The 52,742-nt window shown below is 61.0% G+C and carries 39 protein-coding genes, 12 tRNA genes, 5 rRNA genes and 2 pseudogenes (1 of these 58 running past the window's edge); 26 read left to right on the top strand and 32 right to left on the bottom strand.

Annotated elements, in window-relative coordinates; translation table 11 throughout:
* The 11 genes from ACSAMP_RS06225 to ACSAMP_RS06175 form a co-directional block, all read right to left on the bottom strand.
* Positions 1-908, bottom strand: a 23S ribosomal RNA gene (locus tag ACSAMP_RS06225); the annotation flags it as partial.
* Positions 909-1,162: 254 nt separating this feature from the next.
* Positions 1,163-1,238, bottom strand: a tRNA-Ala gene (locus tag ACSAMP_RS06220).
* Between the two features lie 23 nt (positions 1,239-1,261).
* Positions 1,262-1,338 (bottom strand) — tRNA-Ile (locus ACSAMP_RS06215).
* Between the two features lie 123 nt (positions 1,339-1,461).
* Positions 1,462-2,992 (bottom strand): 16S ribosomal RNA (locus tag ACSAMP_RS06210).
* Positions 2,993-3,422: 430 nt separating this feature from the next.
* A 5S ribosomal RNA gene (gene rrf, locus ACSAMP_RS06205) occupies positions 3,423-3,538 on the bottom strand.
* A gap of 48 nt (positions 3,539-3,586) precedes the next feature.
* Positions 3,587-3,661, bottom strand: a tRNA-Glu gene (locus ACSAMP_RS06200).
* A gap of 3 nt (positions 3,662-3,664) precedes the next feature.
* Positions 3,665-3,740, bottom strand: a tRNA-Lys gene (locus tag ACSAMP_RS06195).
* A gap of 204 nt (positions 3,741-3,944) precedes the next feature.
* Positions 3,945-6,782: ribosomal RNA gene (locus ACSAMP_RS06190) — 23S ribosomal RNA — on the bottom strand.
* A 254-nt stretch (positions 6,783-7,036) separates the two neighbouring features.
* Positions 7,037-7,112 (bottom strand) — tRNA-Ala (locus tag ACSAMP_RS06185).
* A 23-nt stretch (positions 7,113-7,135) separates the two neighbouring features.
* Positions 7,136-7,212 (bottom strand) — tRNA-Ile (locus tag ACSAMP_RS06180).
* 123 nt (positions 7,213-7,335) lie between these two features.
* Positions 7,336-8,866, bottom strand: a 16S ribosomal RNA gene (locus ACSAMP_RS06175).
* A 520-nt stretch (positions 8,867-9,386) separates the two neighbouring features.
* Between ACSAMP_RS06175 and metA the strand changes: the two genes are divergently transcribed.
* The 7 genes and pseudogenes from metA to ACSAMP_RS06140 all read left to right on the top strand — a co-directional run bounded on the left by metA (position 9,387) and on the right by ACSAMP_RS06140 (position 16,632).
* Positions 9,387-10,301 (top strand): homoserine O-acetyltransferase MetA, encoded by a 915-nt coding sequence (gene metA / locus ACSAMP_RS06170; RefSeq protein WP_457799842.1) that lies wholly within the window; start codon positions 9,387-9,389, stop codon positions 10,299-10,301.
* Positions 10,302-10,575: 274 nt separating this feature from the next.
* Positions 10,576-11,415: a 3-hydroxyacyl-CoA dehydrogenase family protein gene (locus tag ACSAMP_RS06165; protein WP_441796647.1), complete on the top strand. Its 840-nt coding sequence runs from the start codon at positions 10,576-10,578 to the stop codon at positions 11,413-11,415.
* Between the two features lie 453 nt (positions 11,416-11,868).
* Positions 11,869-13,012, top strand: a pseudogene (locus ACSAMP_RS06160) (acyl-CoA dehydrogenase).
* Between the two features lie 18 nt (positions 13,013-13,030).
* Positions 13,031-13,831, top strand: a complete 801-nt coding sequence (gene acrB, locus ACSAMP_RS06155) for an acryloyl-CoA reductase electron transfer subunit gamma (RefSeq protein WP_441796649.1) — start codon at positions 13,031-13,033, stop codon at positions 13,829-13,831.
* Between the two features lie 21 nt (positions 13,832-13,852).
* Positions 13,853-14,965, top strand: a complete 1,113-nt coding sequence (acrA, locus tag ACSAMP_RS06150) for an acryloyl-CoA reductase electron transfer subunit beta (protein WP_457799841.1) — start codon at positions 13,853-13,855, stop codon at positions 14,963-14,965.
* A 183-nt stretch (positions 14,966-15,148) separates the two neighbouring features.
* Positions 15,149-16,024: a dipicolinate synthase subunit DpsA gene (gene dpsA, locus ACSAMP_RS06145; protein ID WP_457799840.1), complete on the top strand. Its 876-nt coding sequence runs from the start codon at positions 15,149-15,151 to the stop codon at positions 16,022-16,024.
* Between the two features lie 29 nt (positions 16,025-16,053).
* Positions 16,054-16,632, top strand: coding sequence for a dipicolinate synthase subunit B (locus ACSAMP_RS06140; RefSeq protein WP_457799839.1), 579 nt, complete (start codon positions 16,054-16,056; stop codon positions 16,630-16,632).
* 52 nt (positions 16,633-16,684) lie between these two features.
* Here the strand turns inward: ACSAMP_RS06140 and ACSAMP_RS06135 are convergent, their stop codons facing one another.
* The 7 genes from ACSAMP_RS06135 to ACSAMP_RS06105 form a co-directional block, all read right to left on the bottom strand.
* Entirely contained in the window at positions 16,685-16,852 is a 168-nt protein-coding gene (locus tag ACSAMP_RS06135) for a hypothetical protein (RefSeq protein WP_441796653.1), read from the bottom strand.
* Positions 16,853-17,092: 240 nt separating this feature from the next.
* A complete protein-coding gene (gene dnaJ / locus ACSAMP_RS06130) occupies positions 17,093-18,259 on the bottom strand; it encodes a molecular chaperone DnaJ (RefSeq protein WP_457799838.1) in 1,167 nt (388 codons plus the stop codon).
* 193 nt (positions 18,260-18,452) lie between these two features.
* Positions 18,453-20,309: a molecular chaperone DnaK gene (dnaK, locus tag ACSAMP_RS06125; protein ID WP_457799837.1), complete on the bottom strand. Its 1,857-nt coding sequence runs from the start codon at positions 20,307-20,309 to the stop codon at positions 18,453-18,455.
* A gap of 96 nt (positions 20,310-20,405) precedes the next feature.
* Positions 20,406-20,960, bottom strand: coding sequence for a nucleotide exchange factor GrpE (grpE, locus tag ACSAMP_RS06120; RefSeq protein WP_441796656.1), 555 nt, complete (start codon positions 20,958-20,960; stop codon positions 20,406-20,408).
* A gap of 19 nt (positions 20,961-20,979) precedes the next feature.
* Positions 20,980-22,068: a heat-inducible transcriptional repressor HrcA gene (hrcA, locus tag ACSAMP_RS06115; RefSeq protein WP_457799836.1), complete on the bottom strand. Its 1,089-nt coding sequence runs from the start codon at positions 22,066-22,068 to the stop codon at positions 20,980-20,982.
* Positions 22,069-22,302: 234 nt separating this feature from the next.
* Complete coding sequence (locus ACSAMP_RS06110; protein WP_457799835.1) at positions 22,303-23,691, bottom strand: MATE family efflux transporter; 1,389 nt, start codon at positions 23,689-23,691, stop codon at positions 22,303-22,305.
* Between the two features lie 39 nt (positions 23,692-23,730).
* Complete coding sequence (locus ACSAMP_RS06105; RefSeq protein WP_457799834.1) at positions 23,731-24,873, bottom strand: cysteine desulfurase family protein; 1,143 nt, start codon at positions 24,871-24,873, stop codon at positions 23,731-23,733.
* A 272-nt stretch (positions 24,874-25,145) separates the two neighbouring features.
* Here ACSAMP_RS06105 and ACSAMP_RS06100 point away from each other — a divergent pair, with 272 nt between their 5' ends.
* The 10 genes from ACSAMP_RS06100 (at position 25,146) to ACSAMP_RS06055 (ending at position 36,076) form a co-directional block, all read left to right on the top strand.
* Complete coding sequence (locus tag ACSAMP_RS06100) at positions 25,146-25,829, top strand: thiamine diphosphokinase (RefSeq protein ID WP_457799833.1); 684 nt, start codon at positions 25,146-25,148, stop codon at positions 25,827-25,829.
* Between the two features lie 271 nt (positions 25,830-26,100).
* A complete protein-coding gene (locus ACSAMP_RS06095) occupies positions 26,101-26,844 on the top strand; it encodes an NTP transferase domain-containing protein (RefSeq protein ID WP_457799832.1) in 744 nt (247 codons plus the stop codon).
* A 112-nt stretch (positions 26,845-26,956) separates the two neighbouring features.
* Entirely contained in the window at positions 26,957-28,939 is a 1,983-nt protein-coding gene (locus ACSAMP_RS06090) for a DHH family phosphoesterase (RefSeq protein ID WP_457799831.1), read from the top strand.
* 60 nt (positions 28,940-28,999) lie between these two features.
* Positions 29,000-29,446, top strand: a complete 447-nt coding sequence (gene rplI / locus ACSAMP_RS06085) for a 50S ribosomal protein L9 (RefSeq protein WP_457799830.1) — start codon at positions 29,000-29,002, stop codon at positions 29,444-29,446.
* Positions 29,447-29,565: 119 nt separating this feature from the next.
* Positions 29,566-30,921, top strand: coding sequence for a replicative DNA helicase (dnaB, locus tag ACSAMP_RS06080; protein ID WP_457799829.1), 1,356 nt, complete (start codon positions 29,566-29,568; stop codon positions 30,919-30,921).
* A 12-nt stretch (positions 30,922-30,933) separates the two neighbouring features.
* The gene (gene tilS / locus ACSAMP_RS06075) at positions 30,934-32,334 is read left to right on the top strand and encodes a tRNA lysidine(34) synthetase TilS (protein ID WP_457799828.1); all 1,401 of its coding nucleotides are present in this window, start codon (positions 30,934-30,936) and stop codon (positions 32,332-32,334) included.
* 28 nt (positions 32,335-32,362) lie between these two features.
* Positions 32,363-32,911 (top strand): hypoxanthine phosphoribosyltransferase, encoded by a 549-nt coding sequence (gene hpt, locus ACSAMP_RS06070; protein ID WP_441796666.1) that lies wholly within the window; start codon positions 32,363-32,365, stop codon positions 32,909-32,911.
* Positions 32,912-32,949: 38 nt separating this feature from the next.
* Positions 32,950-33,210, top strand: a complete 261-nt coding sequence (locus tag ACSAMP_RS06065) for a hypothetical protein (RefSeq protein WP_457799827.1) — start codon at positions 32,950-32,952, stop codon at positions 33,208-33,210.
* Positions 33,149-34,822: an ATP-dependent zinc metalloprotease FtsH gene (ftsH, locus tag ACSAMP_RS06060; RefSeq protein ID WP_457799826.1), complete on the top strand. Its 1,674-nt coding sequence runs from the start codon at positions 33,149-33,151 to the stop codon at positions 34,820-34,822. The genes ACSAMP_RS06065 and ftsH overlap by 62 nt, the downstream gene beginning before the upstream one ends.
* Before the next feature lie 261 nt (positions 34,823-35,083).
* Positions 35,084-36,076 (top strand): biotin--[acetyl-CoA-carboxylase] ligase, encoded by a 993-nt coding sequence (locus tag ACSAMP_RS06055; RefSeq protein WP_457799825.1) that lies wholly within the window; start codon positions 35,084-35,086, stop codon positions 36,074-36,076.
* 65 nt (positions 36,077-36,141) lie between these two features.
* Here ACSAMP_RS06055 and hpf read toward each other — a convergent pair whose 3' ends face one another.
* From hpf to ACSAMP_RS06025, 6 genes and pseudogenes are all read right to left on the bottom strand, one after another.
* Positions 36,142-36,693, bottom strand: a complete 552-nt coding sequence (gene hpf / locus ACSAMP_RS06050; protein ID WP_457799824.1) for a ribosome hibernation-promoting factor, HPF/YfiA family — start codon at positions 36,691-36,693, stop codon at positions 36,142-36,144.
* Positions 36,694-36,830: 137 nt separating this feature from the next.
* Complete coding sequence (locus ACSAMP_RS06045; protein WP_457799823.1) at positions 36,831-37,991, bottom strand: amidohydrolase; 1,161 nt, start codon at positions 37,989-37,991, stop codon at positions 36,831-36,833.
* Between the two features lie 203 nt (positions 37,992-38,194).
* The gene (locus ACSAMP_RS06040) at positions 38,195-38,671 is read right to left on the bottom strand and encodes a S1 RNA-binding domain-containing protein (RefSeq protein ID WP_441796672.1); all 477 of its coding nucleotides are present in this window, start codon (positions 38,669-38,671) and stop codon (positions 38,195-38,197) included.
* Positions 38,672-38,747: 76 nt separating this feature from the next.
* The gene (locus ACSAMP_RS06035; protein WP_441796673.1) at positions 38,748-39,023 is read right to left on the bottom strand and encodes an FtsB family cell division protein; all 276 of its coding nucleotides are present in this window, start codon (positions 39,021-39,023) and stop codon (positions 38,748-38,750) included.
* Between the two features lie 235 nt (positions 39,024-39,258).
* Positions 39,259-39,501, bottom strand: a pseudogene (gene yabQ / locus ACSAMP_RS06030) (spore cortex biosynthesis protein YabQ); the annotation flags it as partial.
* Positions 39,502-39,512: 11 nt separating this feature from the next.
* Positions 39,513-39,803 (bottom strand): YabP/YqfC family sporulation protein, encoded by a 291-nt coding sequence (locus ACSAMP_RS06025; RefSeq protein WP_441796674.1) that lies wholly within the window; start codon positions 39,801-39,803, stop codon positions 39,513-39,515.
* 169 nt (positions 39,804-39,972) lie between these two features.
* Here ACSAMP_RS06025 and ACSAMP_RS06020 point away from each other — a divergent pair, with 169 nt between their 5' ends.
* The 6 genes from ACSAMP_RS06020 to lexA all read left to right on the top strand — a co-directional run bounded on the left by ACSAMP_RS06020 (position 39,973) and on the right by lexA (position 45,199).
* A complete protein-coding gene (locus ACSAMP_RS06020; RefSeq protein WP_457799822.1) occupies positions 39,973-40,746 on the top strand; it encodes a Cof-type HAD-IIB family hydrolase in 774 nt (257 codons plus the stop codon).
* Between the two features lie 110 nt (positions 40,747-40,856).
* Positions 40,857-42,458: an MBL fold metallo-hydrolase RNA specificity domain-containing protein gene (locus ACSAMP_RS06015; protein ID WP_457799821.1), complete on the top strand. Its 1,602-nt coding sequence runs from the start codon at positions 40,857-40,859 to the stop codon at positions 42,456-42,458.
* An 81-nt stretch (positions 42,459-42,539) separates the two neighbouring features.
* Positions 42,540-43,508: a DUF975 family protein gene (locus ACSAMP_RS06010; protein ID WP_457799820.1), complete on the top strand. Its 969-nt coding sequence runs from the start codon at positions 42,540-42,542 to the stop codon at positions 43,506-43,508.
* A gap of 98 nt (positions 43,509-43,606) precedes the next feature.
* Positions 43,607-44,203, top strand: coding sequence for a nucleotidyltransferase family protein (locus ACSAMP_RS06005; RefSeq protein ID WP_457799819.1), 597 nt, complete (start codon positions 43,607-43,609; stop codon positions 44,201-44,203).
* Positions 44,196-44,441, top strand: coding sequence for a DUF6718 family protein (locus ACSAMP_RS06000; RefSeq protein ID WP_441796679.1), 246 nt, complete (start codon positions 44,196-44,198; stop codon positions 44,439-44,441). The genes ACSAMP_RS06005 and ACSAMP_RS06000 overlap by 8 nt, the downstream gene beginning before the upstream one ends.
* 140 nt (positions 44,442-44,581) lie before the next feature.
* On the top strand, positions 44,582-45,199 hold the full coding sequence (gene lexA, locus ACSAMP_RS05995; RefSeq protein ID WP_457799818.1) for a transcriptional repressor LexA: 618 nt from the start codon (positions 44,582-44,584) through the stop codon (positions 45,197-45,199).
* Here lexA and ACSAMP_RS05990 read toward each other — a convergent pair.
* A complete protein-coding gene (locus ACSAMP_RS05990) occupies positions 45,162-45,710 on the bottom strand; it encodes a putative ABC transporter permease (RefSeq protein WP_457799817.1) in 549 nt (182 codons plus the stop codon). The two genes, lexA and ACSAMP_RS05990, sit on opposite strands and share 38 nt — an antisense overlap.
* A gap of 161 nt (positions 45,711-45,871) precedes the next feature.
* Between ACSAMP_RS05990 and pyrB the strand changes: the two genes are divergently transcribed.
* Together pyrB and ACSAMP_RS05980 are read left to right on the top strand one after the other, a co-directional pair.
* A complete protein-coding gene (gene pyrB / locus ACSAMP_RS05985; RefSeq protein WP_457799816.1) occupies positions 45,872-46,939 on the top strand; it encodes an aspartate carbamoyltransferase in 1,068 nt (355 codons plus the stop codon).
* 110 nt (positions 46,940-47,049) lie between these two features.
* Positions 47,050-47,125: transfer RNA gene (locus tag ACSAMP_RS05980), tRNA-Arg, on the top strand.
* A gap of 786 nt (positions 47,126-47,911) precedes the next feature.
* Here ACSAMP_RS05980 and ACSAMP_RS05975 read toward each other — a convergent pair.
* From ACSAMP_RS05975 to ACSAMP_RS05955, 5 genes are all read right to left on the bottom strand, one after another.
* Positions 47,912-47,987 (bottom strand) — tRNA-Lys (locus tag ACSAMP_RS05975).
* A 137-nt stretch (positions 47,988-48,124) separates the two neighbouring features.
* Positions 48,125-48,199 (bottom strand) — tRNA-Gln (locus ACSAMP_RS05970).
* A gap of 71 nt (positions 48,200-48,270) precedes the next feature.
* Positions 48,271-48,347 (bottom strand) — tRNA-His (locus ACSAMP_RS05965).
* Positions 48,348-48,412: 65 nt separating this feature from the next.
* Positions 48,413-48,489, bottom strand: a tRNA-Arg gene (locus tag ACSAMP_RS05960).
* A gap of 3 nt (positions 48,490-48,492) precedes the next feature.
* Positions 48,493-48,566: transfer RNA gene (locus ACSAMP_RS05955), tRNA-Gly, on the bottom strand.
* A 217-nt stretch (positions 48,567-48,783) separates the two neighbouring features.
* On the opposite strand from ACSAMP_RS05955, the gene ACSAMP_RS05950 reads away from it, so the two are divergent.
* Positions 48,784-49,854 (top strand): hypothetical protein, encoded by a 1,071-nt coding sequence (locus tag ACSAMP_RS05950; protein WP_457799815.1) that lies wholly within the window; start codon positions 48,784-48,786, stop codon positions 49,852-49,854.
* Positions 49,855-49,912: 58 nt separating this feature from the next.
* Here ACSAMP_RS05950 and ACSAMP_RS05945 read toward each other — a convergent pair whose 3' ends face one another.
* Together ACSAMP_RS05945 and ACSAMP_RS05940 are read right to left on the bottom strand one after the other, a co-directional pair.
* The gene (locus ACSAMP_RS05945) at positions 49,913-50,653 is read right to left on the bottom strand and encodes a polysaccharide deacetylase family protein (RefSeq protein WP_441796684.1); all 741 of its coding nucleotides are present in this window, start codon (positions 50,651-50,653) and stop codon (positions 49,913-49,915) included.
* A 74-nt stretch (positions 50,654-50,727) separates the two neighbouring features.
* Positions 50,728-52,742: the 3' portion of a SpoIIE family protein phosphatase gene (locus ACSAMP_RS05940; RefSeq protein WP_457799814.1), read on the bottom strand. 334 nt of this gene lie beyond the right edge of the window; 2,015 of the gene's 2,349 nt are visible here — the last part of the coding sequence; the start codon falls outside the window, past its right edge — the gene reads right to left on this strand; its stop codon occupies positions 50,728-50,730.

Genomic DNA, 52,742 nt, shown 5'->3' with positions numbered 1-52,742 from the left:
ATTCAGTGCTTTACCTCCGGTAATCTAAATCAACGCTAGCCCTAAAGCTATTTCGGGGAGAACCAGCTATCTCCAAGTTCGATTAGAATTTCTCCGCTATCCACAAGTCATCCGCCACCATTGCAACGGGGGTCGGTTCGGTCCTCCATGGAGTTTTACCTCCACTTCAACCTGCTCATGGATAGGTCACCTGGTTTCGGGTCTATTGCATGCAACTTATGTCGCCCTGTTCAGACTCGCTCTCGCTTCGCCTCCGGTACTGAATACCTTAAGCTCGCTACATACAATAACTCGCCGGACCGTTCTACAAAAAGTACCTCATCACTCCTTAACGAGCTTTGAGTGCTTGTAAGCACAAGGTTTCAGGTTCTTTTTCACTCCCCTCCCGGGGTCCTTTTCACCTTTCCCTCACGGTACTGCTCCTCTATCGGTCATCAAGTAGTATTTAGGGTTGGAGGGTGGTCCCCCCAGTTTCCCACAGGGTTTCACGTGTCCTGCGGTACTCTGGATACCAACTAACACAAATCGGTTTTCGCTTACGGGACTATCACCCGCTCTGGTCGGCCTTCCCATGCCGTTCAGCTAACCTATTGCATCGTGCGTCGGTCCACAACCCCGGAGAATAAATCCTCCGGTTTGCCCTCTTCCGCGTTCGCTCGCCACTACTAGCGGAATCTCTGTTGATTTCTCTTCCTCGCCCTACTTAGATGTTTCAGTTCAGGCGGTTCCCCACGTACACCTATTTTATTCAATGCACGTTGTCAGAGTATTGCTCTGACGGGTTTCCCCATTCGGAAATCCGCGGATCAATGCTTATGTGCAGCTCCCCGCAGCTTATCGCAGCTTGTCACGTCCTTCATCGGCTCTTGATGCCAAGGCATTCCCCTTGCGCTCTTATTAGCTTGACCTTCGTAGAACAGCCTATCTCTAAGCTGTTCTCTTCGTCTATAAGAATTATGCAGGCTTCAGTTTGGTTCATTGTAGTTTTTGTTACCCTTTAATTTATCTTAAAAAGTCCACAAAAATTAACTTTGTTACCTCTCTGTTGCTTGCTCGCAATTTCTTGCTTGCTTCACTGTTCAGTTTTCAAGGTGCAGCTTCCGACCTTTTTCAAGGTCAGATCGAAATACTTGATCTTCAAGCACTTCGATCCGATCTTGTCTGGTGGAGGTTACCGGGCTCGAACCGGTGACCCCCTGCTTGCAAAGCAGGTGCTCTTCCAGCTGAGCTAAACCCCCGCGTCGTCGCTCGACTATTTTGGTGGTGGGCCCAAGTGGACTCGAACCACCGACCTCACGATTATCAGTCGTGCGCTCTAGCCAGCTGAGCTATGGGCCCGTCCTTCGCCGCTTCCCAACGCTGCGTGTTCCCTCTAAATTAAACAACGTGACATCCATTCACACTTCAGGTCTGACCTTAGGACATTACAACAGCTTGTTTCATCTGTTGAGGTCTCCTTAGAAAGGAGGTGATCCAGCCGCACCTTCCGATACGGCTACCTTGTTACGACTTCACCCCAATTATCGAACCCACCTTCGGCCGCGTCCCCCTTGCGGTTAGACTACGGACTTCGGGTGTTCCCGACTCTCATGGTGTGACGGGCGGTGTGTACAAGGCCCGGGAACGTATTCACCGCGGCATGCTGATCCGCGATTACTAGCGATTCCAACTTCACGCAGGCGGGTTGCAGCCTGCGATCCGAACTGGGATGGCTTTTAGGGGTTTGCTCCACTTCACAGTATTGCTTCCCTCTGTTGACCACCATTGTAGTACGTGTGTGGCCCAGGACATAAGGGGCATGATGATTTGACGTCGTCCCCACCTTCCTCCGTTTTGTCAACGGCAGTCTCGCTAGAGTGCTCTTGCGTAGCAACTAACAATAGGGGTTGCGCTCGTTGCGGGACTTAACCCAACATCTCACGACACGAGCTGACGACAACCATGCACCACCTGTCACCGGTGTTCCCGAAGGAAAAGGCTTATCTCTAAGCCGGTCACCGGGATGTCAAGCCCTGGTAAGGTTCTTCGCGTTGCTTCGAATTAAACCACATACTCCACCGCTTGTGCGGGCCCCCGTCAATTCCTTTGAGTTTCAACCTTGCGATCGTACTCCCCAGGTGGGATACTTATTGTGTTAACTGCGGCACGGAGGGGGTCAGACCCCCCACACCTAGTATCCATCGTTTACAGCGTGGACTACCAGGGTATCTAATCCTGTTTGCTCCCCACGCTTTCGCGCCTCAGCGTCAGTTGCTGTCCAGCAGATCGCCTTCGCCACTGGTGTTCCTCCTAATATCTACGCATTTCACCGCTACACTAGGAATTCCATCTGCCTCTCCAGTACTCAAGAAAAACAGTTTCAAATGCAGGCTGTGGGTTGAGCCCACAGTTTTCACATCTGACTTGCTTTCCCGCCTACACGCCCTTTACACCCAGTAAATCCGGATAACGCTTGCCACCTACGTATTACCGCGGCTGCTGGCACGTAGTTAGCCGTGGCTTATTCGTCAGGTACCGTCACTTGCTTCGTCCCTGACAAAAGAAGTTTACAACCCGAAAGCCTTCTTCCTTCACGCGGCGTTGCTGGGTCAGGCTTGCGCCCATTGCCCAATATTCCCCACTGCTGCCTCCCGTAGGAGTCTGGGCCGTGTCTCAGTCCCAATGTGGCCGGCCAACCTCTCAGTCCGGCTACTGATCGTCGCCTTGGTGGGCCATTGCCCCGCCAACTAGCTAATCAGACGCGAGTCCATCTCAGAGCGATAAATCTTTGGCATTCAAAGTCATGCGACCTAAATGCATTATGCGGTATTAGCACAATTTTCACTGTGTTATTCCCCACTCCAAGGCAGGTTACTCACGCGTTACTCACCCGTCCGCCACTAAGAAACTAAATCCATTGGACGAATCCTCTGTCATTAGCTCTCCGTTCGACTTGCATGTGTTAAGCACGCCGCCAGCGTTCATCCTGAGCCAGGATCAAACTCTCAATAAAATGGTATTTAAATGGCCGAAGCCAATCAAATCATCTTTATTGAAGCGTTCCTTGCTTCAAAGAAAATAAATTGACGTTGTTCCTACAAGCTCTTTTCAAAGCTCTTAAAACAACCATCACCTTTTGGTGCTTCGTGTTTGTCACGTTGTTTAATTTACAAGGTACACGCTGCGTCCCGCAACGGTTTTTAATGATATCACTTCGTTTTCCTTTTGTCAAGAACTTTTTTCAGAAGTTTTTCAACTTCCTTTCAAGCTCTCTCATCCGCAAGGACTAAAGTTCTATCACCGCCGCCCTCGCAGGCGACTCATTTAGGATACCATACTCAGTTCGCCTTGTCAAGAACTTTTTCAAGTTTTTCAAACTTTTTTCAAGTTCTTTCGGCCTCTGACTTGGCAGGAAAAAACGGTCAGCCTTGACTGACCGTTTATGTTGGCATTACCTATCTTTCCGGCCCGTCTCCAGGCAAGTATTTTCGGCAGAAGCGAGCTTAACTTCCGTGTTCGGAATGGGAACGGGTGGACCCTCGCCCTAATCAATACCAACTTCAATTTTCTTTATTCAAAATTCAAACACAAGTGTTTGAATTTTGAATGGTGACCCGTACGGGAATCGAACCCATGTTTGCGGCGTGAGAGGCCGCCGTCTTAACCGCTTGACCAACGGGCCAGATGGTGCGCCTTCAGGGATTCGAACCCGGGACCCACTGATTAAGAGTCAGTTGCTCTACCAACTGAGCTAAAGGCGCATCTCGTCAGCACAAACTCCATATCCTTCGCTTCCACCTTCGGCGAAAGCTCACTCATTTCGTTGTGCTTCCTTTTCAATTCAGACCCGCTTCGCTGGGCTCTGAATTGATTTTGGAGATACGTTGCTCTGCACCCTGAAAACCGAACAGTGAAACAAACTTCCTTCGCTTACAAGCGCCTGCGTTTTCTTCTCATAGCTTTTGTAGGTCAAGCCCTCGGCTTATTAGTATCGGTCAGCTCCATGCCTCACGGCACTTCCACCTCCGACCTATCAACGACATAGTCTACGTCGAGCCTTACTCCTTAAAGGATGAGAGATCTAATCTTAGGGGGAGTTTCACGCTTAGATGCTTTCAGCGTTTATCTCGTCCAGACGTAGCTACCCAGCTGTGCCCTTGGCAGGACAACTGGTGCACCAGAGGTCTGTCCATCCCGGTCCTCTCGTACTAAGGACAGCTCCCTTCAAATCTCTTACGCCCGCAACAGATAGGGACCGAACTGTCTCACGACGTTCTGAACCCAGCTCGCGTGCCACTTTAATCGGCGAACAGCCGAACCCTTGGGACCGAATACAGCCCCAGGATGTGACGAGCCGACATCGAGGTGCCAAACCTCCCCGTCGCTGTGGACGCTTGGGGGAGATCAGCCTGTTATCCCCAGGGTAGCTTTTATCCGTTGAGCGACGGCACTTCCACTTGCATACCGCCGGATCACTAACTCCAACTTTCGTTACTGCTCCACCCGTCGGTGTCGCAGTTAGGCTCGTTTCTGCGTTTACACTCACTGCACGATTTCCGTCCGTGCTGAACGAACCTTTGAGCGCCTCCGTTACCTTTTAGGAGGCGACCGCCCCAGTCAAACTGCCCACCTAACAGTGTCCCCCGACCCGATCCAGGGCCGCAGGTTAGAAAACCAGTAAATCAAGGGTGGTATCCCAAGGGCGACTCCACAATGGCTGACGCCACTGCTTCCATGTCTCCCACCTATCCTGTACATGATTTACCAATCCTCAGTATTAAGCTACAGTAAAGCTCCATGGGGTCTTTCCGTCTAGTTGCGGGTAACTGGCATCTTCACCAGTACTACAATTTCGCCGGGTGGGCTGTTGAGACAGCGCCCAAATCGTTACGCCATTCGTGCGGGTCAGAACTTACCTGACAAGGAATTTCGCTACCTTAGGACCGTTATAGTTACGGCCGCCGTTTACTGGGGCTTCAATTCAAACCTTCGCTTGCGCTAAGCTCTCCTCTTAACCTTCCAGCACCGGGCAGGCGTCAGCCCATATACGTCATCTTTCGATTTAGCATAGACCTGTGTTTTTGGTAAACAGTCGCTTGGGCCTATTCTCTGCGGCTCCCCTTAGGGAGCTCCCCTTATCCCGAAGTTACGGGGTAATTTTGCCGAGTTCCTTAACAACCCTTCTCCCGTTGGCCTTAGGATCCTCTCCTCATCTACCTGTGTCGGTTTGCGGTACGGGCACCTTAGCATACACTAGAACTTTTCTCGCCTCGTTATTCTCTGACTTCCCTACTTGATTTCGGTCCCTTTCGCCCGGGTCAACCAACGCCCGGGATCAGATAGCTCCAAGTGTCCTTCTAGCTTAAGTTTCGGTGGCTACGGAATTTCAACCGTATGTGCATCGACTACGCCTCTCGGCCTCGCCTTAGCTCCCGGCTTACCTTGGGCGGACGAACCTTCCCCAAGAAACCTTAGATTTTCGGCCATTATGATTCCCACATAATTCTCGCTACTCATTCCGGCATTCTCACTCGAATACAGTCCACCGCTGCTTCCGCTGCGACTTCACCCCGTATTCGACGCTCCCCTACCACGCATTGCTGCATCCTAAGCTTCGGTTATACGCTTAGCCCCGTTACATTTTCCGCGCAGAGTCACTCGACCAGTGAGCTATTACGCACTCTTTTAATGTGTGGCTGCTTCTAAGCCAACATCCTGGTTGTTTTCGCAATTCCACATCGTTTTCCACTTAGCGTATATTTGGGACCTTAGCTGTAGGTCTGGGCTGTTTCCCTTTTGACCACGAGACTTATCTCACGTAGTCTGACTGCTGATCATCAATTAGCCGGCATTCTGAGTTTGATAGGGTTCAGTAACTTTATCAGCCCCTAGCCCATTCAGTGCTTTACCTCCGGTAATCTAAATCAACGCTAGCCCTAAAGCTATTTCGGGGAGAACCAGCTATCTCCAAGTTCGATTAGAATTTCTCCGCTATCCACAAGTCATCCGCCACCATTGCAACGGGGGTCGGTTCGGTCCTCCATGGAGTTTTACCTCCACTTCAACCTGCTCATGGATAGGTCACCTGGTTTCGGGTCTATTGCATGCAACTTATGTCGCCCTGTTCAGACTCGCTCTCGCTTCGCCTCCGGTACTGAATACCTTAAGCTCGCTACATACAATAACTCGCCGGACCGTTCTACAAAAAGTACCTCATCACTCCTTAACGAGCTTTGAGTGCTTGTAAGCACAAGGTTTCAGGTTCTTTTTCACTCCCCTCCCGGGGTCCTTTTCACCTTTCCCTCACGGTACTGCTCCTCTATCGGTCATCAAGTAGTATTTAGGGTTGGAGGGTGGTCCCCCCAGTTTCCCACAGGGTTTCACGTGTCCTGCGGTACTCTGGATACCAACTAACACAAATCGGTTTTCGCTTACGGGACTATCACCCGCTCTGGTCGGCCTTCCCATGCCGTTCAGCTAACCTATTGCATCGTGCGTCGGTCCACAACCCCGGAGAATAAATCCTCCGGTTTGCCCTCTTCCGCGTTCGCTCGCCACTACTAGCGGAATCTCTGTTGATTTCTCTTCCTCGCCCTACTTAGATGTTTCAGTTCAGGCGGTTCCCCACGTACACCTATTTTATTCAATGCACGTTGTCAGAGTATTGCTCTGACGGGTTTCCCCATTCGGAAATCCGCGGATCAATGCTTATGTGCAGCTCCCCGCAGCTTATCGCAGCTTGTCACGTCCTTCATCGGCTCTTGATGCCAAGGCATTCCCCTTGCGCTCTTATTAGCTTGACCTTCGTAGAACAGCCTATCTCTAAGCTGTTCTCTTCGTCTATAAGAATTATGCAGGCTTCAGTTTGGTTCATTGTAGTTTTTGTTACCCTTTAATTTATCTTAAAAAGTCCACAAAAATTAACTTTGTTACCTCTCTGTTGCTTGCTCGCAATTTCTTGCTTGCTTCACTGTTCAGTTTTCAAGGTGCAGCTTCCGACCTTTTTCAAGGTCAGATCGAAATACTTGATCTTCAAGCACTTCGATCCGATCTTGTCTGGTGGAGGTTACCGGGCTCGAACCGGTGACCCCCTGCTTGCAAAGCAGGTGCTCTTCCAGCTGAGCTAAACCCCCGCGTCGTCGCTCGACTATTTTGGTGGTGGGCCCAAGTGGACTCGAACCACCGACCTCACGATTATCAGTCGTGCGCTCTAGCCAGCTGAGCTATGGGCCCGTCCTTCGCCGCTTCCCAACGCTGCGTGTTCCCTCTAAATTAAACAACGTGACATCCATTCACACTTCAGGTCTGACCTTAGGACATTACAACAGCTTGTTTCATCTGTTGAGGTCTCCTTAGAAAGGAGGTGATCCAGCCGCACCTTCCGATACGGCTACCTTGTTACGACTTCACCCCAATTATCGAACCCACCTTCGGCCGCGTCCCCCTTGCGGTTAGACTACGGACTTCGGGTGTTCCCGACTCTCATGGTGTGACGGGCGGTGTGTACAAGGCCCGGGAACGTATTCACCGCGGCATGCTGATCCGCGATTACTAGCGATTCCAACTTCACGCAGGCGGGTTGCAGCCTGCGATCCGAACTGGGATGGCTTTTAGGGGTTTGCTCCACTTCACAGTATTGCTTCCCTCTGTTGACCACCATTGTAGTACGTGTGTGGCCCAGGACATAAGGGGCATGATGATTTGACGTCGTCCCCACCTTCCTCCGTTTTGTCAACGGCAGTCTCGCTAGAGTGCTCTTGCGTAGCAACTAACAATAGGGGTTGCGCTCGTTGCGGGACTTAACCCAACATCTCACGACACGAGCTGACGACAACCATGCACCACCTGTCACCGGTGTTCCCGAAGGAAAAGGCTTATCTCTAAGCCGGTCACCGGGATGTCAAGCCCTGGTAAGGTTCTTCGCGTTGCTTCGAATTAAACCACATACTCCACCGCTTGTGCGGGCCCCCGTCAATTCCTTTGAGTTTCAACCTTGCGATCGTACTCCCCAGGTGGGATACTTATTGTGTTAACTGCGGCACGGAGGGGGTCAGACCCCCCACACCTAGTATCCATCGTTTACAGCGTGGACTACCAGGGTATCTAATCCTGTTTGCTCCCCACGCTTTCGCGCCTCAGCGTCAGTTGCTGTCCAGCAGATCGCCTTCGCCACTGGTGTTCCTCCTAATATCTACGCATTTCACCGCTACACTAGGAATTCCATCTGCCTCTCCAGTACTCAAGAAAAACAGTTTCAAATGCAGGCTGTGGGTTGAGCCCACAGTTTTCACATCTGACTTGCTTTCCCGCCTACACGCCCTTTACACCCAGTAAATCCGGATAACGCTTGCCACCTACGTATTACCGCGGCTGCTGGCACGTAGTTAGCCGTGGCTTATTCGTCAGGTACCGTCACTTGCTTCGTCCCTGACAAAAGAAGTTTACAACCCGAAAGCCTTCTTCCTTCACGCGGCGTTGCTGGGTCAGGCTTGCGCCCATTGCCCAATATTCCCCACTGCTGCCTCCCGTAGGAGTCTGGGCCGTGTCTCAGTCCCAATGTGGCCGGCCAACCTCTCAGTCCGGCTACTGATCGTCGCCTTGGTGGGCCATTGCCCCGCCAACTAGCTAATCAGACGCGAGTCCATCTCAGAGCGATAAATCTTTGGCATTCAAAGTCATGCGACCTAAATGCATTATGCGGTATTAGCACAATTTTCACTGTGTTATTCCCCACTCCAAGGCAGGTTACTCACGCGTTACTCACCCGTCCGCCACTAAGAAACTAAATCCATTGGACGAATCCTCTGTCATTAGCTCTCCGTTCGACTTGCATGTGTTAAGCACGCCGCCAGCGTTCATCCTGAGCCAGGATCAAACTCTCAATAAAATGGTATTTAAATGGCCGAAGCCAATCAAATCATCTTTATTGAAGCGTTCCTTGCTTCAAAGAAAATAAATTGACGTTGTTCCTACAAGCTCTTTTCAAAGCTCTTAAAACAACCATCACCTTTTGGTGCTTCGTGTTTGTCACATTGTTTAATTTACAAGGTACACGCTGCGTCCCGCAACGGTTTTTAATGATATCACTTCGTTTTCCTTTTGTCAAGAACTTTTTTCAGAAGTTTCTCAACTTCTTTCAAGTTCTCTCATCCGTAAGGACTTGAAGTTCTATCAGCCTTTCGCTTGGAACCTGTTGGCCCCTTGCTGAAGTGCTTGCTTATACTACCAGACCGCGCGGGGTTTGTCAACACTTTTTTACGTCTTTTTTCGTTCTTTTTTACTTTTCGATTTTTGCGTCCGTCGCTGGCGTACATCCATCCACAGAAAACTCTCTTGCAGAAAGACAGCAGTTATGATACGCTGATATACAGTTTGATTCTATATATAATGTGTAGGAGGCAACACCCATGCCTATTAAAGTGCCAGACTCCCTGCCGGCCCGGGCCACGCTGGAGGGAGAAAACATCTTCGTCATGACGGAATACCGGGCCATGCACCAGGACATGCGCCCGCTGAACCTTTTGATCCTGAACCTGATGCCCACCAAGATCGTCACAGAGACCCAGCTGCTGCGCAAGCTGTCCAACTCCCCCCTCCAGGTGCAGGTGGAGCTGCTGCACACCTCCAGCCACGTGTCTCAGAACACCGACGCCGACCACCTGTCCTCCTTCTATACCACCTTCGATCAAATCCGTGACCGCAAATACGACGGCATGATCATCACCGGCGCCCCCGTGGAGAACCTGGACTTCACCGACGTGGACTATTGGGACGAGCTGTGCCAGATCATGGAGTGGACCAAGACCCACGTCCACTCCACCCTGCACATCTGCTGGGGAGCTCAGGCCGGACTCTATTACCACTACGGTATCCCCAAATACTCTCTGCCCGACAAGCTCTTCGGCGTCTTCTCCCACACCCTGATCCGCAAGCAGTCCCCCCTCTTCCGGGGCTTTGACGACGTGTTCTATGTACCCCACTCCCGCTATACCACCAACCACCTGGAGGACATCCTGGCCCAGCCCGAGCTGGAGCTGCTGGCCGTGTCCGAGGAGGCCGGGGTCTTCGCGGTGAAAAGCGAGGACAACCGCCGCTTCTTCATCACCGGCCACCCGGAGTATGACCCGGAGACGCTGGCCAACGAGTATTTCCGCGACCTGAGCAAGGGGGAGGACCAGAAGCTGCCCGCCCACTACTTCCCCAACGACGACCCCAGCCAGGCCCCCGTGGTCCGCTGGCGCTCCGCCGCCCAGCTGTTCTACACCAACTGGCTGAACTATTATGTCTACCAGACCACCCCCTATGACATCACCAAGATCTGACCTGCTCCGCCCCGCCCGGTCTCTCCCGGACGGGGCATTTTACTGATATTATAGTAAAACACCTGGCTTGACACATAACTTTTTTGTTATGACACGCCTGAAAAAACGCGGTTTTTTTCGGATATTTCTGAAAAATTCCCGTTTTCCCCTTGATTTTATACCGCAAAACAGTTATACTCATGCACAAGAGAAGAGGACCGCACAGCGGCCATTCCCATCCCTTGCATTTGAGATATTTCATCCCATTATCTTACACACCTAGGGGGAATCAGTTATGAAAGTAGCTATCTTCGGCGCCGGCACCATGGGCAGCGGTATCGCCCAGATCTTCGCGGCCAAGGGACACACCGCCCTGATGTACGCCAGCAGCACCGCTTCGGCCCAGCGCCACAAGGATAAGCTGTCCGCCTCCCTGCAAAAGCGGGTGGAGAAGGGCAAGATGACCCAGGAGGCCAAGGACGCCCTGATGGCCAACATCCTCATCGAGGAGATGTCCGCCGCTGCCGAGGCCGACCTGGTCATCGAGTGCGTGAAGGAGGACATGGAGACCAAGCGCGCCCTGCTCAAGCAGCTGGACCCCATCTGCAAAGACGGCGTCATCTTCGCCTCCAACACCTCCTCCCTGTCCATCACCGAGATGGGCCAGGATCTGAAGCACCCCGTCATCGGCATGCACTTCTTCAACCCCGTGCCCAGCATGAAGCTGGTGGAGATCATCCGGGGCATCAACACCACTCCCGAGGTGTTCCAGTTCACCCACGACCTGGCCGTTGAGCTGGGCAAGGACCCCGTGGAGGTGGAGGAGTCCCCCGGCTTCGTGGTGAACAAGCTGCTGATCCCCATGATCAACGACGCCATCGCCCTGGTCGAGACCCACGCCGCCACCGTAGAGGACATCGACAAGTCCATGCAGCTGGGCGCCAACCACCCCATGGGCCCCCTGGCCCTGGGCGACTTCATCGGTCTGGACGTGTGCCTGGCTATTATGGAGACCCTGTATAACGAGTTTGGCGACTCCAAGTATCGTCCCACCTATCTGCTGAAGAAGATGGTCCGCGGCGGCCGTCTGGGCAGAAAGACGGGCCGCGGCTTCTACGATTACACCAAGAAATAAGTTTCGCCTTTCGGCACATTTCCCTTATACTTTCGGCCCCGGTATCCGCGTGATACCGGGGCTTTTTTCGCCTTTTTTCCCTTTTCCGGCCCGTTATGATTTTTCTCCGTCATTTCCCCCCGGCTAAAGCGTTAAAATTTCGTCAAAAATAGTGAACATTACCAGCCCCCAGCCTATTGCAATGCCTGGGGTTTGGTGGTATAATCCGTATAGTCAAAATCCTGCGTATGCAGACCGTGTTTGATAAACTCCGCAACGATGGGTAAACAGGCCCGTGTTGCGATTTTTTCGGGGTCAGATTGTTAAATTTATAACAAATGACAGCCGACTTGCACGGTAACCGTCCCTGTATCGTCTGCCCGCCGTCTGTTCCCTCTATGCAAGACCCTGGAGCGAACGCAGGCTGCGGGCTTCCCGATGACCCCCAAGTAAAAAATGTAGGAGGACTGAAAAATGGATTTTCATCTGACTAAAGAGCAAGAGATGGTCCGCAAGATGTTCCGCGAGTTCGCCGAGAACGAAGTCAAGCCCCTGGCTGAGGAGCTGGACGAGGAGGAGCGCTTCCCCATGGAGACCGTGGAGAAGATGGGCAAGCTGGGCATGATGGGCATCTACTTCCCCAAGAAGTACGGCGGCGCCGGCGGCGACGTGCTGTCCTACGCCATGTGCGTGGAAGAGCTGTCCAAGGTCTGCGGCACCACCGGTGTTGTGGTCTCCGCCCACACCTCTCTGTGCTGCGCCCCCATCTTTGAGCACGGCACCGAGGAGCAGAAAATGAAGTATCTGCCCGACCTGCTCTCCGGCAAGAAGATCGGCGCCTTCGGCCTGACCGAGCCCAACGCCGGTACCGACGCCTCCGGCCAGCAGACCACCGCCGTTCTGGAGGGCGACCACTACGTCCTGAACGGTTCCAAGTGCTTCATCACCAACGGCAACGTGGCCTCCACCTTCGTGGTGTTCGCCATGACCGATCCCAAGCTGGGCAACCATGGCATCTCCGCCTTCATCGTGGAGAAGGACTTCCCCGGCTTCTCCACCGGCAAGCACGAGAAGAAGATGGGTATCCGCGGTTCTTCCACCTGCGACCTGATCTTCGAGGACTGCATCGTGCCCAAGGAGAACCTGCTGGGCAAGGAGGGCCAGGGCTTTAAGATCGCCATGATGACCCTGGACGGCGGACGTATCGGCATCGCCTCTCAGGCCCTGGGCCTGGGCGAGGGCGCCGTGGACGAGGCCATCAAGTACACCCAGGAGCGCGTTCAGTTCAAGAAGCGCCTGTCCCAGTTCCAGAACACCCAGTTCCAGCTGGCCGATATGCACACCCGTATGCAGGCCGCTCAGTTCCTGGTCTATTCCGCTGCCATGAAGAAGCAGAATCACGAGCCCTACTCCATGGACGCCGCTATGGCCAAGCTGTTCGCGGCTGAGGCTGCCTCCGACGTGACCCGCCGCGCCGTCCAGCTGTTCGGCGGCTATGGCTACACCCGTCGAGTATCCCGTGGAGCGCATGATGCGCGACGCCAAGATCACCGAGATCTACGAGGGTACTTCCGAGGTCCAGCGTATGGTCATTGCCAGTCACCTGGGCGTGAAATAAGTTAGGAGGCAGATTGAAATGAAAATCATTGTTTGTGTCAAGCAGGTCCCTGATACCTCCGGTAAGGTGGCCGTGAATCCCGACGGCACCCTGAACCGTGCCTCTATGGCCGCCATCACCAACCCCGATGACCTGAACGCTGTGGAGGCCGCCCTGACCCTGAAGGAGCAGACCGGCGCCGAGGTCGTGATCGTCTCCATGGGTCCCCCTCCTGCCGAGGCTATGCTGCGTGAGGTCCTGGCCCGCGGTGCCGACCGCGCCGTGCTGGTCTCCGCCCGCGAGTTCGGCGGTTCCGACACCTATGCCACCTCTCAGATCCTGGCCGCTGCCATCAACAAGATCGGCGTGGAGAAGGACGACATCGTGATGTGCGGCCGTCAGGCCATCGACGGCGACACCGCTCAGGTCGGTCCTCAGATCGCCGAGAAGCTGGGCCTGCCCCAGGTCTCCTATGCCGCCGACATCAAGAAGGACGGCGACACCCTGACCGTCAAGCGTATGCTGGAGGACGGTTATATGACCATCAAGGTCAAGACTCCCTGCCTCATCACCTGCATCAAGGAGCTGAACCAGCCCCGTTATATGAGCGTGGGCGGCATCTTCGAGTGCTATGAGAAGCCCTATGAGGTGTTCGATTACAACACCCTGAAGGACGATCCCCTGATCGACCCCACCACCATCGGTCTGAAGGGCTCCCCCACCAACATTTTCAAGTCCTTCACGCCTCCCCAGAAGGGTGCCGGCATGATGCTGGAAGGCGCCGACAAAGACACCTGCGACAAGCTGGCTGGCATCCTGGCCGGCAAGCACCTCATCTGATAGAAGGGAGAACGGAAGAATATGTCTACTTTCAATAGCGCTGATATCGCTGCCTTCAAGGGCGGCGTGTGGGTTTTCTGTGAGCAGCGTCAGGGCACCATGATGCCCACCTCCTTCGAGCTGATCTCCGAGGGCCGCAAGCTGGCCGACGAGCTGGGGACCAAGCTGTATGGTATCCTGCTGGGCCACAACGTGGAGGGCATCGCCAAGGATCTGGGCGGCTATGGCGCTGACGGCGTCTATGTCTGCGACCACCCCCTGCTGGCCAACTACACCACCGACGGCTACACCAAGGTCATCTGCGACACCATCGAGGAGTACAAGCCCGAGGTCATGCTGATCGGCGCCACCAACATTGGCCGCGATCTGGGCCCCCGCTGCGCTGCCCGTCTGCACACCGGTCTGTGCGCCGACTGCACCCACCTGGACATCGACGTGCCCAAGTACAAGGACTTCCTGCGCGAGTCCTCCACCCTGGCCCCCGCTGCCATCGACAGCATCAAGGAGGATGACCGCAACCTGAAGATGACCCGTCCCGCTTTCGGCGGTCACCTGATGGCCACCATCATCTGCCCCCGCTTCCGTCCCGCCATGGCCACTGTCCGTCCCGGCGTGATGAAGAAGGCCGCTTTCGATCAGGCCAAGGCCGACGCCTGCGAGATCATCAAGCCCGTTGTCTCCCTGACCGAGGCCGACATGCAGACCGAGGTCGTGGAGGTCGTCAAGGCCGCCAAGAAGCTGGTCGACCTGATCGGCGCTGACGTGGTCGTCTCCGTGGGCCGTGGTATCTCCAAGGACGTGGACGGCGGCATCAAGCTGGCTGAGGAGCTGGCCGAGGTCCTGGGCGGCGTCGTGGGCGCTTCCCGTGCCGTGGTGGACTCCGGATGGATGTCCGCTGACCACCAGGTCGGCCAGACCGGCAAGACCGTTCACCCCAAGATCTATGTTGCCCTGGGTATCTCCGGCGCCATCCAGCACAAGGCTGGTATGCAGGACTCCGAGTGCATCATCGCCGTGAACAAGAATGAGACCGCCCCCATCTTCGAGGTTGCCGACTACGGCATCTGCGGCGATCTGTTCAAGGTCACCCCCATGCTCATCGAGGCCATCAAGGCCGCCAAGGCTGCCAAGTAAGCAGCTGCTCTCAGAGCGTTCAGCCCCGCTTTCCGATTTGGAAAGCGGGGCTTTTTATGCCTATTTCACCGCACCGGCCATCGTCAGCCACCTGTAAGGGCGGCCTTTGGCCGCCCGCTTTGCTTTTCACCCCTCCCCGCCTCCCCGCATAATCTGGGGCAGTACGAATATGGGAGGTCCGCTATGAACCATGAACTGAATTTTTGGGTGGTGGGGGGCGACATGCGCCAGCTCCGCCTGGCCCAGCTGCTCTCCCAGGACAGCCACACCGTCCATGTCTACGCCCTGGACGCCGGGGGCGAGCTCCTCTCCGGTCTGGTCCCGGAGGACCACCTGGGCGGCCTGGCCCGGGCCGACTGCGTGGTGCTGCCCCTTACGGTCAGCCTGGGGGATGGACTGCTCAACGCCCCTCTGTCAGTGGCGGAGCATCCCCTTGCCCCCATCCTAGACCGCCTGTCCCCCCGGCAATTCCTGTGCGGCGGGCGGGTGGACCCGGACACCCGCGCCCTGGCCCAGGCCCGGGGGCTGACCATCCACGACTACTTCGCCCGGGAGGAGCTGGCGGTGGCCAACGCGGTGCCCACGGCGGAGGGGGCGGTGCAGCTGGCCATGGAGCACCTGCCCATCACCATCCACGGCTCCCGAGTGCTGGTGCTGGGCTTTGGCCGGGTGGGCCGCATCACCGCCCAGCGCTTTGCCGCCCTGGGGGCCAGGGTGAGCGTAGCCGCCCGGAAGTACGATCAGCTGGCCTGGGCCCAGGCCATGGGCTTCGACCCCCAGCCTCTCAGCCACCTGGCGGGCTGGCTATGCGGCTATGACCTGGTGGTAAACACCATCCCCGCCCCCGTCCTCACCCGGCGGGAGCTGGAGGACCTGAAGCCCGACTGCCTGATCCTGGACCTGGCCTCCAAGCCCGGGGGCGTGGACCAGACCGCGGCGGGGGAACTGGGCCTGGCCGTCATCTGGGCCCTGGCTCTGCCGGGAAAAGTAGCCCCCGTCACCGCCGGGGCGGCCATCCAGACCGCCATCTATAATATGCTCCAGGAGCTGGGGCGATGAGCCCCACCGTTTGAAAGGAAGGGATCTTTTTGGAAGAAAAGACAGTTGGCTTTGCCATGTGCGGCTCCTTCTGCACCCACGCCCGGGCCATGGCCGCCCTGGAACAGGTCCGCGCCCGGTGGAGAAACGTGGTCCCCATCGTGTCAGAGTGTACCGCCGCCACCGACACCCGCTTCGGCAACGCCCACGACCTGATGCGGGAGATGGAGCGCATCTGCGACCACCGGGTCATCTCCACGGTAAAGGCCGCCGAGCCCATCGGCCCCCAAAAGCTGCTGGACCTGCTCATCCTCTGCCCCTGCACGGGGAACACCCTGGGCAAGCTGGCCGCCGGGGTCACCGACTCCAGCGTGACCATGGCCGCCAAGGCCCACCTGCGCAATGGCCGCCCCCTGCTCATCGCCCCCTCCACCAACGGCGGGCTGTCCGCCTCCGCCGCCGCCATCGGGGCGCTGCTGGCCCGGAAATACATCTACTTTGTCCCCTTCGGCCAGGACGATCCCCTGCACAAGCCCACCTCCCTGGTGGCCGACTTCACCCTGGTCCCCACCGCCGCCCAGGCGGCTTTAGAGGGATACCAGCTCCAGCCCCTGCTGACCACACCGTAAACGCAAAAGGGCGGCTCCCCGAATTGGGGAGCCGCCCGCGTTTCTGACTATGTCACGTGCCCATCCTTCTTCCGAAGAGGTGCCCGCCGAAAAAGCCCAGCAGGTCCAGCAGGAAATAGATCCCGCTGGTCACGGCCATGGCCACGATGGGGGCGATCACCACGATGAGGAACATCAAACTCATCCTTGCATAAAATACGTTTTCCAGCAGCGCTAACATCTCCTGCTCCTTTCTCCGGTATTGTGGGTTTCGACAACTCCTGTTGGAGTTCTCTTTTCTTCCTTGTCTATATTATATATCTTATTTTCGTTTTGACTAGTATTTTTAACGATTTCTTAATATTTTAAAGTCCGCGCTTTGCATTATAAAGTCTGACCCGCTGCATATTAAGTCCAGCGCGCAAAAAGCGCCGCGCCCTTCCAGTCTCAGGAAGGACGCGGCGCTTATCAGCGTCTTGCCTTATTTCTTTTTCTTGTGCTTGTCGAAGAAGCCCTTCAGGCCGGACTCCTCCTCCGCCGCGCCCACAGCCTCGCCCATGGCCGCGCCGAAGGCCCGCAGGGCCTCCTTCTGCTCCCCGGTCAGGCCGGTGGGCACCTTCACCTTCACGGTGACATACTGGTCGCCCCGGCCACGGCCCTGAAGGGTGGGGATGCCCTTGCCCTTCAGGCGGAAAGTCGTTCCCGGCTGTGTCCCGGCGGGCAGGGTCCACTTCACCTTGCCGTCGATGGTGGGGATCTCCAGCTCCGCGCCCATGGTTGCCTGATAGAAGGACACCGTCTGCTCATACAGCACGGTGTTGCCCTCCCGCTGGAAGATGCTGCTGGGCCGGATGCGGATGCCCACGATCAGATCGCCGGAGGGGCCGCCGTTCTTGCCCGCGTTGCCCTGGCCCCGGACGGAGATGGCCTGGCCCTCGTTGATGCCGGCGGGGATGTTCACCTCGATGCGGCGCTTCTTCCGCGCCACGCCCGCGCCGCCGCAGCTCTTGCAGGGGCTGTGGACGATCTTGCCCGTGCCCCGGCACCGCTGACAGGGAGCCGTGCTGGTAAAGGCGAAGCCGCCGCCGCCCCGCTGGATGCGCACCACGCCCGCGCCCCGGCAGTCGGGGCACACCTCCGCCGTGGTGCCGGGCTGACAGCCGGAGCCGTGGCAGTCCTGGCACTCCTCCGTGCGGGTGAGCTCGATCTCCTTCTTGCAGCCAAAGGCAGCCTCTTCAAAGGAGATGGTCAGGTTGGCCCGCAGGCTCTCCCCCCGCTGGGGGGCGTTGGCCCGCTGCTGGCCGCCGAAGCCGCCCCCGCTAAAGCCGCCGCCGAAGAAGGACCCGAACAGGTCGCCCAGGTCGATGTCCCCCATGTCGAACCCGCCGCCGCCAAATCCACCGGCGCCGAAGTTGGGGTCCACCCCCGCGTGGCCGAACTGGTCATACTTGGCCCGCTTGTCCTTGTCAGACAGGACCTCATAGGCCTCGTTCACCTCTTTGAACTTGGCCTCGGCCTCTTTATCCCCGGGGTTCATGTCCGGGTGATATTTCTTGGCCAGCTTGCGGTAGGCCTTCTTTAATTCCTCGTCCGTGGCCGTCTTGCTCACGCCCAGGACCTCATAAAAATCTCGTTTCTGTTCTGCCATATCTCTTCACCTTCTGTATCAGGAGGGACGAAAACGGCGGACGCTCTGTGCGTCCCCTCGCCGCGTTCCCCACGGCGGAGCGACCTTATGCGCCCGCCTGAACGCCCCGAGTGGGGCGGAAGGATACCTCCCGCCCCACCGAAGCAATATTCTTGTATTCGGCGCTCCAGAGGGTCTTATTTCCTCCAGAGGCTTACTTCTTGTTGTTGTCGTCGTCCACGACCTCATAGTCGGCGTCCACCACGTCAGGACCGGCGGAAGCGCCGCCCTGCTGGGCCTGGCCGCCCATGTCGGGGCCGGGCTGACCGGCCTGGCCGCCCTGCTGGCCATACAGCTTCTCGCTCACGGCGTAGAAAGCCTTGGTCAGCTCCTCGGTGGCGTTCTTGATGGCCTGGGTGTCGGTGCCCTTCAGGGTCTCCTTCAGCTTGCCCAGGGCGCCCTCCACGCTGGCCTTGTCGCCCGCGGGGATCTTGTCGCCCATCTCCTCCAGGGTCTTCTCGGTCTGATAGACCATCTGGTCGCCCTGGTTGCGGATGTCGACCTCTTCCTTGCGCTTGGCATCCTCGGCGGCGAACTGCTCGGCCTCCTTCACGGCCTTGTCGATGTCGTCCTTGGACATGTTGGTGGAGGAGGTGATGGTAATGTGCTGCTCCTTGCCGGTGCCCAGGTCCTTGGCGGACACGTTCACAATGCCGTTGGCATCGATGTCGAAGGTGACCTCGATCTGAGGCACGCCCCGGCGGGCGGGAGCGATGCCGTCCAGGTTGAAGCGGCCCAGGGTCTTGTTGTACTGAGCCATCTCACGCTCGCCCTGGAGCACGTGGACCTCCACGGAGGTCTGGTTGTCGGCGGCGGTGGTAAAGGTCTGGCTCTTCTTCACGGGGATGGTGGTGTTGCGGTCAATGAGCTTGGTCATCACGCCGCCCATGGTCTCAATGCCCAGGGACAGGGGGGTGACGTCCAGCAGCAGCAGGTCCTTCACGTCGCCGGTGAACACGCCGCCCTGGAGGGCAGCGCCCATGGCCACGCACTCATCGGGGTTGATGCCCTTGAAGCCCTCTTTGCCGGTCAGCTTCTTCACCATGTCCTGCACGGCGGGGATACGGCTGGAGCCGCCCACCATCAGGACCTTGGCCAGGTCGTTGCCGCTCAGGCCCGCGTCGGACAGAGCCTGACGCACAGGACCGGCAGTGGCCTCCACCAGGTGAGCGGTCAGCTGGTCGAACTTGGCACGGCTCAGAGTCAGGTCCAGGTGCTTGGGGCCGGTGGCGTCGGCGGTGATATAGGGCAGGTTGATGCTGGTGGAGGTGACGCCGGACAGCTCGATCTTGGCCTTCTCGGCGGCCTCCTTCAGGCGCTGCATGGCGACTTTATCGCCGGTCAGGTCCACGCCCTCGGCCTTCTTGAACTCGGCGGCCATCCAGTCCATCACGCACTTATCAAAGTCGTCGCCGCCCAGGCGGTTGTTACCGGCGGTGGCCAGCACCTCGATCACGCCGTCGTCGATGTCCAGGATGGACACATCAAAGGTGCCGCCGCCCAGGTCATACACCATGACCTTCTGGGCTGTCTCCTTGTCCACGCCATAGGCCAGGGCCGCGGCGGTGGGCTCGTTGATGATACGCTTCACGTCCAGACCGGCGATCTTGCCGGCGTCCTTGGTGGCCTGACGCTGGGCGTCGGTGAAGTAAGCGGGGACGGTGATGACCGCCTCGGTGACGGGCTGGCCCAGATAGGCCTCGGCGTCAGACTTCAGCTTCTGCAGGATCATGGCGCTGATCTCCTGAGGGGTGTACTTCTTGCCGTCGATGTCCACCTTATAGTCGGTGCCCATCTCACGCTTGATGGAGATCACGGTGCGGTCGGGGTTGGTGATGGCCTGGCGCTTGGCCACCTGGCCCACCATCCGCTCGCCGTCCTTAGAGAAAGCCACCACAGAGGGGGTGGTCCGGTTGCCTTCCGCGTTGGGGATGACCACGGCGTCGCCGCCCTCCATCACCGCCACGCAGCTATTCGTAGTACCCAGGTCGATACCAATGATCTTAGACATAATCAATTCCTCCAATATATGAAAAAGTGTGTTGTTTACAAAGTAACTATCGTCATTTCCCCGCCGGTCTTACCGCCGGATGGGGAAAACTATTTTTTAGTTTGCCACTTTCACCATGGCGAACCGGATGACCTTTTCGCCGCACTGAAAGCCGGTTTGGAACACCTCGGCCACCACGTTCTGGCCCAGGCTCTCGTCCTCCACATGCATCACCGCGTTGTGATACTTGGGGTCGAAGGGCTGGCCCTGGGCAGGGATCTCGGTGATGCCCAGCTTGGTCAAGACCTCTTTCAGCTGGTTCATGGTCATCTCCACGCCCTTTTTAAAGGCCTCGTCGGCGGTGTCCTGTTTCAGGGCCCGTTCCAGGTTGTCGTACACGGGGAGGAAGGCCCCGGCGGTGTCCGCCTTCACGTCGGTCCACAGGGATTCCTTCTCTTTGGCGGTACGCTTGCGGTAGTTGTCATACTCCGCCGCCAGGCGCAGGTATTTGTCCTCCTGCCCGGCCACCTGGTCCTTCAGCGACTCCAGCTCGCTCAGCAGCGGATCGACTGCCGTCTCCTCAGGCTCGGCTGCCGCCTCCTGCTTGACGTCCTGCTCCTCCACCACGGGCTCCTGCTGGAGCGTCTCGTTCTGCTTTTCCTTCTTGCTCATAGCTGTGCGCTCCTTTTATCTAGTTCTCATTCTCGTCCAGATGCTCCGGCCCCAGCTCCTGCTGTTTCTCCCCGGCGGGGAGCTCTCCCTTGCCGAACATCTTGGTCAGGCTCTCGGCAAAGTAAGACAGGCGGGCCGTCACCTTGGCATAATCCATGCGGGTGGGACCCACCACGCCGATCACGCCCTTCATATTGTCCCCGATGTCATAGCTGGCCATCACCACGCTGGTGTCTTTCAGGGCCTCGCTGACGTTTTCGGGACCAATGAGGATATCCATGTTCTTGCCCGTCATGGGCACCGGCAGCTTGGACGCGTCCTTCTCCTCGCTGAGATAGGTCATCAGGGGCTTGGCCTTGTCCAGGCTGTGATACTCCGGGTGCTCCAGCAGGTGGGCGATGCCGGAGGTATGGACCATCTGGTTCCCCTGCTCGGCCAGCACCTCCTGGGCGAACTGTACCACGATGGAGATCAGGTCAAAGGCGGCAGCCGCCGTCCGGGTCTCCATCTTATCCAGGGTCTGCTCCATCTCCTCCCGGGACACGCCCACAAAGGAGCTGTTCAGCACGGCGGACAGCAGCTGGATCTGGGTGTCAGACACCGGCTCGGCCACGTGGACCAGCTTGTTTTTCACCACGCTGTTGTCCGTCATGACCACGGCGATGAACGCCCGCTCCTCTACCACCAGCAGGTCATACCGCTTCACCGTCACCTGGTCTTTCACTGTGGCGGCAGTGAACACGGGGTAGTCGCTGATCTGGGAGAGGACTTTGCCCGCCCGGTCAATGACCCGGTCCAGCTCCTCCATCTTCACGTTCAGCGCCTGGTTGATCCGCTCGGTCTCCTGCAGGGTCAGCTGGTGGCGGTCCATCAGCTCGTTCACATACAGGCGATAGCCTGCAGCGGAGGGGATGCGTCCGGCGGAGGTGTGGGGCTGTTCCAGCAGCCCCAGTTCCGTCAGGTCGGCCATCTCATTTCGGATGGTGGCGGTGGACACATCCAGCCGGGCCTTCTCGGCCACGACCTTAGAGCCCACCGGCTCGGCGGTCTCGATATAGGTCTCTACAATGGCCTGCAATATTCGCTTTTTCCGTTCTGTCAGTTCCATTGCGCCGCCGTTCCTTTCGCTTTCGTTTCTTAGCACTCACTCTTCCCGAGTGCTAAAGATAATATACCCCCGGGGTGGAGAATTGTCAATAGGCACTTTATGAATTTATTTTAAACAAAACAACGCCGGGGCTTCCCTTGCAGAAAAGCCCCGGCATTGCTAATTTTATTACAGATGCCTTCCCCTGGGGGAAGGTGGCGCGGCGAAGCCGTGACGGATGAGGGGAAGGCTAACTCACTCCATCGTTTTTACCCCCGTCACATCTCTGATCCACTTCCCGGAGCGCAGTCTGCTGATGCCCATCGAACACTTGATGACCTGTTCCAGGGGGAAGGCCAGATACACCCACAGCACGGGCAGACGCAGCACTAGGCCGCAGATGGCGGCATAGGGGATGGCGCAGGTCCACAGGGGGCCGATGTCGATGAGGGTGGCCGCCCGCACGTCGCCGCCGCCCCGGAGCACGCCCACGATGTTCACGCTGTTAAAGTCTTTCAGCGTCATATACAGGGCCATCACGGTGATCATCATGGTAGCCACCGACTCCGCCCCCTCGGACAGGTGGAACAGGGGGAATACCCACACTGGAGCAACAAACCGGGCAAACAGCCACAGCAGCACCCCCAGACAGGCTCCGCACAGGGCGGCCAGTGTGTTCAGAGTCAGGCCGGTGTTGTATACCTGGTCAGTCCGCCCCGCACCGATCTCCCGGCCGATGATGATGGCCGCGGTGGCGGCGATGCCAAAGGAGAACACCATGCAGATCTTCTCCACGTTGCCCGCAATGGTATAGGCGGCCAATATCTCGGTGGAGCCCTCCATGTGACCCATCACCGTGGCGAACATAGAGGTGCCCAGTCCCCACAAGGTCTCGTTGCACACCACCGGGCCGCCATAGCGGACAAATCGTTTGACCATATCCAGGCCGGGCAGCAGCACCAGAGCGGGCTGCACCCGGAAGAATTTTGTCGTAAGCAGATGCACCACCACGATGACCAGTTCCGCACTTCTGGCGATGAGGGTGGCCAGGGCCGCACCGCGCACTCCCAAGGCGGGCGCGCCCAGATTGCCGAAAATAAACACCCAGTTCAAGAAGGTGTTCAGCGTCATGGATACCATCAGAATATACAGACCCAGCTGAGGGCGCTCCATACTGCGATAGGCCGTGACATACATCATGGTCAGCGCCGAAAAGACATAGGACAGCCCGGCCAGCTTGCCGTATTGGGCGGCCAGCGCAATGACCTCCCCCTGGTTGCCGAACAGGCTTAAAAAGGGGATGGGACACACCAGCAATATGCCGGCAAACAGGGCCGTGATGGAAACGGCGATCCAGATGGACACGCCCATCACCCGATTGATGGCGCCCATGTCCTGCTTGCCCCAATATTGGCTCAGCAAAACGGTGGCGCCGCTCTGTACGCCGAAGATAAACAGCTGCACTACATAGAGCGGAATGTTGGCCAGGGCCACCGCCGCCATGGGGGTCTCCCCCAGCATACCCACCATAAAAGTGTCCGCCATGCCCAGGGCGCTGGTGATCAAGTTTTGCAGCACGATGGGGGTGGCCAGGGCCACCACCTCTTTATAAAAACCAGGCCGCTGCTTCATATAAGAAAACACGGTCTCTCTCCTTCCTGTTAGGGCCTCTTGGGCCGCAAGTTAAGACATAGAGGGGAACAGCTGCGCCTGAGCCGCCTGCAGTCCCTCCACCAGGGCATCGATATCCTCCCGGGTGGTGTCATAGGAGAAGCTCAGCCGCAGGGCTCCGTCCTGCTCCTTTTTTGGGAGCTTCAGGGCGGCATACACATGGCTGGGCTTGCCCTTGTGGCAGGCGGAACCGGAGGAGATATACACCCCCCGGTCGCTTAAAAAGCGCACCACCACCTCGCTCTTATAGCCCACCAGGCTGATGGGCAAAATGTGGGGCGCGCCCCCCTCCACCAGCACCTTCCCCCGGGGGACGGCGCTCTTTAGCCGATCAACGGCATACTGCTTCAGGTCGGCCATGGCGGCCAGGTCCCGCTCCAGGGTGGCCCGTCCGGCGGTAACGGCGGCGGCCAGTGCGGCCAGCTGCCCCGTGGCCTCGGTGCCCGAGCGCAAACCGTTCTCCTGTCCGCCGCCCCGGATGAAGGGCGAAATTTTCAGGCCCTTCCGAATATACATGGCCCCGATGCCCTTGGGGGCGTGGATCTTGTGGCCGCTGATACTCAGCATGTCCACCCCCAGCTCTTTCGGGGTAAAGGGCACCTTTAAAAAGCCCTGCACCCCGTCGCAGTGGAGCAGCACCCCGCTGCCGGCCTCTTTCAGTACCCGGGCCGTCTCCGCCACCGGGAGAATGGTGCCCAGCTCGTTGTTCACCAGCATCATGGACACCAGAATGGTGTCCGGCCGCAGGGCCTCCTTCACCTGCCGGGCGGTAATATTCCCGCTCCGGTCAGGCTGGAGATAGGTCACCTCATAGCCCTCCCGCTCCAGGGCCCGGCAGGGCTCCAGCACCGCCGCGTGCTCGATGGCGGTGGTGATGATGTGCTTCCCCTTCCGCTTGCCCAGCTCTGCGGCGGCCCGGATGGCCCAGTTGTCGCTCTCGGTGCCGCAGGAGGTGAACACCACCTCCTCGGGCAGACAGCCCAGTCCGGCGGCTACTTCGCTCCGCCACTGCTTCACCCGCTCCGCCGCCTGGCTGCCCAGGGCGTGGCGGGCGGAGGGATTACCCCACTCCTCCGTCATGGCCTTCATGGCCGCCTGAGCCGCCTCCGCCCGCACGGGGGTGGTGGCCGCGTTGTCCAAATAATGTCCCGTCATGTTCTTGTCTCCTGTATGAAAATCAAGGGCGGCCAAAGCCGCCCGTTTTTCTAATCGCGTTATCATTCTATCTGCTGCCATCAGGAAAGTCAACGGCTCCCCCAGGAAATTTTGCAGAAAAGGGCCCCAAATATGTCTTTCCTATTTCAAAAGCGGGAGCATCTGTGCTATAATGAATTTGATTCGCTCCACCTCAAGCCGCCGAACCCGATATGATCCCCTTTCCCGGCGGCGGTGGATCAGAAAACGCAGTGAATTAAGGAAGGTCCGTTATGGCAAATCAAGACCGCATCTGTTACGTAGTGGGGGCCATGTCTCTGTCCCTGTCCCTGCGCCCCTCCCCCGCCCCCGGGGACTATGTCATTGCCGCCGACCGGGGCTATGACTCCCTGATGGCCTATGGTGTCACCCCCGACCTGGTGGTGGGGGACTTCGACTCCCTGGGCTATACGCCCCAGCACCCCAACGTCACCCGGCTCCCCGCCGAGAAGGACGACACCGACATGGTCTTCGCCCTGCGCCGGGGCCTGGACATGGGCTATCGCCGCTTTGTGCTGCTGGGCGGCCTGGGCGGGCGGCTGGAGCACACCCTGGGCAACCTCCAGCTGCTGGACTGGCTGAGCACCCAGGGGGCCGTGGGCTTTCTGGCCGGGGAGAAGACCGTCGTCACCGCCCTGCGGGACGGCTCCCTCACCTTCCCCCCCGCCATGTCCGGCTATCTGTCCGTGCTGTGCAGCAGCGGCGCAGCCCACGGGGTCACCCTGTCCAATTTGAAATACCCCCTCACCGACTATAACATGACCAGCAGCTTCCCCATCGGCGTGAGCAACGAGTTTCTTCCCGATCAGCCCGCCGCCGTCTCCGTCAAGGACGGCTGCCTGCTGCTGGTCTGGGAGGACAAGGGGGACTTCTACCTCCGCCTGCCCAAGCTCTGGACCAGGGGCGAAGCGTTGTAAATCAGAGGACGAATCCCTCAGTCATCGCCGTTGGCGATGCCAGCCCCCTTTCACAAGGGGGCCTAAAAGGCCGCATCATCAGCCCCCCTTGTCAAAGGGGGGAGGGCCGCAAAGCGGCGGGGGGATTCCGGTTGAAAGAACAAAGCTTCTGTAGGGGCGGATATCATCCGCCCGCGACACCGGAGCGCCGACACGTCGGGCGGCTGATAGCCGCCCCTACACCGGCTTTCGATGGCTTTAAGACCCCCAAATCAACAAAGGAGACTTTCACATGGATCATAATGTAAAGGCCCTGGTGCTGGCCGCCGGCAAGGGCACCCGTTTGCAGACCGAGGGCATCGACCTGCCCAAGGTCATGCGTCAGGCGGACGGCCACCCCATGCTCTATTATGTGCTGCGGGGCCTGTCCTTCCTCCCCCCGGAGGATATCATTTTGGTGGTGGGCTGGAAGAAGGAGAAGGTGCTGGAGGCCTTCCCCCAGTACCCCCACGCCGTGCAGGAGACGTTAAACGGCACCGGCGGGGCCGTGCAGTATGCCGCCCCCCTGCTGAAGGGCTTCGACGGCCATCTCATCGTCTGCTGCGGCGACGCGCCCATGATGCGGCAGGAGACCTTCCGCGCCCTGGTGGACACCCATCTCAGTCAGGGCAACGCCTGCACCATGCTCTCCGCCCGCCTGGACGAGGGGGGCAGCTATGGCCGGGTGCTGCGGGAGAATGACGGCACCTTCCGCTGCATCGTGGAGGCCCGGGACTGCACCCCGGAGCAGGCCGCCGTCACCGAGGTGAACACCGGCACCTATGTCTTCCACGTCCCCGCCCTGCTGCGGGTGCTGGACCAGCTGAACAACAACAACGCCCAGGGGGAGCTGTACCTCACCGACGTCCCCGCCCTGCTGAAGGCCCAGGGCCTGCGGGTGGGCCTGTGCGACACCTGCGCCCCCGACGAGATGCTGGGCGTGAACACGGTGGAGCAGCTTCAGCAGGTGGAGCAGCTGCTCCGTGCCCAGGGCTGACAGACTTGTTTTCCCCCGCCGCATCTGTTATAATGGCTTGTATTTTCCCCTTTTCTCCCCGTGCGGGGGAGTGACGTGGGCCTCGTCCCGCCTATGAAAGGAGACATTTCCATTGAACCGGAAACTTGCGCGGCTGCTTCAACCCAGCTTTCAGCTGTATTTCGTCTGTCTGGTCCTGTTCGCCCTGATCTCCGCTTTTTTCTCCATCCCCCTGGCCGTGGTCGAATTGGCCGTGGTCCTGGCCCTGTCTGTCTACAGCCGGCAGCACTCTAATCGCTGCCGCCGGGAGATCGCCCGCTATCTGGAAAACGTCACCGGCACGGTGGACACCGCCACCAAAGACACCATGGCCAACTCCCCCCTGCCCATGATCATCTTCCGCCCGGAGAGCGACGACATCATCTGGACCAATGACCGCTTTCTCCAGCTCACCGGCGAGCGGGAGCACCTGTTCGACGCCAAGCTGTCCGCCCTCATCCCCGGCTTCGACTCCCGGTGGCTCATGGAGGGCAAAAACGAGTGCCCCACCGAGGTGGAGTATGGCAGCCGCCGGTTTTTGGTCTTTGGCCATCTGGTGCGCACCGGGGGCCGCAGCGGCGGCTTTCTGGCCACGACCTATTGGGTGGACGTGACCGAGTTTTCCCTCATCCGGGACCAGTATCAGGCCACCCGCCCCGTGGCCGCCGTGCTGCTGCTGGACAACTATGACGAGCTGATGAAAAACCTGACGGAGAACCAGCGCTCTGCCCTGGTGTCTGAGATCGACGCCCGCCTGGACGAGTGGGTGGCCGAGTCCGGGGGTATGCTCCGCCGCTATCAGCGGGAGCGCTATCTCTTCGTCTTTGACGAGCAATATCTGGCTAAGTTCATTGAAGACAAGTTCGACATTCTGGACGCCATCCACCAGGTGGTCAACCCCAGCGGCATCAACGCCACGCTGTCCATCGGCGTGGGCAAGGACGGGGAGAACTATCGGGAGCTGTTCCAGTTTGCCAACTTGTCCATCGACATGGCCCTGTCCCGGGGCGGCGACCAGGCCGTCATCCGCAACAAGTTCACCTTCGAGTTTTACGGCGGCCGCTCCAAGGAGACGGAGAAGCGCACGAAAGTAAAGAGCCGGGTCATGGCCAACGCCCTGTCCGCTCTGGTGTCCGACTCCTCCCAGGTGTTCATCATGGGCCACCGCTCCCCGGATAACGACTGCATCGGCGCGGCGGCGGGCGTGTGCGCCCTGTGCCGGAAAAACGGCGTCCCCGTCCACATCATCAAGGAGGCTTCGCCGCCCCCGGCTCAGGAGCTCATCGACCGCCTGGCCCCCCTGCCCGAGTATCAGGACTGCTTCCTCACCGCCCAGGAGGCCCTGCTCATCGCCGACTCCCGCTCCCTGGCTGTCGTGGTGGATACCAATCGGCCCGACCAGGTCCAGGCGGCGGAGCTGCTGGAGTCCTGCAACCGGGTGGCCGTGATCGACCACCACCGCCGGGCCGCCACCTATATCGAAGGCGCCGCCCTGAACTATCACGAGCCCTATGCCTCCTCCGCCTCTGAGATGGTCACGGAGCTGCTGCAATACATTGTGGAGCCCAACCAGATCCTGCGGTCCGAGGCCGAGGCCCTGCTGGCCGGCATCGTGCTGGACACCAAGAACTTCACCATGCGCACCGGTGGCCGCACCTTCGAGGCGGCAGCCTTCCTCCGCCGCTCCGGCGCGGACACTGCCAAGGTGAAAAAGCTCTATCAGAACGACCTGGCCGACACGGTGGCCAAATATGCCCTCATCCAGAACGCCCAACTCTATCGGGACCACATCGCCCTGGCCGTCAGCCGCCAGCCAGTGGGCCGGATCATCGCCGCCCAGGCCGCCGACGAGCTGCTGAACATCATGGGCATCGACACCTCCTTCGTCATCGCCCCCGAGGGGGACAAGGTCAACCTGTCCGCCCGCTCCATGGGGGACACCAACGTCCAGGTCATTCTGGAAAAACTGGGCGGCGGCGGCAACGCCGCGGCGGCAGGGGGCCAGGTGTCCGGCAAAAGCGTGGACGAGGTGGCCCAGGAGCTGAAAGAAGCCATCGATCAATACTTCGAGAAATAAATTCGTGTTTCCCGCCCCTGCGGGGCGGAAAGCACAAGACATCTACTGGAGGTTTTAACTATGAAAGTCATTCTCACACAGGACGTAAAGAGCCAGGGCAAGAAGGGCCAGCTGGTGGAGGTGTCCGACGGCTATGCCCGCAACTTCCTGCTGCCCAAAAAGCTGGCCGTCATCGCCACCGCCGAAAACCTGAACACCATGAAGCTCCAGGAGAAGGCCCGCAAGGCTCAGGAGGCCGCCGAGAAGGCCGAGGCCGAGGCCACCGCCAAAAAGCTGAAGGACCTGACCGTGAAGATCGCCGCCAAGGCCGGCGAGGGTGGCCGTCTGTTCGGCGCCGTCACCGCCAAGGAGGTCAGCGAGGCCCTCTCCCAGCAGCACGGCGTGAACATCGCCAAGACCAAGCTGGTCCTGGACGAGCCCATCAAGGCCTGCGGCGGCTATCAGATCAAGGCCAAGCTGGGCTATGAAGTGGTGGGCACCGTCAGCGTCATGGTCACCGAAGCCTGAATCTCTCCCGCTCCTAAAGCGGACAAAAACGCGGCCACCTGAACCCTGGCCGCGTTTCTTCACTTTTCCTGTTTTTATTTTTCCTGATCCAGCTTGATCCAGATATGGAGGCGATCCCTATGGCAACGGAAGAGGAGGAGCTGCTGCTGCGCCAGCTGCCCCACAGCGTAGAGGCCGAGCAGGCCGTTTTGGGCTCCATGCTCATCGACCCCCGCTGTGTGCCCGAGGTCATCGACAAGCTCCGTCCCGACGACTTCTATCTCCAGCAGAACCGGGACATCTACGAGACCATCTACTCCATGTTCAACTACTCCATGACCATCGACCCGGTCACGGTGCTGGAGAACATGAAGCAAAACGGCGTCTATGACGAGAACCAGTCCCGGGGCTATCTCCTTCAGCTCATGGACACCACCCCCACCGCCGCCAACGTCAAAGAGTATATCGACATCCTGAAGGACAACACCCTTCAGCGCCGGGTGGCGGAGACGGCGGGGGACCTGCTGAACATGGTCCGCCAGGGCTCTGATACCGGGCAGGACATTCTGGAGGCGGCGGAGCAGCGCATTTACGCCATCCGCCAGGGCCGCTCGGCCCGGGGCCTGACCCCCATCTCCGACGTCATCATCGACGTGTATGACCGCCTGGCCGAGCTGGCCGCCAGCGACAGCGCCATCCCCGGCCTGTCCACCGGCCTGCGGGACTTAGACCGGGCCATCTCGGGCCTGAATAAGTCCGACCTCATCCTCCTGGCCGCCCGCCCCGGCATGGGCAAGACCTCCATGGCCCTGAACATCCTGCTGGACGCGGGCAAAAAATCGGGCAAGCAGGTGGCCTTCTTCTCCCTGGAGATGAGCCGGGAACAGCTGGCCCTGCGCCTTATCTCCAGCGAGTGCTTTGTGGACAACAAAAAGCTGGTCACCGGCAAGCTCACCGACGACGACTGGGACAAGATCGCCGTGGCCGCCGACTCCCTGAACCACTCCCGCATCCTCATCGACGACGACTCCTCCGTCACCGTGGCCGACATCAACGCCAAGTGCCGCCGGGTAGAGGACCTGGGGCTGGTGGTCATCGACTACCTCCAGCTGATGCAGTCCGCCGGGGGCAAGACCCGCCAGGGGGAGAACCGCCAGCAGATCGTCTCTGACATCTCCCGCTCCCTGAAGATCATGGCCAAGGAGCTGAACGTCCCCGTCCTGTGCTTAAGCCAGCTGTCCCGTGCCAACGAGTCCCGCACGGACAAGCGGCCCATGCTGTCTGACCTGCGTGAGTCGGGCGCCATCGAGCAGGACGCCGACATCGTCATGTTCCTCTATCGGGAGGGCTATTACAACAAGGACACAGAGAACCCCAACCTGGCCGAGTGCATCATCGCCAAAAACCGCCACGGCGAGACCCGCACCATCGAGCTGCAATGGCTGCCCGACTTCACCTCCTTCAGCGACATCGAGTGGCAGCACAGCGAATCCTAAGGAGGCCCGGCCATGCTGGAGCAAATGCGACAACTCATCTCCTCCGCCGCCCTCCTGCCCCCGGGCAGCCATGTCCTGTGCGCCGTGTCCGGCGGAGCTGACTCCGTCTGCCTGCTCCACGCCCTGTATCACCTGCGGCCCATCCTGAACTTCTCTCTCTCCGCCGCCCACTATGACCACGGCCTGCGGGGAGAAGATTCCACACGGGACGCCAAATTTGTGGAACAATTCGTCTCTCTCTGCTGCGGAGCGCAGCGTCTGCCCGACGGGCGGGTGCTGCCGCCGGTACAGTTGTACCAAGCAAAGGGCGACGTGGGGAAAGAGGCCGCCCGCACCGGGCACGGCGTGGAGGAGACCGCCCGCGTCCTGCGCTACGCCTTTCTCCGTCAGGCAGCCAAACAGGCGGGGGCCGATCTCATCGCCACCGCCCACACCGCCGACGACAACGCCGAGACCATCCTCTTTCACCTCTCCCGGGGTTCCGGGCTGCGAGGGCTGACGGGCATCGCCCCCCGCCGGGACGATCTGATCCGCCCCCTGCTCACCACCACCCGGCGGGAGATTGAGGACTATCTCCGCTATTACGCCCTCCCCCACCGGGAGGACCGCACCAATTTTGACGACGCCTACGCCCGCAACCGCATCCGCCACCAGGTGGTCCCCGTGTTAGAGGGCCTGTTTCCCGGCTTCGCCCCCCGCGTTTCCGATCTGGCCGCCCGCCTCCGGGCGGACGAGGACTATCTGTCCGACCAGGCCCGGGCCGTCTCCGGCCGTGCCGTCCGTCGGGACGGCGGTCTGGCCATCCCCGCCGCCGCCCTGGCCCAGGCCCCCGGCCCCCTGGCCGTCCGCGCCCTGCGCCAGCTGCTGGACGCCCTGTGCAGCGGGGACTGGACCGGCTCCGCCGTCCATCTGGAGTCCGTCCTGGCCCTGTGCCGCACCGGTGGACCCTCGGCCAAGATCTCCCTGCCCCACGGTCTCATCGCCCGACGGGAGTATGACGCCCTGGTCCTCTCCCCCGCCGCTCAGGAAACGCTGCCTGTCTGCTCCCTCCCCCTGCCCGGTGTGATCCAAGCTGGACCCTGGACGGTGGAGGTAAGTGCGGCCCCCTATCAGGGGGAGACGCAGACGCCCTTCGACCTCTGGCTGGCCCAGAGCGAAGCCCCCCTCACCCTCCGCCCCCGGCAGACCGGGGATCGGCTGCGCCTGCCCGGCAGGCCGGAGAAGACGGTGAAAAAGTGGCTCATCGACGAGAAGATACCCCGCGCCCCGCCGGGACCTGCTGCCCGTGCTGGCCGCCCCCTGCGGCGTCGCCGCCGTGGCGGGCCTGGGGCCATCGGCAGAGCATATTCCAAAACCTGGCCAGCCCGCCTGGCACATCCGATTCATCCAAAAGCCCCACGGGGCAGAAGATAACGAAAACACGTGAAAGGAAGATACTGTTATGTCCATTTTTGACAACGACATTCAAGAGGTGCTCTTCAGCGAGGAGCAGCTGAAAAACCGGGTGCGGGAAATCGCCCAGCAGATCACCGCCGACTATCAGGGCAAGGAGATCATGCTCATCAGCGTCCTGCGCGGCTCCTTCGTCTTCATGGCCGACCTGTGCCGGGCCATCGACCTACCCTGCACGTTGGACTTTATGGCCGTCTCCTCCTATGGCAAGGGCACCAAGTCCAGCGGCCAGGTGCAGATCACCAAGGACCTGTCTGAGGACATCTCTGACCGCCACATCATCGTGGTGGAGGACATCCTGGACAGCGGCAACACCCTGAGCTATCTGCTGAAGATCCTGGAGAACCGCCACCCCGCCTCCATCCGCCTGTGCACCCTGCTGGACAAGCCTGACCGCCGGGTGAAGCCTGTGGAGGTCCACTACTCCGGCTTCACCATCCCCGACGCCTTTGTGGTGGGCTATGGTCTGGACTACGCCGAGAAATACCGCAACCTGCCCTACATCGGCATCCTCAAGCCCCGGGTCTACGGCGGCTGAGCCTGCCCCATCTTCACGCAGGAAAGGATCGTTCATCCATGAGACGTATCACGCCCCGGGACATCGCCCTGTATCTCATCCTCTTCGCCGTGGTCTTCTACTCCGTCTCCTATCTCCAGCGGGCGGACTGGGAGGACGGCCCGGACTACAGCCAGATCCGTACCTATTTCACCCAGGAGCGGGTGGAGTATTTCACCCTGAAGGACAACGTGCTCACCCTCACCCTGCGGGACGAGGGTGGCTCGGACGAAGACCTCCACCTTCACCTACGAGCTGGCCCGCACCGACTTCTTCTATAACGACATGCACCAGCTCATCGACCAGCAGCTGGCCGACGGCATTTTAAAGGGCTATGACTATCCCCCCGGCATCGAAAACGCCTGGTGGTACTCCCTCATCGGCCCCGTGCTCATGGTGGCCGCCGCCGGTGTGTTCCTGTTTGTCATCTTCCGCCAGCGGGCCGCTGCCAGCGGAGGCCCTCCCGGGGCCAACCGCTTCGGCCACGCCCGCACCCGCACCCTGTCCGACCAGAGCAAGCCCGTCACCTTCAATGACGTGGCCGGGGCCAAGGAGGAGAAGGGGGAGCTTCAGGAGATCGTGGAGTTCCTCCGGGACCCGGAGCGCTTTACCGCCCTGGGGGCCCGCATCCCCAAGGGCGTGCTGCTGGTGGGCCCTCCCGGCACGGGCAAGACCCTCATCGCCAAGGCGGTGGCCGGGGAGGCCGGGGTCCACTTCCTGTCCATCTCCGGCTCTGACTTTGTGGAGCTGTATGTGGGCGTGGGCGCGTCCCGCGTCCGGGACCTGTTCGAGCAGGCCAAGAAGGAAGCCCCCGCCATCGTCTTCATCGACGAGATCGACGCCGTGGGCCGCCGCCGGGGCGCCGGCCTGGGGGGCGGACACGACGAACGGGAGCAGACCCTGAACCAGCTGCTGGTGGAGATGGACGGCTTCGGCTCTAACGAGGGGGTCATCGTCCTGGCCGCCACCAACCGCCAGGACATCCTGGACCCCGCCCTGCTGCGCCCGGGCCGCTTTGACCGGCAGATCTATGTGGGTCTGCCCGACATCCGGGGCCGTGAGGCCATCCTGAAGGTCCACGCCAAACGTAAGCCCCTGGCCGAGGACGTGTCCCTCGCCCAGATTGCCCAGGCCACCGCGGGCTTTACCGGGGCGGACCTGGCCAACCTGCTCAACGAGGCCGCCCTGCTGGCCGCCCGGCAGCACAGCCAGTTCATCACCGCCGCCCACCTGCACGAGGCTATGCTGAAGGTCATCGCCGGGCCGGAGAAGAAGAGCCGGGTGGTCACCGACCACGCCCGCCGTCTCACCGCCTATCACGAGGCGGGCCACGCCGTGGTCATCCACCAACTGCCCACCCAGGACCCGGTGCATCAGATCACCATCGTCCCCCGTGGCCCCGCCGGGGGCATGACCATCTCCCTGCCCACCGAGGACAAGGCCTATCTGTCCAAGAAGGAGCTGGAGGAGCGCATCGCCGTCTGCCTGGGCGGCCGGGTGGCCGAGGAGCTGGTCCTCCAGGACGTGTCCACCGGGGCCTCCAGCGACATTCAAAAGGCCTCGGAGATCGCCCGTGCCATGGTCACCAAATACGGCATGAGCGAAAAGCTGGGTGCCATCGCCTATGGCAGCGAGAGCGATGAAATTTTCCTGGGCCGCTCCATGGCCCAGGCCCGCACCTATTCCGAGGAGGTGGCCGCCCAGATCGACCAGGAGGTCAAGGACATCGTGGACCGGGCCCACGCCCGCTGCCGGGACATCCTCACCCAGCACCGCCATCAGCTGGACATCACCGCCCGTTACCTCCTGGACCACGAGACCATGGACGCCCAGACCTTCGACCACGTCTTCACCCAGCCCGACGACCCGGAATTGGCGGGGTATCAGGAGTAATGTTGATGACCCTCTCCGCCCCCTTCGGGGGCACCTGCCCTATCCCTTTTGTCCCTTTGGGACATTTCCCCTTGATAAGGGGAATCGGCCCCCTGGGTGGGGAAGGCTTATAAAAACCCACGCCCCGGAACCGATTTCACTTCGGCTCCGGGGCGTCTTTATGCTTCTCCCGTTGTATCGCCCCCCGGAAAAGCGGTTGACGATAGCGGGCGCAACTTTTATAATAGAGAAAAACAGTTCTGTTGAAACGGAGGAGAATATATGAGTCGGGAAAAAGTGCTGTCCCTGCTGCGGGAACACCCTGATCAGTCCCTGTCCGGAGAGGCCATGAGCCGCCAGCTGGGGGTCAGCCGCGCTGCGGTGTGGAAGGCCATCGAGGCCCTGCGGCAGGAGGGGTATGTGATCTCCTCCGCCCCCAACCGGGGCTATTGTCTCCAGTCCGCCCCCGACCGGGTGCGGGAGGGGGAGCTGGCCGGACCTCTGGCGGGCTGCCTGGTGGGCAGTCAGCTGGCCTGTCTGGACGTCATCGACTCCACCAACACCGAGTGCAAGCGCCGGGCCATGGCGGGGGCGCCGGAGGGCCTGGTGGTGCTGGCGGAGGAGCAGACCGGGGGCCGTGGCCGCCTGGGCCGTTCCTTCCAGTCCCCCCGGGGCTGCGGACTCTATCTGTCCGCCCTGCTGCGCCCCCATCTGGAGCCCGCCGCTGTCACTGACTTCACCGCCTGGGTGGCGGTGGCCGTGTGCGACGGCATCGAAGCCGCCTGCGGCGTCCGCCCCCGGATCAAGTGGACCAACGACATCGTCTTAAATGGCCGCAAGCTGGTGGGCATCCTCACCGAGCTGGGGCTGGAGAGCGAGACCAACAGTCTGCAATATATGGTCACGGGCATCGGCATGAACGTGAACCACACCCCGGAGGACTTCTCCCCGGACATCCGGGACATGGCCGGTTCCCTCGCCATGGAGCTGGGCCACCCCGTCCGCCGGGTGGAACTGGCGGCAGAGGTCATCCATGCCCTGGACCGGATGTACCGCAGCTTCCCCCAGGACAAGCAGAAGTATCTGGACCAGTATCGGGCCGACTGCCTCACCCCGGGCAACCGGGTGCAGCTGGTCACCCCCGTCTCCCGGCAGGAGGCCTATGCCGTGGAGATCGACGACCAGTTCCGCCTGGTGGTGGAGCTGGAGGACGGCACCCGCAAGGCCCTGTCCGCCGGGGAGGTCTCGGTGCGTGGCATGTACGGCTACGTCTGATTTTTAAAACAAGTGCAAAAACGGGGGACCGTCTTATGACGGTCCCCCGAAGTATTTGTTATGACTTACAGCTCGTCCTCGATGAGACCATAGTCCCCGTCATACCGGCGATAGACCAGGGCAAAGGCCCCGTCGGCGTCCTCGTCCCGGAAGGCGAAGAAGCTGTGGCCCAGCAGGTTCATCTGCAAAATGGCCTCGTCCCGGGTCATGGGCTTGATGGGGAAGGTCTTGCTGCGGACGATGTGATACTCGCCCTCCTCCGGCTCGTCGGGGGCGAAGGAGGAGAAGTCCTCCACGTCCAGCGCACGCTCAAAGGCGCCCTGGCGCAGCCGCTTCTCCAGGCGGGTCTTGTTCTTGCGGATCTGACGCTCCAGCGTGGTCACTGCCGCGTCGATGGAGGCGTGCATATCAGAGGTGCTTTCAGACACGCGGAAGATGGTCCCGCTGGAGCGGATGGTGACCTCCACCCGGTTCAGCCGCTCCTTCTCCACGCTGAAGGTGATGGTGGCGGTGGCGTCCTCCTTGAAGAAGCGGTCCAGTTTTCCGACCTTCTTCTCCGCATAGGCGTGGATGGAATTGGGCAGAGTGACCTTTTTGTCTGTAAACACGAACTTCATATCTTTCGCTCCTTTCACCCCGAAGGGCTGGTTTCCCAAAGGGAGGATGGCTCCTTCCTTGGTTGGTATTATACCACAAAGCGCACAGATATGCCACTGTTTTTTAGAAATTTTTCACAAGGTCACGCCGGTTTCTCTCAGCCCTTCACCAGCCGCCCGTCGATCCACACCTTGCGCACCTGGCACAGCATGTCCAGAGGGTCGCCGTGGGTGATGACGATGTCCGCGTCCTTCCCCGCCGTCAGGGAACCCACCCGGTCCGCGATGCCCGCGATGCGGGCGGCCCCGATGGTGATGGCGGCCAGGGCCTGCTCCCGGCTGAGTCCGCCCTTCACCGCCAGGGCGGCGCACATGGGCAGATACTGCACGGGGGTCTCCGGGTGGTCGGTGCAGATGGCGATGTCCACCCCCGCCCCGGCCAGCTTGGCCGGGTTCTCGATGGTCATGTTCCGCAGCTCGGGCTTAGACCGGTCCCCCAGGCTGGGTCCGGTGATGACGGGGATGCCCTCCGATGCCAGCAGCTCGGGCAGCAGATGGCCCTCGGTGCCGTGGACGATGACGCACTTTAAGTGGAACTCTTTGGCGATGCGCACCCCGGTGGCGATGTCATCGGCCCGGTGGGCGTGGATGTGGACGGGCAGCTCCCCCCGGACCACGGGCAGCAGGGCCTCCAGCTTGGGGTCAAAGTCGGGGCGCTCCTCGTCCTCGTCCTCCTCCGCCCGGTCCAGCTTCTCCCCATACTCCAGGGCCTTGGACAGGTTCTCCCGGATGATGGCCGCCGTGGCCATGCGGGTGACGGGGGTCTCGTGCCGCTCGTTATACACGCACTTGGGGTTCTCCCCCAGGGCCATCTTCATGGCCGCCGGGGCCTTGACGATCATCTCGTCCACCCACCGCCCGGCGGTCTTGATGGCGGCGAACTGGCCGCTCACCGGGTTGGCCGAGCCGGGGCCGGTGAGCACCGTGGTCACGCCCCCCTCCCGGGCCTCCTGAAAACAGCGGTCCTGGGGATAGATGGCGTCGATGGCCCGGAGATGGGGGGTGCAGGGGTCGGTGGCCTCGTTGCCGTCGTCCCCCTCAAAGCCCACCGCGTCCCCAAACATCCCCAGGTGGCTGTGGGCGTCGATAAAGCCGGGCAGCACGTGGTCCCCCCCGGCGTCCACCGTCTCCCCCTCCCAATTGGCGGGGCAGTCCTCCATGGCCCCCACCCGGGCGATCTTCCCCCCGGACACGGCCACAAAGCCCCGGGGAATGGTCTGTCCGTCCATGGTGTGGACGATACCGTTGATGATAAGCATGATCGGTCTCCTTCGTGTATTGTTGTAAATCATGTGGCTGCATGGCGGGCGGACACAGAGGTCCGCCCCTACAGACGACCTACGTGACACGCCGTAGGGGCCGACCTCCGCGTCGGCCCGTCGATGTCCGCTGCACCCGCATATTGCAGCAAAAGGGCCGCCGCACCAAATTAAAGTGCGTCGGCCCTTTTATGTTGCGCTTCTCAGCGGCGGCCTCCGCCGCCGCTGCGGCGGTTGCCGCCCTTTTTCTCGATATACCGCAGCTCAGACAGCTTGCTGTCAGAGGCCTGCATGAACTGCTTCAGCCGGTCCTCAAAGTCGGTGGGCTCCTTAGGGGCCTGGCGGACAAAGCCCATGGGGCGGGAACCGCCGCCCTGGCGGGGGGGCCGTCCGCCTCCGCCGAACCGCTGCTGTCCTCCACCCTGGCGGGCGGGGCGAGGGGGCGGCGGCGCCACCTGCTTGATGGACAGGTTGATCCGTCCTGCCTGGTCAATGCCGATGACCTTGACCTTGACCTCCTGTCCCTCCTTCAGGTGATCCGAAACCTGGTTGACATAGGAATACGCGATCTCCGAGATATGGACCAGACCGGATTTCCCCTCCGGCAGAGCCACAAAGGCCCCGAATTTCGTGATCCCAGTTACCTTTCCGTCCAAAATGGACCCAACACCAAACTCCATAAGCGACCGAAATATCCTCCTTGTGTTTTTCCCTTTCGCTCCGGCGGCGGTTTTCCCCGGGGCGAAAAGCTCTCTCTTAGTTGGCCACGTCGAAGAAGAGCACCTCGTTTTGCTTCACATAGCCCTTTTCCCGGGCCACCCGCTCCAGCGTCTCGGGGTCATCCTTGTGCTGGATGGCGTCGCTCAGCTCTTGATTTTTTGCCTGCTGATCGGCCACCTGCTGGGCCAGCGCGTCCCGCTGGACCTGGGTGGTCTGGATCTGCCCCCGAAGCTCCAGCAGAGTGGTGGCCATATAGATCAGCAGGGCCAGGACCACGATCTTGGTCAAAAATCCGGCGCGTTTGAACCGCATCTAACAGCACTCCTCTCTCCCGGGCGGCGCGGCGGCAAGCCGTCTGCTCTGCCTCCTCCGTTTTCCGCTTTATTCTATACCATTTGCCCCAGGAAAGGAAGAGATTTTTTCTAAGTTTTCCGATTTTTTTGAAAACCTGCCAGCATCCCTTCACCGGCCAGGTGAAAATCCCCAAAATCGCCCCGATGAGATCGGCCAGGCGATAGCCCAGCCACAGCACCCCGGGGCTGAGCAGGCGGAAATAGACCCCGCCCCCCATCAGACAGAACACCGCCCCATAAAGGCGCACCTGGCCCCCCCAGGCGGGCAGCGACCAGCGGAACAGGGCCCACACCGCCGCCAGCCAGAAGATAAGGTCCGCCGCGCCCCCCAGCCAGCGCAGCTTGCCCCGCACCCGCACCACCCGCAGCAGGTCATACAGCACCCCCAACCCGCCCCCCAGCAGCAGCCCCTGGCACATGGCCCGGGCCTGCTGCATCACGTCCACTGTCATCCGCCCAGCAGACGGCTGAGCAGGCCGCCCCGGCTCTCCCGCTCCCCGTCATAGATGAGGGCCGTCACCGTCCCCTCCACCTGCAGATCTCCCCCGTCCAGAGACAGCTTTTCGATGTGCAGCCCCTCCCCCTGGATCTCCAGCCCGCCCTGGGCGGTGGACAGCACCACCGTGTTCTCGTCAAAGCGCTCCACCTCCTCCACGCCGGACACCGTCAGACGGCTCCGGTCCTCCAGCACCACCCGATGGGGCAGCTCCGGTCCCAGGCGCTCCTGGTCAAAGGCCATGTCCCTCTCCCCCTTTCCGTTGTCCCCATTTTATGGCGGGGCCGCCGGGGGTTATGCCTTTTTCCCCAGGGGCGCGCAGAATCGTGGAAAACGCATATGGAAATCTGCCGCCCGCTCGTGTACAATAGGAGGCAACGCACGAATTTTCTCCCCGAAAGGACGTAATTTTATGATAAAAGCCATGTTCTTCGACGTGGACGGCACCCTGGTCAGCTTCCGCACCCACCGGGCCACCGCCGCCATGGCGGACGCCTTGCAGCAGCTCCACCGCCGGGGCGTCAAGCTGTTCATCTCCACCGGGCGGCACCCCCGGATGCTGCAATATCTCCGGGATCTGTTCCCCTTCGACGGCTGGGTGACCATGAGCGGCCAGTTCTGCTACTGCGGCGACCAGGTCATCCACCGCAACCCCATGGACCGCCAGGCGGTGGAGGAGCTGGTGTCCGCCGCGTCCAGCAACGCCTTCTCCTGCATCTTTCTGGAGGGGCAGGACATTTACATCAACTATTCCAACGACCAGACCCACGTGTTCATGAAGGACCTGAACCTCCCCCTGCCCCCGGTGCAGGACCCCCGTCGGGCCCTGGACGGCGAGCTGTATCAGGCCATCACCTTTTTGACGAAGGAGAACGAGCACCTGCTGCTGGACCGGGCGCCCCACCTGAAGACCACCCGGTGGCACCCCACCTTTCTGGATGTCATCCCCGCCACCGGGGGCAAGGACAAGGGCATGGACGCCATGCTCGCCCACTTCGGCCTTACCCCGGAGGAGGCCATGGCCTTTGGCGACGGGGAGAACGACCTGACCATGCTCCGCCACGCGGGGATCGGCGTGGCCATGGGCTCGGCCAGCGACTTTGTAAAATCCCAGGCCGACTATACCACCGGCACGGTGGACGAGGACGGCGTGATCGCCGCCCTGCGGCACTTTGAATTGCTGTAACATCCCCTTTTTGCACATTTTACAATTTCCTGTGGAATTTCTCCCGGCACGGGTGTACAATAAGCCTAAGAAGCCCCGCATATTCTGATCCATGTACGGGAGGGACCACTATGAAACTTACATTCTTCGGCGCGGCCCACGCGGTCACCGGCAGCTGTCACTGTCTGGAGGTCAACGGCCGAAAGATCTTGATCGACTGCGGCCTTCAGCAGGGCCGGGACGAGCACGACGACAACGCCCTGGACTTTGCCCCCAGCTACATCGACTATGTGCTGGTGACCCACGCCCACATCGACCACACGGGCCGTCTGCCCCTGCTGGCCAAGCAGGGCTTTGATGGCCGCATTCTGACCACCCGCCTCACCGGACAGCTCATGTCCATCATGCTGCGGGACTCCGCCCACATCCAGGAGGGGGATGCCCAGTGGAAAAACCAGAAGGGCGAGCGCGCCGGTCTGCCCCCGGTGGAGCCTCTCTACACCCTGAACGACGCCGAGGCCGTGCTCCAGCAGGTGGACACCTGTGAATACGGCGAGATGGTCGACCTGTGCGAAGGGGTCCGGGTGCGCTTTAACGACGCGGGCCACCTGCTGGGCTCTGCGGAGATCGAGCTGTGGTGCACGGAAAACGGCGTGACCAAAAAGCTGGTCTTCTCCGGCGACCTGGGCAACGTGGACCAGCCCATCATCCGGGACCCCTCCTATCTGCGGGAGGCCGACTATGTCATCATGGAGTCCACCTATGGGGACCGGGACCACGAGCCGCCGGAGAGCTATACCGGCGCCCTGGCCCAGCTCATCGACGAGGTGTTCGCCAAGGGGGGCAACATCATCATCCCCTCCTTTGCCGTGGGCCGCACCCAGGAGCTTTTATACTTCCTGCGGGAGATCAAGGACAAGCACATGGTCAAGTCGGTGCCCAACTTCACCGTCTGCGTGGACAGCCCCCTGGCCGCCGAGGCAACCCGCATCTACGCTGGGAACCTCCACGGCTATCTGGACGAGGAGGCTATCGCCGTGCTGCAAAGCGGCAGCGACCTGTTCACCTTCCCCGGCCTGACCCTCACCCAGTCCACCGAAGAATCGAAAGCCCTGAACGCCGACAAGACCCCCAAGATCATCCTGTCCGCCTCCGGCATGTGCGACGCGGGCCGCATCCGCCACCACTTAAAGCACAACCTGTGGCGGCCGGAGTGCGCCGTGGTCTTTGTGGGCTATCAGGGGGATGGCACCCTGGGCCGCCGCCTGCTGGAGGGGGCCAAGACCGTCAAGCTCTTCGGCGAGGAGATCGCCGTCCGGGCCCGCATCGTCAACTTCAAGGGCCTGTCCTCCCACGCGGACCGGACCCACCTGCTGTCCTGGGTGAAGAACTTCTCCCCCAAGCCCCAGCAGGTCTTTGTGGTCCACGGGGACAGCCCCGTCACCGAGCTGTTCGCCAAGACCCTGAACGACGAGCTGGGCGTTCCCGCCCACGCCCCTCTGTATGAGGAGGTCTATGACCTGACGGAGAACCGTCTGCTGGCCCCCGGCGTGGTGCTGGAGAGCAAGCCCCGTCCCGCGGGTGCCTCTGCCGGCTCCCCCGCCTATGTGCGGCTGCAGGATGTGTCCAAGCAGCTGGAGCTGCTCATCAGCCGCAGCCGGGGCCGCCCCAACAAGGACCTGGCCAAACTGGCCGACCAGCTGCGCCAGGTCATGGAGAAGTGGGACAGCTAAACCCATCCAAACCAACAAACCCCGGGGCCGCCCGCACGGGCGGCCTCCATTCTGTCATCACACATTACATCGGAGGAACCCATGGAAATCGACCGCAAAGAACTCAAGCGCCGGGCCCGGGCGGATATGGGCGCGGCCCAGCCCCCCTTCTGGGCGGTGCTGCTGGCCTATCTTCTGCTGACCACCGGGGTCAGCGACCTGCTCTATCTGGTCCCCCTCCCCGGGGACGGTGCCATCCCCACCACGTCCATCTTCCTGTCCGTACTCATCACCCTCTATCTGTCGGTGATGAGCTTTGGCCTGGACCTGTGGTCCCTGTGGACCACCCGGCACCTGGACCCCGGCGTGAACGCCCTGTTCCAGGGCTTCTCTGTGGCGGGGCGGGTCATCTGGCTGAACATCTGTGTGGCCCTTCAGATCACCGTCCGCCTCTTCCCCGCCGTCATTGCCCTGGTGCTGTTCTATTTTCTCCTGTCCCCCCTGCTGCTCTCCGCCCCGGTGGCCCTCATCTGCTGCACCATCCCGGTGATGTTCGCCCTGTACTACAACATCGTCCTGCGCTATGCCCTGGCCCCCTATCTCCTGGCCGACCACCCGGACGACGGGGCGGGGATGGCCGTCCGCCGCAGCATGGAGCTGATGCGGGGCTGGAAGTGGGAGCTGTTCAAGCTGGACTTCTCCTTCCTCGGCTGGCTCATCCTGCTGGAGGCCCTGCGCCTGCTGGCCGCCTGCGCCGCCCTGGCAGGGAGCGGATTTTTCGCCCTGCTGACCCAGCTGCCCGCCGCCGACCTGCCCGGGCTGATCCCCGGCTATCTGGTCTGGCTCAACGATTTCTCCGGCACCCTGGCCTCCTTCTCGGATACCCAGGTGCAGCTGTTCACCCTCTTCTCCCAGGTGGGCCAGGGGACGTTTGCCTCTCTCCTGGGCGACCTGTTCTCCCTGCCCCTGCTGCTGTGGCTCACCCCCTACCGCAAGGTGGCCCGGGCCGCCTTCTACGACGCCCGCCAGGCCATGCCGGAAGCAGCTGCCCAAGACTTGCCGCCGCTCTGAAGTTAGGAGTTAGGAGGGATGAGTTAGGAGTTTTTACTCATCTCTTATCACTCCTAACTCATCACTCAACACGTCTATGCTCAGAAAGGGGGCTGCATATGGAATCTACTGCGCTTATCACCCAGGACGCCCTTGACGCCCTGTCCTATCGGTCCGCCTTTGGAAAAAGTCTGAAGCAGATCTCCCTGCAAAAGCTCCCTCTGGAGGCCATCCTGGAGGACGTCGCCCAATACCGGCAGCGCTATATCGACGCGCTGATCTCAGAAGGACTTGTGGGGTCCCGATTCAAAAGCGACGACTCCATCTGGCGAAAATACGAGAAGACGCTGCGCGCCGGCGGCGGCTTCCGGCAGTGCTGCAACGATATCCTGGGGTTCCGCCTGCATCTGGAGGCGTATCCAGACGAATTTCCCCACTATTTCCGGGTGGTAGACCTGCGAAAGGGCAAGCAGACGGACGACGGATACCGGGCCATCCACCTGTACTATCAGCGGGACAACCGCTCCTATCCCATCGAGCTTCAGCTCTGGTGCGGCCAGGACTATCAGTTCAACATCTGGAGCCACCGGTACGTGTACAAATATCATCCCGCCCAGGTGGGCCGGGCGCTGCATCAGGCATACTGCGCCGGAATGCTCCCCACAGAACAGGCCTTTCTGGCCAGGCTGACCCAGGAGGTGCAAAACCGTGGGTGACAAAACCATCTATGTGGTGGCCAAGGTCTTTGACCGGCAGGGCTGCCTTGCCTATCGCTGCAAAACCGCCCGCGAGGCCAGGTGCCTGCCCGGCACGCTGGAGTCCCTCCGGGCGGAGGGCGTGCAGATCGTCATTCTGGACAGCCCCGAGCTATACTCGGAGTACGCGCCCTATCAGTACATCGAAGACATGAAGGAATTCATCGACCAGGTCTGGGCGCTGAACCGCACTGTGTAAAAAATTTTTTGTCCAGGGAACAGCGGCTGCCTGCCGCTGTTCCCTGGGCGTTTTCGTCTCAAACGCCCGTTTGACATCCGTACATATGTATGATACACTGATTTTAACATCAACTCCCATGTGGAAAGGAGCGCTGCCTGATGGTCAAGCTCACCCCAAAGCAGCAGCAGATCTATGACTATATCCTCTCCTTCACCTCTCAGCACGGCTATCCCCCCTCGGTGCGGGAGATCGGCGCGGCGGTGGGGCTGAAGTCCCCCTCCACCGTCCACTTCCACATGAAGGGGCTGGAGGAGGCCGGGGTCATCGTCAAGGCCGAGGGCAAGACCCGGGCCATCACCATCCCCGCCATGCCCCTGGGGGCCGTGGCCGAGGAGACCGATCCCCGTGAGAACCAGATCCCCATCCTGGGCAACGTGGCCGCCGGAGCGCCCATCCTGGCCGAGGAGTGCATCGAGGACTATCTCACCTTCGACACCCAGGGCATGTCCGGGGAGCACTTTGCCCTGCGGGTGCGGGGGGAGTCTATGCTGGGCGCGGGCATCCTGCCCGGCGATCTAGTGGTGGTCCACCGCCAGCAGGACGCCTATAACGGCGAGATCGTGGTGGCCCTGTTCGAGGACGAGGCCACCGTGAAGACCCTCTCCCGCCGGGGCGGGCACACCTGGCTGCTGCCTGAAAACCCGGACTATGACCCCATCGACGGCGACCACGCCGACATCATCGGCAAGGTGGTGGCGGTGGTCCGGCGGTATTAAAGTTCCAGCGGAGACAGGCCCGGTCCCCCGTGCGCCGCAAAAGCGCCGCGGATAACAGCAGGTCCGACCCCACCGCCGCGGCGGCCCAGCCCGTGACGATGGCGGGGATACCCCCTAAGATCGGCCCCATCACCGGCTCCACCCCATAGACAAGCCCCATGGCCAGCGCCCCCCAGGCCAGGGAGAAGGGCAGACACACCCGTCCCTTTATGTTTCCGGGCAGACCGGCATAGTCCCAGAACCGCACCCCCAGCCCCCGCTGACACAGGGCCGCCCAGGCGTACTCCACCCCCGTGGCTACTAAGCCTCCCAGCAGAAACAGCGCCCAGGGCCGCCCCTGCACCCCAACCGGCAGGGCCAGAATAGCCAGCGCCCCCGCCCCATACACCGGGCACAAGGGCAGCACCCGCAGGCACTTTCGGCTGCCCCGGGCACCGGTCAGCCGGGCATAGGCCGTCTCCAATAAAAAGCCGCAGAAGCTGTACCACACAAAATTCCAAAACCAAACCACGAATGAAACCCTCCGTTCTCCCTTCCTAGGGTCGCCGAACGAGCCGGGCTTCATTCGTCTTTTTTTTCTTCCTGTCTTGCAACCCATCGCCGTTTGTGGTAAGATAGCCCGATGGAACCAGCGGTTTCACAAAATGAAAATAAGGTTGGGAGTGGCGTTCAATGCGGCATTTAATTGATTTTGGCGATCTGCCCCGGGAAGAGTGGGACAGCCTTTACCGCCGGGCCAGCGAGATCATCGACGCGCCGGAGAAGTTCATCGACGTGTGCCGGGGCAAAGTCTCCGCCAACCTGTTTTACGAGCCCTCCACCCGCACCAACTTCTCCTTCCAGACGGCCATGCTCCGCCTGGGCGGCTCGGTGTTCGGCTTTGCCGACCCCAACTCCTCCTCTGTGTCCAAGGGCGAGACCCTGAAGGACACCATCAAGATCGTCTCCAACTACGCCGACGTCATCGTCATGCGCACCCCCTGGGAGGGCGCGGCCAAGGCCGCCTCTCTCTACGCCAACGTGCCCGTGGTCAACGCCGGCGACGGCGGCCACATGCACCCCACCCAGACCATGGCCGACCTGACCACCATCACCCGCCTGCGGGGCAAGGTGGACGACCTGGCCATCGGCCTGTGCGGCGACCTGAAAAACGGCCGCACCGTCCACTCCCTCATCAAGGCCCTGGCCAAGTTCCAGAACATCACCTTCTTCCTCATCTCCCCCCGGGAGCTGGCGGTGCCCGACTATGTCCGCACCTTCATGCGGGAGAACAACATGCGCTTTACCGAGGTCACCGGCCTGGAGGCCGTCATGCCCCAGCTGGACGTGCTCTACATGACCCGCATCCAGAAGGAGCGCTTTGTGGACCCGGTGGAATATGAGCGGAACAAGGGTATCTACGTCCTCACCCGGCGGAAGCTGGACCGGGCCAAGCCCGACATGCTCATCCTCCACCCCCTGCCCCGGGTGGACGAGATCACCGTGGACGTGGACGACGACCCCCGGGCCGTCTATTTCCAGCAGGCCCGCTTCGGCATGTATGCCCGCATGGCCCTGCTGGAGCACCTGGCCACCCAGCCCCGCATCGAGGACCGGGACCTGCCCCCCGTGGAGATCGGCACCAAGCCCGTGTGTACCAACCCCCGCTGCATCACCCAGACCCAGCACTATCTGCCCCCCCTGGTCAAAAAGATCGGCGGCGTGGACTGCTGCGGCTTCTGCGACGCGGCCCTGCGGTAAAACCAGCCCTCCGGGGGACGGAAAAGTCTGCCGTCCCCCGGAATTCGCGAAAATTTGCTCTTTACAAGCGGGGAAAATCCTGCTATAATACCAAGGTAACAAGATCATATGCGTCCGTAGTTCAATGGATAGAGCGTCAGATTCCGGTTCTGAATGTTGGGGGTTCGAGTCCCTTCGGGCGTACCACAAGGGAGCAAGTTTAAGACTTGCTCCCTTGTTTTTTGGGGATATCCGTAATCATGGGGACGGTTCTTCTGATTAGGTACTAATCACAAGAACCGTCCCCGTGATTACCAGTAAACGGAAACCCATCGACATTTCACGCTAAAAAACCTACATTTCATGTAAACCTCTGTACTTTCAGGAAAATCGTGCTATAATCGAAGCATACCGTCAGAAGGGAGTGGAGCCGCGTGAAAAACAGCTTGACATGGCGGAACCAGACTAATATACTGACGACAGAGCAGAGCAGAGCAGTAATTTTTTCTGGTCTGTCCGTTCTTTATGCCCAATTTGATATAAAGAGACCCATTTCCGACACGGGATATTCTCGTGCCGGGAATGGGTCTTTTTATAATCTTTAGAGGTTCTATAATAAATGTTGGGGTCAGGTGAAGAACCTGACCCCAACATTTATTATAGAACCTAAAAACAGCATAAGATAGCAAAACCCCGGCGGCCTGCGGGCCGCCGGGGTTGAACTATGTGGGGGTAAGCCCTCTCCGCCCCCTGCGGGGGCACCTCCCCCAAGGGGGGAGGAAAGGGGGACGAGGGAGTTACGAATCGCCGCGTCGGGGCTTTGCCCCTCCTCGCGATGACAGGACGGGTCGGTCTTGGCTCCCCCCGTGGGGGAGCTGGCACGGCGTGAGCCGTGACTGAGAGGGCGGGCGGACACAGAGGTCCGCCCCTACAGGTATTATGGTAACCACCTGTTACAAAAAATCGGAGCAAGCGACAACGCCTGCTCCGATGTGGTGACCCAGCGGAGATTCGAACTCCGGACACCCTGCTTAAAAGGCAGGTGCTCTGCCAACTGAGCTACTGGGTCAAATATTCAATTGAAACTTCCTCTGCCAAATCGAAGCCCAGCGAAGCGGGTTCGATTTGGCAACGAGGAACAGCGAAACGAGTGCGCTTTGACTTTTGAAAAAAGTCGAAGCAAGGGATGTGAAGCTCGTGACGAGTTGGCAGGGATGGCTGGACTCGAACCAGCGAGTGAGGGAGTCAAAGTCCCTTGCCTTACCACTTGGCTACACCCCTATGTCCGCAAGAGACGAAGAAAAAACGGAAGAAGGACCGGAGCCGAAGCTCCGGCCCTTCCGCCTTACATGTGGGGTGGGTAAAGGGATTCGAACCCTCGACACCCGGAACCACAATCCGGTGCTCTAACCAACTGAGCTATACCCACCATATCTGGCTGGAACGCTGTTATTCGGAAATCCGTCTGCGCTGTGTCTGCCGCTTTTAAAAAAGTGGCACGCCTGAAGGGACTCGAACCCCTGACCCACTGCTTAGAAGGCAGTTGCTCTATCCACCTGAGCTACAGGCGCATATGGAGCGGGTGATGGGAATCGAACCCACGCGACCAGCTTGGAAGGCTGGGATTCTACCATTGAACTACACCCGCATGGACGGCGTATTCTCTCACGTCAGCTTAGACATAATAGCATAATCCCCGCCGTCTTGTCAATCCCCTTTGCCGATTTTCCCGGCTAAATTTTTACCATTCATAAACAAAAAATTTTTCGCCAAAGACGGGAACATTTTTCCTCCCCCGTGCGTCTACACCAGTGAACGCAATGAAAGAAACGCGGCCCGCGCCGCGGGAAAAGGAGCAGATCAATATGAAGAAAACACGTTTCACGGCCCTGTTTTTAGGCGGCATGATGCTCTGTCTTACCGCCATCCCCGCCCTGGCAGCGGAGAACGAGCCCATGGTCATCTCCCCCGCCCCCACCAGTCAGACGGATGCGATCGCCATGTCCGAGCACACCGGTCCCGACAGCCTGCTGTATTACGGCACGGTCCGCGTCACCGCCCGGGACGCCCAGGGCCGCCCCACCCAGCTGTCCCTCACAAACGATCAGGGCAGCTGGACTCTCACCGCCGACGAGAGCACCGCCTGGGTGGACAGCGGCAAGCACGCCGCCAGCGACCCCGCCGACCTGAAGGACGGGGAGCAGGTCTATGTTGCTCTGGCCTATGACCACACTCGCCCCCAGGAGCAGCTTCCCACCGGCTGCGCGCTGGCCGTGCTGCGCAACGTGCCCCAGGACGGCGGCTGCGCCCAGTACCACGTGATCGGCGCCGTGGAGCAGAACAGCAAGGGCCAGTACGTCCTGACCACCGACAACGGCGGCCTGCTCATCTCTGCGGGGGAGGGCACCGGCACCTCCTGCTACGACGGCTCCCCCCTGGCCCTGTCCGATCTGAAGGCGGGGGACCGTATCCTGGCCTGGTATGACGTGGTCCTGACGTCCTACCCCGGCCAGACCTACGCCACCCACGTGATGCGCCTGAGCCAGCCCCAGCTGGCCGACGGCACCCAGCTGACCCTGAAGCTGAACGGTAAAACCAGCGCCGTCACCGGCACGACCATCTCCGACCAGCCCATGGTCCCCGTGGCCGCCGTGGCCCGGGAGCTTGGCCTCCAGGTCTATTACGACACTGAGAACGGGGACAACGGCCCCCTGGTCCGGGTGGAGGACGACCAGTTCTCCGTGCGCATCTGGCTGCGCGACCCCCTGATCTTCGGCACCACCAAGATCGAAGGCGCGGAGGGCACCACCGGCTCCCTGCCCTACAGCGAGCTGACCTATGTCCAGGCCCCCGGCACCACCTGGGCCCCCGCCTCCCTGTTCCAGATGCTGGGCTATACCGTCACCCTGGACGGGACCACCCTGAATATCCAGTAACCTTTTTAAAGCCAAACGTCATGGCCGCCCGCCTGGGCGGCCATTTTTATGCCTGTTTTTACCCGCCAGCCGGGAATTTGTGATACTTCACCCCCACCTGGGGAGATGCGCCCCGCAGGGTGGCCAACTGCTCCACGGTGACGAAGGTAAAGCCCCTGGCGGTCAAATTGTCGGCGATGGCCAGGGCGGCGTCCACGGAGCTGTCGTAGATGTCGTGGAGGAGGATGATGTCCCCGTCCTTCACGTGCTCGGTGACGGCGGAGACGATGCGGTGGACGTCCCGGTCCTTCCAGTCCTCCGGGTCCACCGACCACAGGATGAGGGGGCTGGCCGCCCACTGCTCCGCCGCCTGATCGGTAATGCCATAGGGGGGACGGAGCCAATAGTCCCCCGGCCCGGCGATCTGGGCCAGCAAGGCACGGGTGCGGCCCACCTGGACATCGTAGTCCCGGCGGGACAGGTCGGTGAGCATCACGTGGTCAAAGGTGTGGACGCCCACCTGATGCCCCTCCGCCGCCATGCGCCGGACGATGGCCTGGCCCTCCGGGTCGTCCGCCAGCCGGGAACCCACCAGAAAGAAGGTGGCGGGGATCTCCCGCAGGGCCAGGCCGTCCAGCAGCCGCCCGGTGGTGGATGGACGGGGCCCATCGTCAAAGGTGAGGGCCACCAAGCCGCCCTCCTCCGGCAGCTCCACCGATGCCCCGCCCCCGGCGGTCAGGGCGATCTCCCTACCGCCGGTGAGCGTGAGCGCCAGCGCCGCCGCCAGCACCGCCAGAGTCCACCGTCCCCGCCCGCCCATGGCCACACCTCCCGTTTTGTTCACAGTTCCTATTCAGTATGTGCAAAACTGCAAGACAAAGCGCAGGAAATTTTTTAATTGTCAAACACCCGGCGTTTTTCCACCCGGATGACCAGGGCGGTGCGGTCATCGGTGGCCCCCTGGGGGCTTTGGGTGATGAGCTCCCGGGCCAGGTCCTTGGGGCTGGCCCCGTCAAAGGCCTCCAGCTTCTCCCGCAGCCACCGGTCGTCCCCCGTGCCGCAGATGCCGTCGCTGACCATCAGCACCGTGTCCCCCGGGGACAGGCGCAGGGGAAAGCGGTCTGAGACCGGCTCCTCCCCGGCAGACAGCCCGGCAGGCAGGGCGGAGCCGGACAGCCGCTGCACCGCCCCGCTGCGCTTGACATAGGTGGGGGCCGCCCCCAGCTTATAAAGTTCCCCGTCCCCGGTGAACAGGTCGATCTGCAAAAGGTCCACCGTGGTAAAGCCCCCGGCGTCCTCCCCCCGCAGGGCCAGGGCGGAGGCCAGGGTACTCAGCGCCTGCCGGGCGGGGACCCCGGCCTGGAGAAACTGCTCCAGCAGGCGCACCGCCAGGGTGCTCTCCCGGTTGGCCTCCGGCCCGCTGCCCATGCCGTCGCACAGGAGGACATACAGCATCCCGTCGGGCCGCTTGAAATAGGTCCCCGCGTCGCCGCTGACCGTCTCGCCCCCCTTCCGCTGGGCGGCCACCCCGGCCACCGCCATCAGGGGTTCCTGCTGGATGAGGGACAGGCTGCCCTCCCCCCGGCGCTCCAGGCGCAGGGGCACCCCCAGCAGGGCGGACAGCTCACTCAGACGCTCCGGTCTGGCCAGCGCGGCGCAGCCGGGGCCCTCCGCCTCCAGATGGAGCAGCCCCCGGCTGTCCCGAAAGGCCGCCGTGCGCACCTCCAGCCCCAGCTCCGCCGCCATCTGCCGCAGGCGGCGCTCCCCAGTGAGGTCGGGGGTCAGCTCCCGGCTCAGCTCTGTGGCCGCCGAGTGGAGCAGCTCAGACAGCTGGGCATACTGGCGGCACACGGCGCTCCGGCTCTCCCCCACCCGGGCGTTATACTGCCGCCGGTACAGCAGGGCGGCCAGCTCCCGGTCCACCGCCGCCACATAGGCGGGGAAGTGGAGGCACCGGTCCGCAAAATACCGGGGGAAGTCCTCCGCCAGGGCGCTGCCCCGGGCCATCATGGGGGCGGTGGCGTCGTTCATGGCGTTGAAGGTGGAGGCATAGTCCTGCTTCCAGCACCGGTCCCGCAGGGCGCAGCTCCGGCACAGCTTTCCGGCGGCCCGGTCAAAGATGACGGACACGTCGTTGTCGTTCCGGGGCGGGCGAAAGGCGGCCCGCAGGGTCTCGGACAGGGACCGGAAGGCGGCGGAGGCCGACTCCAGCTGTCGCTGGACCAGGCGCTCTCCCCCCAAATTTCCCGGGCCGGACAGCTCCGGGGCCAGCCAGGACCCCAGCACCCCCAGGCTCCCCTGAGGCAGGGGGAGAAAAATCAGGGCGGCCAGCGCCCCCTCATACAGGCCGGACAGGGGCAGCCCCCGGCCCCAGGTCCACAGCAGTGCGGCGGCGTTGGTCCCGGCAAAGGCCAGGGCGGCGGCGGGGCGGCCCTTTCCCCGGACAGCACCGGCGGCCAGTCCCCCCAGGGCATAGGCCATGGTGTACACTGGGGTGGCGTTGGCCCCCAGGTCCATGGCCGCCCCCAGCACCGCCCCCAAGATCGTCCCCGGGGCGCTGCCCGCCTGGCTGGCGGCGGCGAGTACGGTCAAAGCGGCCAGGCACCGGCCCACGGAGATGTCCTGGATCAGATGCAGGGGAGCCAGAGCCAGCAACACCGTGGCCGTCAGCACCAGCAGCCCCGCCCGCCCGGCATGGGAGGGGAGCCTGTCCTGCCGCCCGGGGCGCAGGGGAGCTAATGCCAGGGCATAGCACCGGCAGGCCCCCACGGTGAGGGCGGTCTCCAAAGCGAAGGCGATCATCCCCGAAGGGGTCCAGCCCGCCTGACTGCGGACGATGACCCCGGTGGCGGCGTTGATCGCTCCGGCGATGAGGGGCATGGCCCAGGGCTGGCGGAGGGGCTTCCAGT

The organism is Flintibacter sp. SJQ-8, from assembly GCF_054108085.1.
This window is presented reverse-complemented; position numbering and strand designations above follow the sequence as displayed.

Bases quoted from the DNA above. Each gene is read 5' to 3' on its own strand.
- metA (WP_457799842.1), top strand. From the start codon at position 9,387: ATGCCTATTAAAGTGCCAGACTCCCTGCCGGCCCGGGCCACGCTGGAG.
- ACSAMP_RS06165 (WP_441796647.1), top strand. From the start codon at position 10,576: ATGAAAGTAGCTATCTTCGGCGCCGGCACCATGGGCAGCGGTATCGCC.
- acrB (WP_441796649.1), top strand. From the start codon at position 13,031: ATGAAAATCATTGTTTGTGTCAAGCAGGTCCCTGATACCTCCGGTAAG.
- acrA (WP_457799841.1), top strand. From the start codon at position 13,853: ATGTCTACTTTCAATAGCGCTGATATCGCTGCCTTCAAGGGCGGCGTG.
- dpsA (WP_457799840.1), top strand. From the start codon at position 15,149: ATGAACCATGAACTGAATTTTTGGGTGGTGGGGGGCGACATGCGCCAG.
- ACSAMP_RS06135 (WP_441796653.1), bottom strand. From the start codon at position 16,852: ATGTTAGCGCTGCTGGAAAACGTATTTTATGCAAGGATGAGTTTGATG.
- dnaJ (WP_457799838.1), bottom strand. From the start codon at position 18,259: ATGGCAGAACAGAAACGAGATTTTTATGAGGTCCTGGGCGTGAGCAAG.
- dnaK (WP_457799837.1), bottom strand. From the start codon at position 20,309: ATGTCTAAGATCATTGGTATCGACCTGGGTACTACGAATAGCTGCGTG.
- grpE (WP_441796656.1), bottom strand. From the start codon at position 20,960: ATGAGCAAGAAGGAAAAGCAGAACGAGACGCTCCAGCAGGAGCCCGTG.
- hrcA (WP_457799836.1), bottom strand. From the start codon at position 22,068: ATGGAACTGACAGAACGGAAAAAGCGAATATTGCAGGCCATTGTAGAG.
- ACSAMP_RS06105 (WP_457799834.1), bottom strand. From the start codon at position 24,873: ATGACGGGACATTATTTGGACAACGCGGCCACCACCCCCGTGCGGGCG.
- ACSAMP_RS06100 (WP_457799833.1), top strand. From the start codon at position 25,146: ATGGCAAATCAAGACCGCATCTGTTACGTAGTGGGGGCCATGTCTCTG.
- ACSAMP_RS06095 (WP_457799832.1), top strand. From the start codon at position 26,101: ATGGATCATAATGTAAAGGCCCTGGTGCTGGCCGCCGGCAAGGGCACC.
- rplI (WP_457799830.1), top strand. From the start codon at position 29,000: ATGAAAGTCATTCTCACACAGGACGTAAAGAGCCAGGGCAAGAAGGGC.
- dnaB (WP_457799829.1), top strand. From the start codon at position 29,566: ATGGCAACGGAAGAGGAGGAGCTGCTGCTGCGCCAGCTGCCCCACAGC.
- tilS (WP_457799828.1), top strand. From the start codon at position 30,934: ATGCTGGAGCAAATGCGACAACTCATCTCCTCCGCCGCCCTCCTGCCC.
- hpt (WP_441796666.1), top strand. From the start codon at position 32,363: ATGTCCATTTTTGACAACGACATTCAAGAGGTGCTCTTCAGCGAGGAG.
- ACSAMP_RS06065 (WP_457799827.1), top strand. From the start codon at position 32,950: ATGAGACGTATCACGCCCCGGGACATCGCCCTGTATCTCATCCTCTTC.
- ACSAMP_RS06055 (WP_457799825.1), top strand. From the start codon at position 35,084: ATGAGTCGGGAAAAAGTGCTGTCCCTGCTGCGGGAACACCCTGATCAG.
- hpf (WP_457799824.1), bottom strand. From the start codon at position 36,693: ATGAAGTTCGTGTTTACAGACAAAAAGGTCACTCTGCCCAATTCCATC.
- ACSAMP_RS06045 (WP_457799823.1), bottom strand. From the start codon at position 37,991: ATGCTTATCATCAACGGTATCGTCCACACCATGGACGGACAGACCATT.
- ACSAMP_RS06040 (WP_441796672.1), bottom strand. From the start codon at position 38,671: ATGGAGTTTGGTGTTGGGTCCATTTTGGACGGAAAGGTAACTGGGATC.
- ACSAMP_RS06035 (WP_441796673.1), bottom strand. From the start codon at position 39,023: ATGCGGTTCAAACGCGCCGGATTTTTGACCAAGATCGTGGTCCTGGCC.
- ACSAMP_RS06025 (WP_441796674.1), bottom strand. From the start codon at position 39,803: ATGGCCTTTGACCAGGAGCGCCTGGGACCGGAGCTGCCCCATCGGGTG.
- ACSAMP_RS06020 (WP_457799822.1), top strand. From the start codon at position 39,973: ATGATAAAAGCCATGTTCTTCGACGTGGACGGCACCCTGGTCAGCTTC.
- ACSAMP_RS06015 (WP_457799821.1), top strand. From the start codon at position 40,857: ATGAAACTTACATTCTTCGGCGCGGCCCACGCGGTCACCGGCAGCTGT.
- ACSAMP_RS06010 (WP_457799820.1), top strand. From the start codon at position 42,540: ATGGAAATCGACCGCAAAGAACTCAAGCGCCGGGCCCGGGCGGATATG.
- ACSAMP_RS06005 (WP_457799819.1), top strand. From the start codon at position 43,607: ATGGAATCTACTGCGCTTATCACCCAGGACGCCCTTGACGCCCTGTCC.
- lexA (WP_457799818.1), top strand. From the start codon at position 44,582: ATGGTCAAGCTCACCCCAAAGCAGCAGCAGATCTATGACTATATCCTC.
- pyrB (WP_457799816.1), top strand. From the start codon at position 45,872: ATGCGGCATTTAATTGATTTTGGCGATCTGCCCCGGGAAGAGTGGGAC.
- ACSAMP_RS05950 (WP_457799815.1), top strand. From the start codon at position 48,784: ATGAAGAAAACACGTTTCACGGCCCTGTTTTTAGGCGGCATGATGCTC.
- ACSAMP_RS05945 (WP_441796684.1), bottom strand. From the start codon at position 50,653: ATGGGCGGGCGGGGACGGTGGACTCTGGCGGTGCTGGCGGCGGCGCTG.